The 42,979-nt window shown below is 69.5% G+C and carries 37 protein-coding genes (1 of these 37 cut by a window edge); 18 read left to right on the top strand and 19 right to left on the bottom strand.

Annotated features, from left to right (window positions below; translation table 11 throughout):
* Window positions 1-79 precede the first annotated feature (79 nt).
* On the top strand, window positions 80-880 hold the full coding sequence (gene istB / locus BCF74_RS08925) for an IS21-like element helper ATPase IstB (RefSeq protein ID WP_106297606.1): 801 nt from the start codon (window positions 80-82) through the stop codon (window positions 878-880).
* Between the two features lie 26 nt (window positions 881-906).
* Window positions 907-1,290 carry a hypothetical protein gene (locus BCF74_RS08920; RefSeq protein ID WP_106297605.1) on the top strand — a complete coding sequence of 128 codons (384 nt, stop codon included), beginning with the start codon at window positions 907-909 and terminating at the stop codon, window positions 1,288-1,290.
* A 185-nt stretch (window positions 1,291-1,475) separates the two neighbouring features.
* On the opposite strand, the gene BCF74_RS08915 is transcribed toward BCF74_RS08920, so the two are convergent.
* From BCF74_RS08915 to BCF74_RS08885, 7 genes are all read right to left on the bottom strand, one after another.
* Window positions 1,476-2,648 (bottom strand): XRE family transcriptional regulator, encoded by a 1,173-nt coding sequence (locus tag BCF74_RS08915; RefSeq protein ID WP_106297604.1) that lies wholly within the window; start codon window positions 2,646-2,648, stop codon window positions 1,476-1,478.
* Between the two features lie 50 nt (window positions 2,649-2,698).
* The gene (locus BCF74_RS08910) at window positions 2,699-3,295 is read right to left on the bottom strand and encodes a hypothetical protein (RefSeq protein WP_146132912.1); all 597 of its coding nucleotides are present in this window, start codon (window positions 3,293-3,295) and stop codon (window positions 2,699-2,701) included.
* 112 nt (window positions 3,296-3,407) lie between these two features.
* Entirely contained in the window at window positions 3,408-3,857 is a 450-nt protein-coding gene (locus BCF74_RS08905; RefSeq protein ID WP_106297602.1) for a hypothetical protein, read from the bottom strand.
* An 18-nt stretch (window positions 3,858-3,875) separates the two neighbouring features.
* On the bottom strand, window positions 3,876-5,549 hold the full coding sequence (locus BCF74_RS08900) for a TniQ family protein (protein WP_170070192.1): 1,674 nt from the start codon (window positions 5,547-5,549) through the stop codon (window positions 3,876-3,878).
* Window positions 5,550-5,568: 19 nt separating this feature from the next.
* Window positions 5,569-6,645, bottom strand: coding sequence for a TniB family NTP-binding protein (locus BCF74_RS08895; RefSeq protein ID WP_048543492.1), 1,077 nt, complete (start codon window positions 6,643-6,645; stop codon window positions 5,569-5,571).
* Window positions 6,646-6,656: 11 nt separating this feature from the next.
* Complete coding sequence (locus tag BCF74_RS08890; RefSeq protein WP_048543491.1) at window positions 6,657-8,657, bottom strand: helix-turn-helix domain-containing protein; 2,001 nt, start codon at window positions 8,655-8,657, stop codon at window positions 6,657-6,659.
* Entirely contained in the window at window positions 8,635-9,399 is a 765-nt protein-coding gene (locus BCF74_RS08885; protein ID WP_048548640.1) for a TnsA-like heteromeric transposase endonuclease subunit, read from the bottom strand. Before BCF74_RS08885 ends, BCF74_RS08890 begins: the two co-directional genes overlap by 23 nt.
* 283 nt (window positions 9,400-9,682) lie before the next feature.
* On the opposite strand from BCF74_RS08885, the gene dnaK reads away from it, so the two are divergent.
* The 8 genes from dnaK to BCF74_RS08845 all read left to right on the top strand — a co-directional run bounded on the left by dnaK (window position 9,683) and on the right by BCF74_RS08845 (window position 18,654).
* Window positions 9,683-11,587, top strand: a complete 1,905-nt coding sequence (dnaK, locus tag BCF74_RS08880) for a molecular chaperone DnaK (protein ID WP_106297600.1) — start codon at window positions 9,683-9,685, stop codon at window positions 11,585-11,587.
* Window positions 11,584-12,270: a nucleotide exchange factor GrpE gene (gene grpE / locus BCF74_RS08875; RefSeq protein WP_245889280.1), complete on the top strand. Its 687-nt coding sequence runs from the start codon at window positions 11,584-11,586 to the stop codon at window positions 12,268-12,270. Before dnaK ends, grpE begins: the two co-directional genes overlap by 4 nt.
* A 100-nt stretch (window positions 12,271-12,370) precedes the next feature.
* Entirely contained in the window at window positions 12,371-13,423 is a 1,053-nt protein-coding gene (locus BCF74_RS08870; RefSeq protein WP_106297599.1) for a DnaJ C-terminal domain-containing protein, read from the top strand.
* Between the two features lies 1 nt (window position 13,424).
* Window positions 13,425-13,904, top strand: coding sequence for a heat shock protein transcriptional repressor HspR (locus BCF74_RS08865; protein WP_106297598.1), 480 nt, complete (start codon window positions 13,425-13,427; stop codon window positions 13,902-13,904).
* Between the two features lie 249 nt (window positions 13,905-14,153).
* On the top strand, window positions 14,154-14,417 hold the full coding sequence (locus BCF74_RS08860; protein ID WP_106297597.1) for a hypothetical protein: 264 nt from the start codon (window positions 14,154-14,156) through the stop codon (window positions 14,415-14,417).
* A gap of 252 nt (window positions 14,418-14,669) precedes the next feature.
* Window positions 14,670-16,217, top strand: coding sequence for a multiple monosaccharide ABC transporter ATP-binding protein (gene mmsA, locus BCF74_RS08855; RefSeq protein WP_106297613.1), 1,548 nt, complete (start codon window positions 14,670-14,672; stop codon window positions 16,215-16,217).
* A complete protein-coding gene (gene mmsB / locus BCF74_RS08850; RefSeq protein ID WP_106297596.1) occupies window positions 16,214-17,464 on the top strand; it encodes a multiple monosaccharide ABC transporter permease in 1,251 nt (416 codons plus the stop codon). Before mmsA ends, mmsB begins: the two co-directional genes overlap by 4 nt.
* A gap of 89 nt (window positions 17,465-17,553) precedes the next feature.
* A complete protein-coding gene (locus BCF74_RS08845) occupies window positions 17,554-18,654 on the top strand; it encodes a substrate-binding domain-containing protein (protein ID WP_106297595.1) in 1,101 nt (366 codons plus the stop codon).
* A gap of 183 nt (window positions 18,655-18,837) precedes the next feature.
* Here the strand turns inward: BCF74_RS08845 and BCF74_RS08840 are convergent, their stop codons facing one another.
* Genes BCF74_RS08840 through BCF74_RS08830 form a run of 3 tightly spaced genes read right to left on the bottom strand, consistent with a single transcriptional unit; the run spans window position 18,838 to window position 22,066 of the window.
* Window positions 18,838-19,710: a carbohydrate ABC transporter permease gene (locus BCF74_RS08840; protein ID WP_106297594.1), complete on the bottom strand. Its 873-nt coding sequence runs from the start codon at window positions 19,708-19,710 to the stop codon at window positions 18,838-18,840.
* On the bottom strand, window positions 19,707-20,648 hold the full coding sequence (locus BCF74_RS08835) for a carbohydrate ABC transporter permease (RefSeq protein WP_106297593.1): 942 nt from the start codon (window positions 20,646-20,648) through the stop codon (window positions 19,707-19,709). Before BCF74_RS08835 ends, BCF74_RS08840 begins: the two co-directional genes overlap by 4 nt.
* Window positions 20,645-22,066 (bottom strand): ABC transporter substrate-binding protein, encoded by a 1,422-nt coding sequence (locus BCF74_RS08830; RefSeq protein ID WP_106297592.1) that lies wholly within the window; start codon window positions 22,064-22,066, stop codon window positions 20,645-20,647. The genes BCF74_RS08835 and BCF74_RS08830 overlap by 4 nt, the downstream gene beginning before the upstream one ends.
* A gap of 96 nt (window positions 22,067-22,162) precedes the next feature.
* Here BCF74_RS08830 and BCF74_RS08825 point away from each other — a divergent pair, with 96 nt between their 5' ends.
* A complete protein-coding gene (locus BCF74_RS08825; protein WP_106297591.1) occupies window positions 22,163-22,672 on the top strand; it encodes a gluconokinase in 510 nt (169 codons plus the stop codon).
* A gap of 132 nt (window positions 22,673-22,804) precedes the next feature.
* The gene (locus BCF74_RS08820; protein WP_106297590.1) at window positions 22,805-23,890 is read left to right on the top strand and encodes a glycerophosphodiester phosphodiesterase family protein; all 1,086 of its coding nucleotides are present in this window, start codon (window positions 22,805-22,807) and stop codon (window positions 23,888-23,890) included.
* A gap of 226 nt (window positions 23,891-24,116) precedes the next feature.
* On the opposite strand, the gene BCF74_RS08815 is transcribed toward BCF74_RS08820, so the two are convergent.
* Window positions 24,117-24,929, bottom strand: a complete 813-nt coding sequence (locus tag BCF74_RS08815) for an SGNH/GDSL hydrolase family protein (protein ID WP_106297612.1) — start codon at window positions 24,927-24,929, stop codon at window positions 24,117-24,119.
* 132 nt (window positions 24,930-25,061) lie between these two features.
* On the opposite strand from BCF74_RS08815, the gene BCF74_RS08810 reads away from it, so the two are divergent.
* From BCF74_RS08810 to BCF74_RS08790, 5 genes are all read left to right on the top strand, one after another.
* Entirely contained in the window at window positions 25,062-25,874 is an 813-nt protein-coding gene (locus tag BCF74_RS08810) for an SGNH/GDSL hydrolase family protein (RefSeq protein ID WP_170070191.1), read from the top strand.
* A 30-nt stretch (window positions 25,875-25,904) separates the two neighbouring features.
* Entirely contained in the window at window positions 25,905-27,380 is a 1,476-nt protein-coding gene (locus BCF74_RS08805) for an LCP family protein (RefSeq protein ID WP_170070190.1), read from the top strand.
* Between the two features lie 194 nt (window positions 27,381-27,574).
* Window positions 27,575-30,166 carry an ATP-dependent chaperone ClpB gene (gene clpB / locus BCF74_RS08800; RefSeq protein WP_106297587.1) on the top strand — a complete coding sequence of 864 codons (2,592 nt, stop codon included), beginning with the start codon at window positions 27,575-27,577 and terminating at the stop codon, window positions 30,164-30,166.
* 160 nt (window positions 30,167-30,326) lie between these two features.
* Window positions 30,327-31,022: an LppX_LprAFG lipoprotein gene (locus BCF74_RS08795; protein ID WP_106297586.1), complete on the top strand. Its 696-nt coding sequence runs from the start codon at window positions 30,327-30,329 to the stop codon at window positions 31,020-31,022.
* Window positions 31,003-32,640, top strand: coding sequence for an MFS transporter (locus BCF74_RS08790; protein ID WP_106297585.1), 1,638 nt, complete (start codon window positions 31,003-31,005; stop codon window positions 32,638-32,640). Before BCF74_RS08795 ends, BCF74_RS08790 begins: the two co-directional genes overlap by 20 nt.
* Window positions 32,641-32,822: 182 nt before the next feature.
* Here BCF74_RS08790 and BCF74_RS08785 read toward each other — a convergent pair whose 3' ends face one another.
* The 3 genes from BCF74_RS08785 to BCF74_RS08775 all read right to left on the bottom strand — a co-directional run bounded on the left by BCF74_RS08785 (window position 32,823) and on the right by BCF74_RS08775 (window position 35,877).
* Window positions 32,823-33,701: an alpha/beta fold hydrolase gene (locus tag BCF74_RS08785; RefSeq protein WP_106297584.1), complete on the bottom strand. Its 879-nt coding sequence runs from the start codon at window positions 33,699-33,701 to the stop codon at window positions 32,823-32,825.
* Entirely contained in the window at window positions 33,701-34,486 is a 786-nt protein-coding gene (locus BCF74_RS08780; RefSeq protein ID WP_106297583.1) for an exodeoxyribonuclease III, read from the bottom strand. Before BCF74_RS08780 ends, BCF74_RS08785 begins: the two co-directional genes overlap by 1 nt.
* A gap of 95 nt (window positions 34,487-34,581) precedes the next feature.
* On the bottom strand, window positions 34,582-35,877 hold the full coding sequence (locus BCF74_RS08775) for a serine hydrolase domain-containing protein (protein WP_106297582.1): 1,296 nt from the start codon (window positions 35,875-35,877) through the stop codon (window positions 34,582-34,584).
* Window positions 35,878-36,247: 370 nt separating this feature from the next.
* Here BCF74_RS08775 and BCF74_RS08770 point away from each other — a divergent pair, with 370 nt between their 5' ends.
* Entirely contained in the window at window positions 36,248-37,015 is a 768-nt protein-coding gene (locus BCF74_RS08770) for an SDR family NAD(P)-dependent oxidoreductase (protein WP_106297581.1), read from the top strand.
* A gap of 23 nt (window positions 37,016-37,038) precedes the next feature.
* Here the strand turns inward: BCF74_RS08770 and BCF74_RS08765 are convergent, their stop codons facing one another.
* The 5 genes in view from BCF74_RS08765 to BCF74_RS08745 are tightly spaced (at most 17 nt apart) and all read right to left on the bottom strand, a layout consistent with a single transcriptional unit that may run on beyond the window.
* Entirely contained in the window at window positions 37,039-37,977 is a 939-nt protein-coding gene (locus BCF74_RS08765; protein ID WP_106297580.1) for a sugar kinase, read from the bottom strand.
* Window positions 37,974-39,077, bottom strand: coding sequence for a glycoside hydrolase family 88 protein (locus BCF74_RS08760; RefSeq protein ID WP_106297579.1), 1,104 nt, complete (start codon window positions 39,075-39,077; stop codon window positions 37,974-37,976). Before BCF74_RS08760 ends, BCF74_RS08765 begins: the two co-directional genes overlap by 4 nt.
* Window positions 39,067-41,808: a hypothetical protein gene (locus BCF74_RS08755; protein ID WP_218279230.1), complete on the bottom strand. Its 2,742-nt coding sequence runs from the start codon at window positions 41,806-41,808 to the stop codon at window positions 39,067-39,069. Before BCF74_RS08755 ends, BCF74_RS08760 begins: the two co-directional genes overlap by 11 nt.
* A gap of 17 nt (window positions 41,809-41,825) precedes the next feature.
* Window positions 41,826-42,704, bottom strand: a complete 879-nt coding sequence (locus BCF74_RS08750) for a carbohydrate ABC transporter permease (protein WP_245889279.1) — start codon at window positions 42,702-42,704, stop codon at window positions 41,826-41,828.
* Window positions 42,701-42,979, bottom strand: partial view of a carbohydrate ABC transporter permease gene (locus BCF74_RS08745; RefSeq protein ID WP_245889278.1) — the 3' portion only. It continues 669 nt past the right edge of the window; the window shows 279 of its 948 coding nt (coding positions 670-948); its start codon lies beyond the right edge, outside the window; it ends in the stop codon at window positions 42,701-42,703. The genes BCF74_RS08750 and BCF74_RS08745 overlap by 4 nt, the downstream gene beginning before the upstream one ends.

Raw genomic sequence — 42,979 nt, 5'->3', positions numbered from 1 at the left:
CCATCTATGACCGGCAGCTCCTTGGCCGGGCGACCGGCACCGACCACCCGATCCCCGCACCCGATCCCGGAGGACAACCATGACCGCTTCCGTATCCACGACGACCACGCTGCGCCGACGCCGTGGCCTGACCGAGGAAGCCGCCACTGCCGCCGTCGACACCGCCTGCCGACGCCTTCGGCTACCGACAATCCGCGCGGTGGTCGAGGAGGCCGTCGCGGCCGCGACCAAGGACCAGCTCACCTACTCCGGATTCCTCGCCGAACTCCTGTTGGCCGAGGTCGACGACCGCGACCGCCGCTCCACCGCCCGCCGCGTCAAGATCGCCGGGTTCCCTCGCGAGAAGTACCTCGAGGACTTCGACCACGACGCCAACCCCAACATCAACCCCGCCCTCGTGCACACCCTCGCTGCCGGGGACTGGATCCGCCGCGGTGAGCCCCTCTGCCTGATCGGGGACTCCGGTACCGGCAAGAGCCACCTGCTCATCGCGCTCGGGACCGCCGCGGCGATGAAGGGATACCGGGTCAAGTACACCCTCGCCACGAGGCTGGTGAACGAGCTCGTCGAAGCCGCCGACGACAAGACCCTCACCAAGACGATCAACCGGTACGGCCGGGTCGACCTGCTCATCATCGACGAACTCGGCTACATGAGCCTGGACACCCGCGGCGCCGAGCTCCTCTTCCAGGTCCTGACTGAACGCGAAGAGAAGAACAGCATCGCGATCGCCTCCAACGAGTCGTTCGCCGGGTGGACCAAGACCTTCACCGACCCCCGCCTGTGCGCCGCGATCGTCGACCGCCTCACCTACGGCGGCACCATCATCGAAACCGGCACCAGCAGCTACCGCCTCAACCACACGCGCGCTGCTCGCTGACCTCAAGGATCGGTCATTATCTGGGCATGACCGAACGAGCTGGCCCGACCGAGGCGCAGGTCGCCGCGCTCGACGGCGCTGTCGCCGAACTGCTCGACCAGGGCATTATCGCGGGCTGGGTGGCCATTCAGACCGAACACTTCCGCAACCTGTTCCTCAGCAAGCAGCTGGGCTGCTGGCTCCTGTTCACATGGGCCGACGGATCGATCGAGATCGAAGAGGACTACCCGCCCTACGCGCTCGTGCCCGAGCTCTTGGCAGGCACCTTCACCGACGAGGACCGAAGCGCCAACTATCAAGTCGTGTGGGTCGCCGACGACCGCCGTGGCGACGCCTGGCAACGCTACGGAATCCACGAGTCACCAGGCCACTACATGGGTCTCGCTGCCAAGCAGCGCAAGCCGCGATAGCCGGCTCTCGACTTTCCGCGGGGTGGGGCCGAATCAAGCCGTCACCCTGGGGCCGGCCCGGGTTGACATAGACATTGAGTGGACCTCCGAGACGACGCGCGGTCACCGTCGTCGCGCTTGGTCACCCAGTCCTCTCCGTCTTTGTAGACGCTGTAGTCAGGCAGGCTTCTCACCTCCTTCGATGCTCATCGTCGGATCAGTTGGTGCGTGGAAGCGTGCTTGCTCGCCGGTCGTCGTATAGGCAGGACGCCTTCGGGGAGGTCTTCGTTGATGGAGGTGTCGAGGTCCCAGTTCAGCCAGGTCCGCACGTATCGAACGTCGAGGCCGAGAGCGTCCGCCGCGCTGTGAGCACCAAGGTCGGCGCGAGAAAGTGCCTGTTCTAACCAGACGGCCTGTTCGTGGCTTACAGCGACTGGCTCGCTCGTGTTCCACTTCCTTGCGCTGATCTGCTTGTACAAACTTCGTGCGTGCTGATCGTCGATGAGCCCTAACTGTCGCAGTCGTACGACGAGCATCTTGATCGCTACTCCCCAAATCTCCTTCAGCCTGGTGAGGGTGCTGAGGGTCACTCGACCGCCGAGCCTGTCCAAGTCGCTAAGTAACGGCTCTGCGGGCGCGAGAAAAGCGCCAGCGAACCGATGGGCTTGCTGTTCCACGAGGCGCGCCTGAGGCGCTGTTGACGGGGGTGGGGTCGTTGCATGCAACGCCAAGTGTCCGAGCTCATGGGCGACGGTGAACCGCTGGCGATCGCCGGATGGGCTAACGAGCCCACTCTGGTCAAGTCGCGGACGGCTTGCACGGATAACGGGTATCCCATCAACTCGCATGGACAAACCTAGGTGGCGACCCAACTCGTCATCCATGGGAAGCACGACGACACCTAGGCGTTCGGCCCGTCGGATGCAGTTGCCGACAACGTCATCGGACTGGAGGCCGGCTGCTGACCGTACGTCTCTCGCGAACTCCTCGATGGCGTGGTCGTCGTTGAGGTCGTCGTCAAACGTGGGTAGGAGCTCGGGGAGCCGTTTGAGCCGTAGTGATTCGATGGCCTCGACGGCCACTTCGGTGTCGGCGACGTATCGGTCGACGGCCTTCTTTGAAGCGTCGGCATACGCCCGTAGCCATGGCCGGGTTGTGATTGGTTGACGACTAGGACGGACGAGGTATTCAGGTGCGCACCCCAGCGAATCTGCCACTCGTTGGAGGCTGTCGCTGTCGAGTCCGTGGCGGCCGTGCTCGATCATGGACACCAGCCCGGTCGCAACCGCTGCCGTCTCCGAGAGTTGTGCCTGGCTCCACGAGTTGACGAGGCGCAGTCGCTGAATGCGCTGGCCGGTGTCCGCGGGATCGCTGAACACGGTGCCCTTCTCTGTGTCGGGTGATTTCGGACGTGAGAACTGTTTGGTCTTCAAGCCGTGCCAGACTCTTCTTCGCCGAGGGAGTCGTCGTCCCAAGGCAGGCCCTCGTTGGTGCCGCCGAAGGCACCGGGTTCGGTGGGAGGAGCCCCAGGCAGCATGTACGCGTGCCCCAGGATTAGTTCGCCTGGGCTGCCGTCGACATAGTCGCGAACCTCCGCCGCGAAGAGGTGCTCGATCTGATTGTCCAGGTTGAGCGTGTAGCCGAGGACCCACGGCTCCTCTGTGAACAGGGAGTCTGTGTCCGTCTTCATGATGCTGTCGCTGCTCGAGAGGATCCGGAACCCGCCCTCACTGACTTCCGCCGTGCGCACTCGGTAGCAGCGGTGGTATGTCCGGTCAAGACTCTCGAGGGAGTAACTGCCCCCTTCGCCGGGCACGACGTCGAGGCCCACATGGCTGGCCGCGATGGTCACGGCTTGGCGCATGAGTGCTCGGGCTAATCCAGACCGGGGGCGTTGCCCATCCTTGAAGCTGGGATCGTGCTCGAGGGCATCGCCGATGTGGTGGCCCCGCTCGTCGAACACCTCGCGAATCCAGAAAGCGACCAACTGAAGTCGACCGACTTCTTCGGGCGAGAGATGTGACATACGCATGAGGATATTCTCCTCTTCGTCACATTGGCAAGTGGGCGCGCCGCGTCGGGCTGAACGTGTGGCTGCTGGTCGCGATGTCGATCGAACCTGAGTAGGGCGCAAACCCTCAATTACGTACCCCTGCCCCGATGACGGTGGTCCTCCCGCTCCGCAGGTCGAGATCCTGGAGTGGCTCGGTCGGGCTGAGATCATCCCGGAGCCAAGTCGGGACGCGACGGTCCTGGTAGCCGATCGGGTCGGCGACGGCCCAGTCGAGTTCCCACTTCTCGAGATGGGGCCACTGATGGCCGTCTTCGTAGCGCAGGAGCGTGTGCTGGAGGCAACGGCCGAGACTGCCGCGCAGGTCCATGATCGAGGTGGGCCCGGGGATGACGTGGTCTAGGTATCCGACGATCTCGACGTCGGGTGCATAGCTGGCGAGCCAGCCGGCGCGATGGGTGTGTTCGCTGCCGATCTCGCCGGCGGCGAGCGTGGCGGCCAGGACGTTGAGATCGCGCGTCGGGTAGGTCGGCTCATCTCCGAGGGCCCACGCTGGGCGCGTTTCGATGCGCCTCACGCCCGGTCTCGCTGCCCTTCAAGGCGGATGCCAGACGAGCGGCTCGTCGGGTGGTTTCCCCAGTGCTGCCGCCGCAGCCGCGATCATCTCGTCGGGTGCGGGCCCGCCTGGCTGTCGCCCCTCGGACAGGGGTGCTGGGGCGAACTGGATCTCGCTGCCGGTATAGAGCGTCCAGAGCCTCGCGCCGAACCCGCGACGGTCTTCTCGTGTCGCGTCGGGCAAGAGCCGCCGGCCTTGGGCTTGTATTGCCGCGGGTTGGGCGGTGATGCGTCGGCGTTCGTAGTCGATTGGAGGCGAATCGGCGTGGAGCAGCTCGAAGAGGCGGCTGATCGCTTGGACGTAGGTGGGCCAGTGCCCGGCCTTGTCGATGGCGTGCCAGTGCCGGGCGCCGGTGCTGGCGCAGTGGGCGGGCATGCCGAGGTTGACGGCGATGAGTCGCCAACCGCGGTCGCTGGCGAAGCGGGCCAGCGCGATCGCGGCGAAGGCGCGTCCGAGCGGGGTGTCGACGCCGTGGCGGTCGTCGAGTTCCGCTGAGCCGAGCGTGATGGATCCGGGCCAGAGGGTGCTGGGGATTGACGACATCGGCAGATCCGGGAGGCACGCCGCTGGCGTGAGCGGCGTCGTCGTGGCTCGCCAGGCTTGGGGGTAGCAGGGGGCTGGCGTTCCGATGCGGAACTTCAGTTCGGCGCCCACGGTGAGCTGACCTTGATGCTGCTGGAGCGAGATTGCGGTCAGCAAGCCGTTGCGTGGCCGCTGTTGCACGTGGAACAGCGGGCCAATGGGAGCAACGCCTTCTTGGGCGTTGAAGCCGCGCACTTCCGCGGCGACGGAGGCGGCGTCGCGCAGCGAGGGCTGGGTGAGCAGGAGGTGCGCGACCTGTAGGCCATGCTCCTCCGCGAAACGGATGTCGGAGATCTTCGGGTCGAGGGTGTTCTCGGTGATGATCTCCGCTGCTGCCTCGTATGCCGTCGCGGCAGGGACATGGAAGCCGGCGACGACTACCTGCTCCTCGCGCGAGGCAGCGGCGATGAGCGTCCAAAGCCACTCCTGAGCGCCCAGTAGGTCGGGGTGCGCCTCCACGGTCGGGGTCTCGCTCAGCTGGGTGCCGCACCGTGCGCGGTATCGCTTGCCGGTGGAGGTGTCGATGAAGTCGTGGCAGGCGGTCGGGCTGCCGTCGTGGGCGAGCCAGGTGGGTTTGGCGAAGGGCGCGGCGTGGCAGTAGGGGCATCGCCACTCCAGCAGAACGCCGTGGTTGAGGCAGGCGAGGTGGTAGGGGTGCTGCCATGTCTCGGCCCATTGTCCGGTTTCGGCGAGGCAGCGGGGGCAGAAGCGGCTGGATCGGGTCCAGCGTTGGCTGCGGCGGCACCGAATGTCGGACCAGTAGTGCGCGTCGAGCCGGTCGAGCGAGGCCCCGATGACGGAGCAGCGGGCGGCTTGCTGAGGCGGGTCGAGCCCGGCCCGGGCGAAGCCAGTCGGGTCTGCCTCGACCATGGCCGGCAGGTCAGGCTGTGCCTGGCTGCGGTGGTCGATGCCGAGTTCGGCCAGGACGCCGGTGACCGTGATGCCGTAGCGATGAGCAAGCCGCCGCAGCCATCCGGCGAGCGACTCATCGTCTCCTCGGGGGACGTAGATGGGCCAGCGGTAGATGTCATACCCACCGACGATCGTCCGCAGTGCTCGCGGTCCAGCCACCGCCGATGGCCGGACGGGGTCAGCCCACGGCTGCAGCACTGGTCTCGGAGGCATTGTCGGCGACAGACATGGACAGGACGTCGGCCGTGATGTCCTCGATCCCGGTGGCGACAGCGACGTGGCACGCGTGCTCGAGCAGACCGGTCAGTGAGCCGATGCGACCCTGTGTGCGGCGGAACAGCTCCCGGGCGTGCCGGGTGAGGACATCGGGCGGGGCGTCGGCCAGCAGGAGCTGTGACTGCAGGGCAGCAAGCAGGTCGACCCAGGCCCGGAATCCGGCGTCGGTCGAGAGCGTGAACGGGGCCACAGCGCAGCGTGTGGTCCGACGACCCATCTGGGCCACCTCAACGGACTTGGGATTCCCTTGCGTGCCTTCGGTGAAGAAGCGCCGCCCCAGCAGGCCCACCCCCGTGTACATGAACGTCACCGGTAGAGCGTTGGCCAACCCCTTCAGGTGGTTGGCGACCGCCTTGCCGTCACGGTGGCTGTAGTCAACGAAGTGAAGGTCGTCGATGATGATCAGACGGGTCTCGCCAGTGGTGACGGCGTCGACGACCAGGGCGACCAGATCGGCCTTGGTGTCTCGGGAGCCGGCTGGGTGCCGGTAGAACTTGAGGATCTGCTTGTTCAGGTCCTTGAGCGTGGTTGCGCTCCGGAGCGGCACGTAGACGACCGGCAACCGTTGGGATCCGGTATCGGTCGTCGGCCCATACCGCCGGTAGATACGCCGGTGGAAGTCCCTGCCGTAGCGGGTGGCGATGGTGGTCTTGCCCAGTGCCGGTTCAGAGTCGATGACCACGGCTCCGCGGAGTCGGTCGCCGTCGCGATGGTTGCCAGCCATGACCTGGTCGATGACGGAGTAGGCCGCCGCGACCTGAGTGGTGCGGACGGCGGCGGGGTTGGCGTGCCACACCGCACGCGCTGCGTTGTAGTCCTCCAAAGCGTCGTCCGACAGCGCGCCCATTTCATCTCGCGACAGGGACGGCAGGGGGTCGCGCGGGCCAGAGTTGACGAAGGCGTCCCAGCCGACCTTGTCGGCCAGCACGTAGGACTGGCGATCGTTGGTGCGAAGCCAGGCGGCCCACGGATTGGTCACTGCTCCCCCGGTCAGTCGTCGAGTAGGTCGAAGCCGCCGGCGTCGGGCTGGGCGGCGTAGTAGCGCTCGAACACCTCATCCAGGTCGTCGGGATGTTCTTGAGGGCGGTGTTCCTGGCGTCGGCTCAGCAGGTCGATCACTCCAGGCAACGAGGCCCGTTCCTCGGGTTTGACGTCGGAATCGGGCTCGAACGAGCTGGGCATGCTGGCGATGCGGATCGCTAGGTTGCGTTCCCGACGGCCCATCACTTCCTCACGTGTCCATCGGGCGAGCAGATCCTCGACGGCTTGCTGCGGGTCGACGTGCCGGTTTTCTCGGATGGTCAGTCGCCGCGTGTAGTCGGCGGCGTCCTTGCTGAATGGGGCGTTGATTCCCACGGCGAGACGCCATTCCAAGGGATGCCAAGCGTCGTTGGCCGGGTCCCGGAAGTAGACGGTCCGGATGTCGTCGACGTCGACCAGGATCGGCCACTTCCCTGGGTGAGTTCCCCCGTAGTTCGAGCGGTGTCCTCGGTACGGGTTGAGGGCGGGCCCGTCGTAGCGACGGGTGTCGATGTCCACGCCGTAGTGGTTGATCTTGCGCCACTGGACCTCCATGAGCTCGTAGCGCAGGTCTTCGCGCGTTGGGAGTCGCAGCAGGCCGGAGACCTCGATGCCGCGGTTGAACATCTCCTGGGGCGAGAGGTCCACGCCGGGTAGGCGTGGGTCCCGCAATCCCTTGTGTGCCTTGACGTGGTAGACGTCGCCGACCCACTCCCTGATCAGCTGCTCAAGCTCGGTGACGAAGTAGAACGCGCCCTTCTCCACGTCCTTGCCGCGGGAAGCGATGTTCGGCCCCTTGTATCCGCTGAGCTTGTCCAGCAGTGATTGGCGTAGCGTCCGGAAGAACCGCTCGAGGACGGGCTTGTCTGTCGGTTTGTCGGGGATCGCGGGCTGGACTGAGATTCCGAGTCGACGGCAGGAACCGAGCGTGTGCTCGGACATATAGACGTTGCCGTGGTCGATGACGATGGTGTCGGGAAGGACCCCGATCGACCCGAGGACCACGTTCTCGGGAACACCGGCGTAGGGGCCAGTTGGCGCGCTGGGCTCCCGGCCCCACTGCTGCGGAGTCAGGCACTGGAGGAGGACACTGGCCACATCCGCGGACTTCGCTGCCACCGGCCGCAGGCGGATTCCCTTGATCGAGCGGTCAAAGAGGTCCATCGCCACCGTCAGCTCGGTGTTGACCCAGCGCATGGTCACCGGCTCCATCGCGAAGACGTCGAGCTTGTATCCATCCATCAGGACGTATTCGCCTGGCCGGGTCGGGCGAAGCTGACCGAGGACTCCCTGGGGCCGCTTCGCGACGGATCGACGCCGGGGTGCGTCGCTGAACGTGTACTTGCCCGCGTCGAGCTCGACGACTCGCCGATACGCCACTGCCCGGGTCGGTGGCTTTCCGTCGGGCACCTCGCGCAGGAACGCCTTCGTTGCCCGGCTGATGACCGTCTGCTTCGACGGTGTCGACCGGTTGACGTATTCGTGCAGGATCGCGACGCACGCCTCGTCCCAGCGCGGATCCACGCTACGCCGGGTCTCTTGGAGAACACGTTCGTCGATCAAACCCTCCGGACCGAGGTGCTGGAAACGGCGCAGCCTGCGCTGGACGGTACGGATGGAAACGCCGAGATCATCGGCCGCCCGCCGGATGGCAATTGCTTGCTCATCCAACGCGGACTCCAACAGGACGCTGAAGACGGTCACCTCCCGCTCGAGGCTGGACCTCTTCTTGCTCGACAGACTTGCCCAGGCGACGTTGCGCGGGAGGGGCAGCCCGTCGGGGTCCGGTTGGTGCCCGGACTCGGCGGGACTTGCAGTGTCGATCAGCTCTGCCACGGTCACCGTGCGATACCGTCCGTCGCCGGCGTTCAGCCTCACCGTGGTCGCGTCGACCTCGCACACCGACCACGCCTCCCCGTCGAACCAGAGCCGGCTGCCGACGCGGACCTCAAGAACAGCGTTGTTCGTCATGGACCTCTCGAATCGTCCGGATCTCGGTGCTCATATCGATCGGCTGATCGAGCGCGACCTGCCACGTCTGCTTCCAGAGCAGCGCGATGAGCGCCGCCCGCAGGGTGGCACTGGAGTGGGGTGACCGAGATGCCTCGGCCAGGGCTGCACCGAGAGTGCGTCCAGGACGACCTGCACGGGCCAGCGTGGCCATCGCGTCGGAATCGACGAACCGGGCGCGACGTCCCTGGGCGAGGAAGCGGACGTTCGTCAGTTCGATCGGATCCGCGCCCGACCAGATCGAGTACCTCCAGCCGCGTACGGCCAGCAATCGTCCAGTCCAGTCGAGAACCACCGCGACATCGGGCTTGTCCAACATGTCGGCAGGCTTGACGTCGACGACCTCCACAGTTCCGTTGCGATGAAGCAGCAGGTAGTCCGGCACGTGTCGACGTAGCGCATCGCCGTCGCGACCGGAGATGCCGAATGGCTGGCTCGCGATGGCCACCACGTCACGGTCGAAGTCGGCAAGCATCAGCCGGTCGCGCTCCAGCAGGCTCTCGTAGCCCACGTGGTCTCCCACTGTGGCGGACCACCACCAACCTGGGTAGTGCCCCATCCCCGCATAGGAGGGGAAGGACCGAACCGGTAGTCCCCGGGCCACCTCCGCCGACGGAGCCAAGTTCAGCGTCGTGATCACGTCCTGGCCCATGAAGGACGTGTACCGGAACTCGACCATCCGCTCGCGCGGCTGCGTGGCCACCAGACCAGCGTCCACCCGCGCGACAAGTTAGCGAGACAACGACACGCCTGCGACAAGAAAGTGAGACAACGACAAGTAGATCGAGAACCTACAACCCGGTTCGTTGGAAAAGTTGGGCCGACCCGGAACAACTCGGCCGTTCCCAGAGTTGAGTCAAGTGAACGCAAGTTTGGAGCGTGCGGCGCGCACGCGGCATACCTCTCTCGGTGAGGTTGCCGGGCTGGGCCGACGGTCCTAACTTGAGTGTCAGGAACTCAATCCAACCCCAATCAAGGAGACACACATGGCCCGTGCAGTCGGCATCGACCTCGGAACCACCAACTCTGCTGTCGCCGTCCTCGAGGGCGGCGAGCCCACGATCATCGCGAACGCCGAAGGCGGTCGCACCACCCCGTCCGTCGTCGCCTTCGCCAAGAACGGCGAGGTCCTCGTCGGCGAGATCGCCAAGCGTCAGGCGGTGACCAACGCCGACCGCACCATCCGCTCCGTCAAGCGCCACATGGGCACCGACTGGAAGAGCGAGGACGTCGACGGCAAGCAGTACACCGCGCAGGAGATCAGCGCCCGCACGCTGCAGAAGCTCAAGCGCGACGCCGAGTCCTACCTCGGTGAGCCCGTCACCGACGCGGTCATCACCGTCCCGGCCTACTTCGACGACGCCGAGCGCCAGGCCACCAAGGAGGCCGGTGAGATCGCGGGCCTCAACGTCCTGCGCATCGTCAACGAGCCCACCGCGGCGGCCCTCGCCTACGGCCTCGACAAGGGCAAGGAGGACGAGCTCATCCTCGTCTTCGACCTCGGTGGCGGCACCTTCGACGTCTCCCTCCTCGAGGTCGGCAAGGACCCCGAGGACGGCTTCTCCACCATCCAGGTCAAGGCCACGAGCGGTGACAACCAGCTCGGTGGTGACGACTGGGACGAGCGGATCGTCCAGCACCTGCTCACGACGGTGAAGAACAACACCGGCGTCGACCTGTCCAAGGACAAGATCGCCATGCAGCGTCTGCGCGACGCGGCGGAGCAGGCCAAGAAGGAGCTGTCGTCCGCGACGAGCACGAACATCTCGCTCCAGTACCTCTCGATGAGCGACAACGGGCCGATCCACCTCGACGAGACGCTGACCCGCGCCCAGTTCGAGCAGATGACCAAGGACCTGCTCGACCGCACGAAGAAGCCCTTCGAGAACGTCATCAAGGACGCGGGCATCAAGCTGTCCGACATCGACCACGTCGTCCTCGTCGGTGGCTCGACCCGGATGCCGGCCGTGACCGAGCTCGTCAAGGAGCTCACCGGTGGCAAGGAGCCGAACAAGGGCGTCAACCCGGACGAGGTCGTCGCTCTCGGCGCCGCGCTCCAGGCCGGTGTCCTCAAGGGTGAGCGCAAGGACGTCCTCCTCATCGACGTCACGCCGCTCTCGCTCGGCATCGAGACCAAGGGTGGGCTCTTCACCAAGCTCATCGAGCGCAACACCGCCATCCCGACGAAGCGCTCCGAGGTCTTCTCGACCGCCGAGGACAACCAGCCGTCCGTGCTGATCCAGGTCTTCCAGGGTGAGCGCGAGATCGCGCAGCAGAACAAGGCCCTCGGCACGTTCGAGCTGTCCGGCATCGCTCCCGCCCCGCGTGGCGTCCCGCAGATCGAGGTCACCTTCGACATCGACGCCAACGGCATCGTCCACGTGACGGCCAAGGACCGCGGCACCGGCAAGGAGCAGAAGATCACCATCTCGGGCGGCAGCGCGCTGTCCAAGGAGGAGATCGACCGCATGGTCAAGGACGCCGAGCAGCACGCGGACGAGGACAAGAAGCGTCGCGAGGAGCTCGAGACCAAGAACATGGCCGAGTCGCTCGTCTTCTCCACCGAGAAGTTCCTCAGCGAGTCCGGAGACAAGCTCAGCGACGACCAGCGCAAGCCGGTCGACGACGCCCTCTCCGCGCTCAAGGACGCGATCAAGCCGGAGTCCGACGCCTCGGTCGAGGACATCAAGGCCAAGGTCGACACCCTCAACGAGGAGTCCCAGAAGATGGGTGCGGCGATGTATGCCGCGCAGGCCGAGTCCGACGCGGCCGGCACCTCGGGTGACGGGTCGGCTTCCGGCACCGAGTCCGCGCAGGACGCCCCGGCGAGTGATGACGATGTCGTCGACGCCGAGGTCGTCGAGGACGACGACGACAAGGACAGCAAGTGACCGACCCCCGTATCCCTGGTGACGACGAGATCGTCGACGCCGAGGTGGTCGAGGACGGCGAGTCCGCCGACGACGCGGTGAACGCGATCAACACCGAGTCGGTCAACGACGGTGAGGAGGTGGCCCCGGGCAAGGGTTCCGGGGCCACCGCCCCCGCCGCCGGCGCGGCGGCCGGCGCCACCTCGGGTGGCTCCGGCGCAGCGACCAGTGGCGGCACCGCGGCCGGCGGCGAGCACCCGGACACGGCGCTCGCGGCCCAGCGGCTCGACGACCTCCAGCGGCTCAACGCGGAGTACGTCAACTACAAGCGCCGCGTCGACCGTGATCGGGCGGCCGTGCAGGAGCGGGCCGTGCGCGACGTCCTCGAGACGCTGCTGCCGGTGCTCGATGACATCCACGCCGCTCGCCAGCACGGAGACCTCGCGGGTGGACCGTTCGCGGCCATCGCCGACAAGCTCGAGACGAGCCTCAACCGCTTCGGCCTCACCCGATTCGGTGAGGTCGGGGAGCCGTTCGACCCGATGCAGCACGAGGCGCTCATGCACGCCGCGTGGGACGCGTCCAACCCGGCGCTGCCCAGTGACGCGACCACGACGACGGTCGTCCAGGTGCTCCAGCCCGGCTACCGCACGGGTGAGCAGGTGATGCGCCCCGCGCGCGTCGCCGTTGCGGACCCCGAGTGACCCGGGCCAGCATCACGAAACCCGTTGCACCGCAACGGAACCCGTATGACGCGCCAGCGCAGCGGCATACGCAGAACACATCCGACGAGAGGAGGCGCTGATGGCGAGCCAGGACTGGTTCGAGAAGGACTTCTACGCGACCCTCGGCGTCCCTCAGGACGCCGACGCGGACCAGATCAAGAAGGCCTACCGCAAGCTCGCGCGCAAGCACCACCCGGACAAGAACCCGGGGGATGCCGCCGCCGAGCAGAAGTTCAAGGACATCGGTGAGGCCAACGCCGTCCTGTCCGACCCCGCCCAGCGCGAGGAGTACGACGCCATGCGCCAGATGGCCCGTGGCGGTGCCCGCTTCACCGCGGGTGCCGGCGGTCCCGGCGGCGGCGCGGGCGGCTTCGAGGACATCTTCAGCGCGTTCGGCGGCGGTGGTGGCGGGTCGCGCGTCCGGTTCGACACCGGCGGCGGGTCGCCCTACGGCGGCTACGGCGAGGACGCCGACATCAACGACATCCTGTCGCAGATGTTCGGTGGCTCTGCGGGCGGCGGTGCGTATGCCGGTGGCGGACAACGTGGGTATGCCGGCTACGGCGCCCCGCGCGGACCGCGCAAGGGTGCCGACGTCGAGGCCGCGACGAGCCTGCCGTTCCGCGACGCGGTCGAGGGTTCGACGGTGTCGCTGCGCACGGCGGAGGGTCGCACGATCAACGCGCGGATCCCCGCCGGAGTCAAGGACGGCCAGAAGATCCGGCTGCGCGGCAAGGGCCAGCCGGGTGAGCCGGGAGCCGCTGCCGGCGATCTGCTCCTCACCGTGTCGGTGCTGCCGCACCCCGTCTTCGGGCGGGAGGGCAACGACCTCACGGTCGAGCTGCCGGTGACCTTCGCCGAGGCGACGCTCGGGGCGACCGTTCCCGTGCCGACCCTCGACGGTGGCTCGGTCAAGGTCCGCATCGCTCCCGGCACGCCCAGCGGGCGAGTCCTGCGGGTCAAGGGGCGTGGCGTCAAGGGCAAGAAGAGCACCGGCAACCTGCTGGCCAAGGTGCACGTCGTCGTCCCGGAGACGTTGTCCGACAAGGCTCGTGAGGCCGTCGAGACGCTGCGCACCGAGGCCGGCGACGCCGACCCCAGGGCGGAGCTGGCGGAGAAGGCCAAGGCCTGACATGGCCGTCCGCGACGGTCGACGCAGCACGAGCGAGAACGCGCCGCGGCCGGATGATGAGGCTCCCGTCTTCGTCATCTCGGTCGCGGCCGAGCTCGCCGGGATGCACGCGCAGACGTTGCGGCAGTACGACCGGCTCGGGCTCGTCACGCCGTCGCGGACCCGCGGTGGCGGGCGCCGCTACTCGGCCCGTGACGTCGAGCGGCTCCGCGAGGTGCAACGCCTCTCCCAGGAGGAGGGCGTCTCCCTCGCCGGGATCGCCCGCATCCTCGAGCTCGAGAACCAGGTGAGTGCTTTGCGCAGCCGCGTCGCCGAGCTCACCGCGGAGGTGGGTCGGCTCGACGGGGCGGTGGCCGGCGGCTCGCGGATCTTCTCCGCGGGGCCCGGTGGCGAGATCCGGGTCGGTCGCCTCGGTGAGCGGCCCCGTCGCCGTATGCCGGGTGGCTCCGCCTCGCAGGCCCTCGTCCTCTGGCGCCCCTGAGAGGTGAACGGAATCGGCAATCAGTGCCGACGTGTTGCTGGTTCGGTGCGGATGGGGGCGAACGGATTCGGCAGTCAGTGCCGACTTATTGCGCACAGTTCGCCGACGGATGCGAACTGTGCGCAATAAGTCGGGTAGGGGCGCCGGGGCTGGGCAACCAGTCGGAGGGGCGGGACGCGCGGGGCGGGTGCGGTGGGAGCGCGTGGTGGGGTGGGAGCGCGTGGTGAGCGGACGGCATACTGGCGAACCGTGACCGAGCACCTGCTTCTCTTCCCCGACCGTGAGGTCGCCGAGCGCATCGGCGACGAGCTCGCCGACGAGGGCTTCACCGAGGTCCGGGTCGTCCGCGTCGCCAACGCGGGTGAAGACGACGCCGAGGACGCCGAGTGGGGCGTGCACGTCATCGAGGACAACGTCGCCGACCCGACCGGCCCCGTCGCCTCCGGGCTGCGCGACCGCTTCCAGGCGCTCGCCGAGGAGCACGACGGCTGGTACGACCCGCGCAGCGACTGAGCACTCCCGCGAGGTTGCCGTCCGTGACCGGTTCGTGACACGGCCCACCCGCGTTGTCATGCGGTGACGCCGCAGAAATGTCCAGTCGACTCTGTCCACCGGACAAGGGGGACAGGACTCTGCGGGACCGTTCTCGCGCACCCCGCTTCTGGGTCTAGCATCGGGCGCACCGGGGCCGCCGTGGTCCCCGGGAGCAGAACGTGACAAGGAGACGATGTGGTCGACGCGACGCCCCGCGCACCCATCCTCGAGATGGTCGGGATCACCAAGACGTTCCCCGGCGTCAAGGCGCTGTCCGACGTGACCCTCACCGTCCGCCGCGGTGACGTGCACGCCATCGTCGGTGAGAACGGCGCCGGCAAGTCGACGCTGATGAAGGTCCTCTCCGGCGTCCACCCGCACGGGTCCTACGACGGCACGATTCGCTACAACGGCCAGGACGTCGCCTTCGGCAGCATCCGCGACTCCGAGCACGCGGGCATCGTCATCATCCACCAGGAGCTCGCACTCATCCCCGAGCTGTCCATCGCCGAGAACATCTTCCTCGGCAACGAGGAGACCCGGCGCGGAGCCATCGACTGGGTCAAGACCAACAACAAGGCCCGCGAGCTGCTCGCCCGGGTCGGCCTGCGCGAGGACCCCGAGACCCCGATCAAGAACATCGGCGTCGGCAAGCAGCAGCTCGTCGAGATCGCCAAGGCGTTGTCCAAGGACGTCCAGCTGCTCATCCTCGACGAGCCGACCGCCGCGCTCAACGAAGAGGACTCCCAGCACCTGCTCGACCTCATCCGCGGCCTGCGCGAGCGCGGCATCACGAGCATCATGATCAGCCACAAGCTGAACGAGATCGAGGCAATCGCCGACGCGATCACGATCATCCGCGACGGCCGGACCGTCGAGACCCTCGACATCCGTGAGGGCGCCGTCGACGAGGACCGCATCATCCGCGGCATGGTCGGCCGCTCGCTCGAGTCGCGCTTCCCCGACCACACCCCGGACATTGGCGAGACGATGTTCGAGATCTCGGGCTGGACCGTCGCCCACCCGCAGGTCCCCGAGCGGCTCGTCGCGAAGCAGTCCGAGTTCTTCGTCCGCCGCGGCGAGATCGTCGGGTTCGCCGGCCTCATGGGTTCGGGCCGCACCGAGCTGATGCGCTCGATCTTCGGGCACTCCTACGGCACCTGGCTCGGCGGCACGATGACGCTCAACGGCAAGCGCGTCGACCTGCGCTCCGTGCCCGCGGCCATCGACGCCGGCATCGGCTACGTCACCGAGGACCGCAAGGTGCTCGGCCTCAACCTCCTCGACGACGTCAAGACGACGACGGTCTCGGCCAAGCTCAAGAAGATCGCCCGCAACCTCGTCATCGACCGGCGCGCCGAGCACACGGCGGCCGAGGACTACCGGCAGGCCCTGCGCACCAAGACACCGAGCGTCGACTACGGCGTCGCGAAGCTCTCGGGCGGCAACCAGCAGAAGGTCGTCCTGGCCAAGTGGCTCTTCACCGACCCCGACCTGCTCATCCTCGACGAGCCCACGCGCGGCATCGACGTCGGCGCGAAGTACGAGATCTACGGGATCATCCAGCGCCTCGCGAACCAGGGGAAGGGCGTCATCGTCGTCAGCTCCGAGCTGCCCGAGCTGCTCGGGCTCAGCGACCGCATCTACACGATCAGCGAGGGCCGCATCACCGGCGTCCTCGACAAGAACGAAGCCGACCAGGAGTCGCTCATGCGGCTCATGACCCAGACGAGCTCCAGCGGCTCGATCCCTGCCCCGACCCCGGAGGACGTCGCATGAACAAGCTCAAGGAGATCTTCGGGGGAGACATCCGCCAGTTCGGGATGATCTTCGCCCTCGTCTTCCTGCTGGTCTTCTTCGAGGTGGCGACGGGCGGCCTGGTGCTCGACCCCGGCAACGTCATCAACATCTTCCAAGGCAACAGCTACATCCTCGTCATGGCGATCGGGATGGTGCTCGTCATCATCGCCGGCCACATCGACCTCTCGGTCGGTTCGGTCGCGGCCTTCGCCGGCATCGTCGTCGCCATCGCCATGCGGGACTGGGGCATCCCGTGGTGGGCGGGCATCCTGCTCGGCCTCGTCATCGGCGCCCTCGTCGGCGCCTGGCAGGGCTTCTGGGTCGCCGTCGTCGGCATCCCCGCCTTCATCGTCACCCTCGCGGGAATGCTCATCTTCCGCGGCGCGAACCAGTACGTCGGCAAGTCGCTCACCATCCCCGTGCCCGAGCAGTTCCAGATGATCGGCGCCGGATACCTGCCCGAGGTCGGGCCACGCACGGGCTACAACAACCTCACGCTGCTCATCGGCATCGCCCTCTGTGCCGCCATCGTCTTCGGCGCCCTCCGCAACCGCCGCAACCAGCGCAAGATCGGCGCGGACGTCGAGAGCGGCACCGTCCTCGGCATCCGGCTCGCGCTCATCTGCGCCGCGATCCTCGCGGTGATCCTCACGATGGCCTCGGGCCGCCGTGGCACGTCGCTGCCGATCTCGGCGCTCATCCTCGGTGCGCTCGTCCTGCTCTACGGGTTCCTCTCGACGCGCACGATCATCGGCCGGCACATCTACGCCGTCGGTGGCAACCGGCACGCCGCCGAGCTCTCCGGTGTCCGCTCCAAGCGGGTCAACTTCCTCGTCATGATGAACATGTCGGTGCTCGCGGCCCTCGCCGGGATGATGTTCGTCGCCCGGTCCAACGCCTCCGGGCCGTTCGACGGGGTCGGCTGGGAGCTCGACGCCATCGCGGCCGTCTTCATCGGTGGCGCCGCCGTCACCGGTGGCGTCGGCACCGTCGTCGGGGCCGTCATCGGTGGCCTCGTCATGGCCGTCCTCAACAACGGACTGCAGCTCCTCGGTGTCGGCGCCGACTGGACGCAGATCATCAAGGGTCTCGTCCTGCTCGCCGCCGTCGCCTTCGACGTCTACAACAAGAGCCAGGGGCGCCGGTCCATCACCGGCCTCCTCATGCAGAACTTCGGCCGCCGCTCCACGGAGGAGACGACCGAGAAGGTGGGCCAGGAGTCCTGACGGCCCGCCCGTCATCGACCACGCCAGCCCGCCACCACAGGTGACCCGCCCGCCCGGGTGAGTCACGGCATACGAAGGAAAAGAGTCACATGCGCACCCTCACCAAGATGATGGCCGTCTCCGCCGTCACGGCTCTCGCGCTGACCGGCTGCGGCCGGGCCGACGAGGGCAGCACCGACACCGGCTCCGGCGGCGAGTCCGCGGCCGCCGGCTTCCCCGCGGACTCCACGATCGGGGTCTCCCTCCCGCAGAAGACCTCCGAGAACTGGGTTCTCGCCGAGCAGCTCTTCAAGGACGGGCTCAGCGAGGCCGGCTTCAAGGCCGACGTCCAGTTCGCCAACGGCGGTGTCGGTGAACAGCAGAACCAGCTCCAGTCCATGGTGACCAAGGGCGCCAAGGTCGTCGTCGTCGGCGCCATCGACGGCAGCCAGCTCGGCACCCAGCTCAAGGCCGCCAAGGACTCCGGCGCGACGGTCATCGCCTACGACCGCCTGCTCCTCAACACCGACGCGGTCGACTACTACGTCGCCTACGACAACTTCAAGGTCGGCGAGCTCCAGGGTCAGGCCCTCCTCGACGGCATGAAGGCCAAGAAGCCCAACGGCCCCTACAACATCGAGCTCTTCGCCGGCTCGCCCGACGACGCCAACGCGAAGGTCTTCTTCGACGGCGCCATGAAGGTGCTCCAGCCGAAGATCGACGACGGCACCCTCAAGGTCGTCTCCGGCCAGACGCAGTTCACCCAGGCCGTGACCCAGGGCTGGAAGGCCGAGAACGCGCAGAAGCGCATGGACACCCTCATGTCGGGCTCGTACTCCTCGACCCCGATCGACGGCGTCCTCTCGCCGAACGACACCCTCGCCCGCGCGATCATGACGTCGGTCAAGGCCGCCGGCAAGCCGCTCCCCGTCGTCACCGGCCAGGACTCCGAGGTCGAGTCGGTCAAGTCGATCATGGCCGGTGAGCAGTACTCGACGATCAACAAGGACACCCGCAACCTCGTCAAGGCCACCATCGACATGGTCAAGGCGCTGCAAAAGGGTGAGAAGCCGACCGTCAACGACACCGAGCAGTACGACAACGGCGTCAAGGTCGTCCCGGCCAACCTCCTCGAGCCGGTCATCGTGACCAAGGAGAACGCCAAGGAGGCCTACGCCAACGACCCGACCCTGTCCAAGCTCACCCAGTGAGCTGACGACCCCGTCGGACCGGTCTCGGCCCCGTCACCGTTCGCGGTGACGGGGCCGAACTGCGTTGTGCCGTATGCCGTTTCGCAGCGTTCCGTATGCCGTTCCGCGCGCGTTCCGTATGCCGGCCGCGCGCGGTGAGCGGGCGGCATACCGACTCAATCGCCAGCCCCGGGTCAGCCCGGGTCAGCCCTTGTCGGCCCCGGCGGTGAGGCCCTCGGTGAGGGCGCGCTCGGCGATCGAGTAGAGCACGATGATCGGCACGGTGAGGATGACCGAGCCGGCCATGAGGACCGTCTTGGGGACCTCGATGCCGTTGGAGAGCTGGGCGAGGCCGAGCGAGACGGTCCAGCGCTCCGGCTGCGCGGCGAGGAAGAGCAGCGCGAAGAGGAACTCGTTCCACGCGATCATGAAGACGTAGAGCCCGGTGGAGAGGATCGACGGCATCGCGAGCGGCAGGGTGATGTGCCGCATCGTGGCGAACCGGCCTGCGCCGTCGATCTCCGCGGCCTCCTCGACGGTCTCCGGGATCGTCTCGAAGTAGGTGCGCAGCATGTAGATCGAGACGGGGATCGTCTGCACGACGTAGACGAGCATGAGCCCGACGAGCGAGGACTGCAGCCCGACCTTCGCGAACGCGATGAACAGCGGCACCGCGAGGACGATCGTCGGGAAGAGGTAGACCGACAGGAAGAGCGCACTCACGGTGCGCCGGCCCATGAACGGCAGCCGCGCGACGGCATACGCACCCGGGATCGAGATGAGCAGGGTGATGACCATGCACGCGGTGGCGACGATCGCGGAGTTGCGCAGGAAGAGGCCGAAGCCCTGCCCCTCGTTCTCGGTCGACGCGAGGACGGTGCGGTAGGTCTCGGTCGTGAGCTGCTGCCCCGCGACCCAGATACGGCCCGGGTCGAGCAGGAGCGACTCGATGGGCACGAAGCTCAGCATGAGCATGTAGTAGAAGGGGAAGACGGCCGCGACCGTGAGGACGGCGAGGACGACCCAGCGCACCAGTGACCAGGCACGACGGTCGGACGAGGCATGTGTCGTGGTCATGACCGCTGCTCCTGTCGACGGAGGATCCGGTGGTAGAGCCCGAGCGCGACGGCGAGGAAGAGCGCGAGCATGATTGCCTGCGCGGCGGCGCCGCCGACATCGAACCGGCCGGTGAGGGTGTCGTAGACGCGGACCGCGACGACCTCGGTACCGGCGCCTCCGCCGGTGAGGAGGTAGACGTCGTCGAACTTGTTGAACGTCATGATGAGTCGCAGCACGCAGAGCAGCGCGATGACGGGCAGCAGCTGCGGCAGGACGATGTAGCGGTAGCGCTGCCACGTCGACGCGCCGTCCATGACCGCGGCCTCCTCGGTGTCGTGCGACACGGTGAGCAGCCGCGCGGTGAGGAAGAGGAACGCGAACGGGAAGTAGCGCCAGATCTCGAACGCGATGACGGTCGCCATCGCCCACGGCGCCTGCCCAAGGAAGTCGATCGGCCGGTCCATGCCGAGCCGCTGACCCCAGACGTTGACGATGCCGAACTGCGGGTTGAGCATCATCTCCCACGTGAACGCAACCGCGACGACGGGCGCGACATAGGGGAGCAGCATGAGCGCCCGCAGCACCCCGCGACCCGGGAACGGCCGCCGCAGCGCGAGTGCCGCCCCGAGCCCGACGAGGATCGAGCCGGCCGTCGAGAGCACGGAGTAGACGACGGTGTTCCACAGCGCCTGCCAGAAGCCGGGACCGGTGAAGACGCGGCGGAAGTTCTCGAGGGTGAGGTTGTCGAACGGCCCGGCGTCGCGCAGGTCGATGAGCCGCAGGTCCTGGAAGGCGAGGACGAGGTTCCACAGCACCGGGATGACGATGACCGCGACGACGATGACGACGGTCGGCAGCACCATCGCGATCCCGTCACGGTTGTCGCGCTTGGTGCGGGTGCGCGGGTTCGGGGTGGCGCCGGTGTCGGTCGCCGTGACGGGGGTGGTGGCGGTCATCGCAGCGACCTCTGGATCTCGACGACGGCGTCCTGGGTGGAGGCCGCGGTGGCGCGGGGGGTCTCGCCGGTGGCGAGCGCGGCGAGCCCCTTGGGGACGACCAGCTCGGCGACGACGGGACCGAGGAGCTGGCCCTGCCCCTGGGGGATGGCCCAGCGCTGGATGCGGGTGGTGGCGTCCGCGATCTGTTGCAGCGTCTGCGCGGGATAGACCTCGTTGAGCGGCTTCTTCTCGTCGACGCCGGCGGGCAGGGTCGGCCACAGGTCGGTGAACTTCTGCGGGTCGGACTCGTCACCGGTGCGCACGGGGTACTTGCCCTCGGGTGCGATGGCGAGGGCGTCGGCATACCCGTCCGACATCATGAACTGCACGTAGTCGCCGGTGGCGCGGTCGGACCCGGTGAGGACGGCCCACGACGCGATCTCGCCGTAGCCGGTCGGCTCGCTCGAGTCCGGCCCGGTGAACGCCGACACGATGCCGGAGTTCTTGGCGAGCCAGGTCTTGTCGCCCTGGCACTGCTGGCACGTCGGCAGCGCGTCATTGCGCAGCCCGGCCATCTCGTCGAGGACGAACGTCGACCAGATGAGCATCGCCGACTGCCCGGCGAAGTACGTCGCGCGCGTCGAGTCGACGCTCTGGGTGCCGTCGGGGGAGCGCTGCGTCGCCAGCTCGCCATAGAGGTCGTATGCCGCTGCGCACGGTTGCGAGTCCAGCGTCACCTGCCCGTCGTCCCCGACGAGCTGGCACCCGTTGCCGAGGGCGAGGGCCTCGAAGGTCTGCTGGGTGAAGGGGTCGCCCGGGTCGGTGGCGAGGGTGATGCCGAAGACGTTCTTCGTCGTGAGCTCCTGCGCTGCGCGGCGAATCGTGTCGTAGGTCGTGGGCGCCTCGAGCCCGGCGGCGTCGACGAGGTCCTTGCGGTAGACGAGGACCTGCACCCATGCGTCCGACGGGACAGCGAGCTGGGTGTCGCCGTCCCGGGTGAGCTCGAGGGCGTTGTCCGCGAACGTCTCCGTCCCAAGCGCGTCGACGACACGACCGGGCGCGGCCGTGTCGAGGAGCTCGAGTCCCTGGAGCTGGCGGACGAGCGCGAGCGGCGCCCCGGCGATGACGTCCGGGAGCGTGCCCGAGACGGCGGCCGACGCGAGGAGCGACGGGACCTGGTTCTCCTGGACGGCGACCTGCTCGACCTTCGTGCCGGTCTGCTCGGTCCAGCGGGCCGCGATCTTCTCGGCCGCGGCGATCCGGTCGGGCTGGCTGTCGAGGTTCCAGACGGTGACCGTGTCGGGGTCGTTGGCCGGTCCCTGCGAGCATGCCCCGAGCAGGGCTCCCGCGACGACGGCGGCCCCGATCGTGGCGGCGATCCTGGACCTCGACCGGGTACTGCTGCGGTGTGATGTGTGGCGCTGACCTGCGGACATGCCGATCCTCCTCCCTGTGCTGGGACACCATCCGCCGAGAACCGCTTCTCCGCAACCCCCCAGTGCGTGAAGTCGCTCGCTGGGTAGGCTCGCCCGATGAGCACCAGGCACATCGTCGTCATGGGCGTCTCCGGTAGCGGCAAGACGACCATCGCCCGCGGCATCGCCGACGCGTCGAGCCTGCGGCTGACCTTCGCCGAGGCCGACGAGTTCCATCCCAAGGCCAACATCGAGAAGATGGAGTCCGGAGTGCCGCTCACCGACGAGGACCGCTGGCCGTGGCTACGGGCGCTGCGCGACTGGATGGTCGAGCGGGCCGCTGCGGGGGAGTCGACGATCATCACCTGCTCGGCGCTGAAGCGGACCTATCGCGACCTGCTGCGCGAGGGGCCGCCGTCCCTCGACTTCGTCCACCTCGACGGTCCGGCCGAGGTCATCCGCGAACGCATGAGTGGTCGCAAGGGGCACTTCATGCCGCCCGAACTGCTCCAGTCGCAGATCGACACCCTCGAGCCGCTCGGTCCGGACGAGTCGGGGGTCGTCCTCGACGTGCGCAAGTCCCCCGAGGAGCTGGTGAGCGAAGCGGTCCGGCGCCTCGCGCTGTGAGGCGCGCGACCGGCATACGGTCGCGGTTCTTCATCGGTATGCCGGCCGCTCGCCACCGGGGTCACGCAGAGTTCGCCGGGTGGTCACCTCGCTGACCGAGCGGGGGCGGGTCGCGCGTGGCAGCGTCGAGGCATGACCACACGTCGAGTCCTCGCCACCTGTCTCACTGCTGCCGTCGTCGCTCCGGCGCTCGCGGTCGCGGGCCCTGCCGCCGCGGCCCCGCCCGAGCCGACCGGCCCGAAGGTGCTGCCGCAGAAGACCCAGTTCGACCTGCAGGCCCACCGTGGCGGCATCGGGCTCACGACGGAGAGCACGCTCGAGGCCTTCGCGACGGCGCTCGACCTCGGGGTGAGCACCCTCGAGCTCGACACGCAGGTGACCGAGGACGAGAAGGTGATCGTGACGCACGACCGTCAGGTGAGCGCCCAGAAGTGCGTCGACACGGCGCCGGCGTTCGCGGGCGACCCCGAGTTCCCGTATGTCGGGGACTACATCACCAACCTCACGCTGGCCCAGGTGAAGACGCTCAACTGCGGCTACCAGCAGCTTGCGGGGTTCCCGGAGCAGGAGGTCGTCGAGGGGGCGCGGATGCCCGAGCTGCGTGACGTGCTGGCGCTCGTCGCGGAGCGCAAGGCGCGGCAGGTCATGCTCAACATCGAGACCAAGGTCGAGGCGGGTGCGCCCGAACAGACCGCTCCCAGAACGCTTTTCGTGCGGCGCGTCTTCGAGGAGATCCGGGCCAGCGGGCTCGAGAAGCAGGTGACGATCCAGTCCTTCGACTGGGGTGCGCTCATGCAGATGCACCGGCTTGCACCGTCGTGGCCGCTCGTCGCGCTGACGAACTACGACTTCCTCCAGGTCGGCAAGCCGGGCGCGTCGCCGTGGCTCGGCGGCATCGATGCCGACGACTTCGGTGGCGACTTCGTGGCGGCTGCCGACTCGATCGAGGGCGTCACGACGCTGTCGCCGAACTACGGGTTCCCGCAGAACGGCACGGTCGGTCAGCCCGGGTTCCGGTTCTATGCCACGGCCGAGATGGTCGACGCCGCCCACGCGCGAGGGCTCAAGGTCGTGCCGTGGACCGTCGACGACCCGGCGACGGTGGAGGCGCTGCTCGACGCGGGGGTCGACGGGCTCATCACGAACTACCCGGACCGGCTGCGGGCGATCATGGCCGAGCGTGGCATGCGCCTCCCCAAGCCCTACCCCGCCCGCTGACACTGGCGCCCGCTGACACTGGCGACTTATTGCGCAGGGTTCGCGTGGGTGATGCGATCTGTGCGCAATCAGTGCGACTTATTGCGCAGGGTTCGCGTGGGTGGTGCGATCTGTGCGCAATCAGTGGTGTCTTCTTGCGCAGGGTTCGCGTCGGGGGTGCGAACTGTGCGCAATCAGTGGTGACTTCTTGCGCAGGGTTCGCGTGGGTGGTGCGAACTGTGCGCAATCAGTGGGGTTGGCGGGCGCGGGCCTGACGGCGGGCGAGGCGCTTCATGCCGTCGGCCGGGCGGATCGGCTCGGGCCACTTCGGCTGGGCGAGGTCGCCCTCCGAGCGACCGGTGAGCCGGCGCCGCACGAGCGGTGCGACCTCGGTGCGCAGGAAGAACGTCTCCTCCTGGACCGCGCGCCGCCACCCACGCGGCTGCCACTCGTCGAGCTCGCGCACCTTGAGGGTGTGCGGGATGCCGAGCTCGCGCAGCACGAACGCGGCCATCCGCTTGTGCCCATGCCGGTTCATGTGGATCTTGTCGGGCGCCCAGAGCCGGCGGTCGTCGTACTCGCGCATGAGGGTGTGGTCGAGCAGGGTCGCGCCGTGCGTCGCGGCGAGGTCGCGAACGGCGTCGTTGAAGGTGAGCACCCGACGGCGCAGCGGCTCGAGGAGGGCCGTCGTCCGGGTGTCGAAGGCCGTGAACACGAGCACGTGGGCGCCACTGTCGACGAGTCGCTTCAGCGCGAGCTCGTAGCGACTCATGAGGGCTCCGATGTCCGAGCGCAACGAGAGGATGTCGTTGCCGCCGGCGTAGAACGAGATGTGGGTGGGCGTGAGCGCCAGCGCGTCGTCGAGCTGCTCGTCGACCACCTGGTCGAGCACCTTGGAGCGGATCGCGAAGTTCGCGTACTCCCACGCGGGATCGGCCCGGCCGAGCTGTCGGGCCATGCGGTCCGCCCACCCGCGGAACCCGTTGGGGTAGTGCAGGTTCGGGTCGCCGACCCCTTCGGTGAAGGAGTCGCCGACGGCGACGAAGCGTCCGGGCTGCATGAGCACATGGTGGTCACGACTCCTGTGCGGCTCAACGCCGGGTGCGCCCCGTCGCCGGGAGTTCGCCCAGTCGTCCCGAACACGTCAACGCACCGTTACTGCGGACGGGAGCGGACGGCATACGGTCCGGTCGTGGCCCGGTTCGTCGCCCTCGGCGACTCGCTCACCGAAGGAGTCGGTGACCCCCACCCGGCGTGGCCCAACGGGCTGCGCGGCTGGGCCGACCTCGTCGCGGCCCGCCTCGCGGCACTCGACGCGACGTCGGACTACGCCAACCTCGCACTGCGCGGCAAGACGGCCCGCGACGTCGCGGCTGAGCAGCTGCCGACGGCCCTGGAGCTGCGGCCGGACGTCGTCACCGTGTGGGCCGGCGGGAACGACATCCTGCGACCGGTGATGCGCCTCGACGACGTGCTCGCCCCGCTCGACGAGGTGCTGGCGCATCTCGCGGCGGTCGCGACGGTCGTGGTCTTCACCGGGTTCGAGGTGAGTGGGTCGCCCGTCCTGCGGCCGGTGCGGGCCCGGGTGCGAGCGCTCAACGCCGGGCTGCGCGAGATGGCGGCGCACCACGGTGCGGTCGTCGCGGACGTGTCCGGCCGCCAGACCTGGCAGGACACCCGGCTGTGGGCGGCCGACCGCGTGCACCCCTCGGCCCTCGGTCACCTGCGCCTCGCGTCGGAGGTCTCCCAGCTCCTCGGCCTCGCTGCATCGTCCGAGCCCCCGCCCCTGGACCCGGTGCCGCGTCGTCGGCCGGCGCGGTTGCTCGCGGACGAGGTCGAGTGGTGGCGGGTGCACGCCGCCCCGCACATCGCTCGCTGGGCGACTCGCGCGTCCCGCCGTGAGCACGTCGCGCCGAAGTGGGCGGTGCCGGTCCGCCCCGCCGAGTCGCTGCCGTGGACCGGGTCAGATCACGTGTCACCGGCGTGTTCAGCGAACCCACGCTGAACTCTCATGGTCAGGCGGCATGATGAGCCGGTGCCCACACCTGAGAGTCGGCGTCCCGAGCCCGTGCGACGCCGGTCGGCCGACCCGCGCAATGGCCGGTTCTATGGCCTGACGGCTCTGAGCACGCTGCTGCCCGGCGCCGGCCTGATCCCGACCCGGCGGCGGCCCTTCGGTGTGCTCCTGCTCCTGTCGTCGGCGCTCGTCGTGCTGCTGGCGCTGTTCTATGCGTGGCGCAAGGGCCTCCTCGGTGCAGCCCTCGACCTCGCCGTGCGCCCGACCCTGCTCATCGCCCTCCTCGTCATCGTCGTCGTCGGAGCGATCCTGTGGTGCCTCGGCATCCTGCTCACCGCGCGCGAGACCGACCACGAGGGACCGGGTGGTCGCTGGCGCAGCCTGTTCGCCATCGCCTGCTGCCTGGTCGTGCTGGCCCCGGCGGCCAAGGCCGTGCAATACCTCACGATCCAGCGCGACGTGGTGAGCGTGCTCACCGGTGACGCCGACGAGTCCGACGCCAACGAGTGGGCCGGGCAACCGCGGGTGAACGTCCTGCTGCTCGGGTCCGATGCCGGCTCCGACCGCATCGGGGTCCGCACCGACTCGATGATGGTCGCGAGCATCGACACCACGACCGGGGACACCGTGCTCTTCGGGCTTCCGCGCAACCTCGAGCGCGTGCCCATCCCGGCGAGCAACCCGCTCTCGCAGCTGTGGCCCAACGGCTACGACTGCGGTGACGAGTGCCTCCTCAACGGGATCTGGACGCTGGCCACGGACAACCCGGACCTCTTCCCCGGTGAGGACAACCCCGGCCTGCGCTCGACGCGCGACGTCATCGGCGAGATCCTCGGGCTCGACATCGACCGGACCCTCGTCGTCGACCTCAAGGGGTTCGAGGCGCTCGTCAACGCCATGGGGGGGGTCGAGGTCAACGTCCAGGAGCGCGTGTGCATGGACTGTCAGCTCAGGAACGGGCGGATCATCTTTTCCAACGACGAGGAGAAGTGGATCGAGCCGGGTCGCCAGCGCCTCGACGGCAAGAAGGCGCTCTGGTATGCCCGCTCGCGCGCCGGCAGCGACGACTTCAGCCGGATGCGCCGGCAACGGTGCGTCACGGGCGCCATTCTCTCGCAGGCGAACCCGGCCGAGCTGTTGAAGAACTACCCAGCCCTGGCGGAGGTGGTCAAGAACAACGTCACCGTCGACATCCCGACCTCGGAGCTGCCTGCCTGGGCTGATCTCGTCGGCACGATCCAGGAAAAGGGCACGATCCGCAGCCTGCCGATCACGAACAAGGTCGTCGACGTCACCGATCCCGACTTCGACGAGATCCGCGAGCTCGTCCAGTCGGCCATCGACCCGCAGCCGACCACGCCGGCGTCGCCCAGCCCCTCGGAGAGCACGGAATACCCGTCGGAGGAGCCCACCGAGGAGCCGACGGACGAGCCGTCGAGCCCGACGCCGACCGCGCCCACGGACGAGGTCCAGGACCTCGCCGCCACCTGCTGAGGCGCGCGGTCCCACGCGCCGCGCGGGCCGGCATACGGCTCAAGAAGCGCGGGTCCCGCGCTCTGCGTGGCCGGCATACGGCCAACAAAAGCCAACAAAAGTAGTCCACGACTCGAAGTTGAGCGGAATGCGCTCAACTTTGGCGTTGTTGTCTCCAGTAGACCAATCGTCCACGACAGGAGAACATCAACCGTATGGAGCTGAAGCCGACCGCCAAGGTCGCCGAGGCGCTCGCGCTCGCGCAGCGCGAGGCGCAGCAGAACGGCAACCCCGAGATCACCCCCGACCACATCACGAGCTCGCTCATCCGGCTCGACACCCCGCAGGCCGATGCCTTGCTGCAGGCCGCCGGCACCGGTGCCCAGCATGTGCTGTCCCAGGCCGATGCGCGCATCCGAACCCTGCCCGCGACCTCCGGTGCCGCCCAGGCGCCGACCTTCGGCCGTGCGGCTCTCGCCGTGCTGCAGCAGGCGGACACCCTGATGCGCGCTCGCGGCGACTCCTTCCTCGCCGTCGACCTGCTGCTGCTCGCGCTCGCCGAGACCGGCAACCTCGCCGCCGTCGAGAAGCGCGGCGCCGCCGACATGGAGGCCGCGATCAACGCGGCTCGCGGTGGTCGCAAGGTCGAGAGCGAGACCCCCGCCGAGGGCGGTGAGGGCCTCGAGAAGTACGGCACCGACCTCACCGACGCCGCCCGCGAGGGCAAGCTCGACCCCGTCATCGGCCGCGACTCGGAGATTCGCCGCGTCGTCCAGGTCCTGTCGCGTCGCACGAAGAACAACCCCGTCCTCATCGGCGAGCCCGGCGTCGGCAAGACCGCCGTCGTCGAGGGCCTCGCCCAGCGCATCGTCGACGGCGACGTGCCCGAGTCCCTGCGCGACAAGCGGCTCATCAGCCTCGACCTCGGCGCCATGGTCGCCGGTGCGAAGTACCGCGGCGAGTTCGAGGAGCGCCTCAAGGAGGTCCTCGAGGAGATCAAGGCCAGCGACGGCCAGATCGTCACGTTCATCGACGAGCTGCACACCGTCGTCGGCGCCGGTGCGTCCGGCGAGGGCGCCATGGACGCCGGCAACATGCTCAAGCCGATGCTCGCCCGCGGCGAGCTGCGGCTCGTCGGCGCGACCACCCTCGACGAGTTCCGGGAGCACATCGAGAAGGACCCCGCGCTCGAGCGGCGCTTCCAGCAGGTGCTCGTCCCCGAGCCGTCGGTCGAGGACACCATCGCGATCCTGCGCGGCCTCAAGGAGCGCTACGAGGCGCACCACAAGGTCGAGGTCGAGGACTCCGCGCTCGTCGCCGCGGCAAGCCTGTCCGACCGCTACATCAGCGGCCGCCAGCTGCCGGACAAGGCCATCGACCTCATCGACGAGGCGGCCTCGCGACTGCGCATGGAGATCGACTCCAGCCCCGTCGAGATCGACCAGCTCCGCCGCGCCGTCGACCGGCTCAAGATGGAGGAGCTGCACCTCGAGCGCGAGTCCGACGACGCCTCGGTCGAGCGGCTCGCGAAGCTGCGCGCCGACCTCGCCGACAAGAACGAGGAGCTCGCCTCGCTCACCGCCCGCTGGGAGGCGGAGAAGTCCGGGCTCAACCGGGTCGGCGACATCAAGGCCCAGATCGACGAGGCCCGCACCCGTCTCGAGAAGGCCCGCCGCGAGTACGACTTCGAGTCCGCGAGCCGGATCGAGTTCGGTGAGATCCCCGAGCTCGAGAAGACTCTCGCCGCCGCCAGCGAAGCCGAGAAGTCCAGCGGCTCCGGCAGTGGGGACGGCGACGACTCCGAGGGGCCGATGGTCAAGGACCGTGTCGGACCCGACGACATCGCCGAGGTCATCTCCGCGTGGACCGGCATCCCCGCCGGTCGCCTGCTCCAGGGCGAGACGGCCAAGCTCATGGCGATGGAGTCGATCATCGGTGCCCGCCTCATCGGCCAGGAGAAGGCGATCAATGCCGTCGCCGACGCCGTGCGCCGCAACCGGGCCGGCATCGCCGACCCGAACCGGCCGACCGGCAGCTTCCTCTTCCTCGGCCCGACCGGTGTCGGCAAGACCGAGCTGGCCAAGTCGCTCGCGGAGTTCCTCTTCGACGACGAACGCTCGATGGTCCGCATCGACATGTCGGAGTACTCCGAGCGGCACGCCGTCGCCCGGCTCATCGGTGCCCCTCCCGGCTACGTCGGACACGACGAGGGCGGCCAGCTCACCGAGGCGGTCCGCCGCCGGCCCTACTCGGTCGTCCTCTTCGACGAGATCGAGAAGGCCCACCCGGACACGTTCGACATCCTGCTGCAGGTGCTCGACGACGGCCGCCTCACCGACGGACAGGGCCGCACGGTCGACTTCCGCAACACGATCCTCGTCATGACGAGCAACCTCGGCAGCCAGTTCCTCATCGACCCGACGATGGAGCCGGACGCCAAGGAGGACGCGGTCATGGCGGCGGTGCGTTCGGCCTTCAAGCCGGAGTTCCTCAACCGGCTCGACGAGGTCATCATCTTCCAGCCGCTGTCGCAGGAGGAGCTCGCGCACATCGTCGACCTCCAGGTCCGCGCGCTCGAGTCGCGCCTGGCCGACCGCCGCATCACGCTTGACGTCACCGACGCCGCGCGCAAGTGGCTGGCCGACAAGGGCTACGACCCGGCATACGGCGCCCGTCCGCTGCGCCGCCTCGTCCAGAAGGAGATCGGCGACCGGCTGGCCCGCGCCATCCTCTCCGGTGAGGTGCGCGACGGGCAGGCCGTCACTGTCGACGTCGACGAGTCGGGGGACGGCCTCACCGTCCGCTGATCCGCACCTCGCGTCTCCCACCTCGCCCCTCGCGGTGCGCGACGCGCACGCAGAGCCGGTATGCCGTGGCGCGCCACGGCATACCGGCTCCGCTGCGTCGTGAGCCGGGTCTCGGACGAGGTGCGCCGGGACCGCGCTGACCGGCCAGTAGGGTGGCCGCATGCGACGACGCGCTCTGCTGGCCGGTGTGACGGTCGCCGCCCTCCTCGTCTCCGGCTGTTCCGGGGGAGGGGGAGCGGACGACGCCCAGGCCGACCCCAAGGCCGCCCTCGCGGCGGCGAAGACGGCCTTCGACGGGGCGAAGTTCGTCAACCTCACCCTCACGAGCAGCGGTGTGCCGCAGGCGGAGAACGGCGTCACCGGAGCCCAGGGCGTCGGCGAGATCAACCCGACCGAGCCGAAGTTCAAGGGCACCGTCACCGCGACGATCAAGGGCGTCGGCGGGTCGGCCGAGGTCATCACCATCGGCGACGACGCGTGGATGAAGTTCTTCACGCCGGACTACAACCCCATCGACCTCTCGACCCTCGGGGCACCCAACCCGTCGAAGTTCTTCGACCCGGGGACCGGCGTCTCGCAGCTGCTCGTGGAGACCGCGAACCCCACGGCGGGAGACAAGATCCGCGACGGAGCGGTCGTCGTGCAGCAGTACTCCGGCACCCTCCCGGGCGCTCGCATCAAGGAGCTGTTCAGCCTCGGCGACGGCACCGGCGAGTTCCGGGTGACGTGGGGGATCGGGCAGGACGACACGGTCCAGAGGGCCGAGCTGACCGGGCCGTTCTTCACCGGCGCGACGTCCACCTACACGCTGCGCCTCAAGGACTACGGGACGCCGGTTGAGATCACCCGCCCCTAGGGCACTGCTGGCGACCGCCTCGGTCGCCGTCGCGCTCGCGGCCGCCGACACCTACGTCGTCGTCCTCGCCCTCACCGACATGATGGCCGGCGTCGGTCTCGGGATCGACTCGCTCCAGCGGGCCACACCGATCGTCTCGGGCTTCCTCCTCGGCTACATCGCGGTGCTGCCGCTCATCGGCCGGCTCGCGGATCTCGTGGCGCGCCAAAGGGTTCTGCTCGGGTGCCTCGCCGTCTTCGTCATCGGGTCGGCGATCACCGCGCTGGCCGTCGAGCTACCGGTCCTCGTCGCCGGGCGAGTGATCCAGGGCGTCGGCGGTGGTGGGCTCGTGCCGGCGACGCTCGCGATCGTCGCGCAGCTGTGGTCACGGGACCGGCGGGGGACTCCGCTGGGTGTCGTCGGTGCAGTGCAGGAGCTCGGCTCGGTGCTCGGTCCCGTGCTGGGTGCCGCGGTCCTCGCCGTGGCGGACTGGCGGGCGATCTTCTGGCTCAATGCGGTTCTCGGGGTGGCGCTCGCTGCCGCCGTGGTGGTCGTCGGTGGCGGTATGCCGTCCCGGCCGCGTGCGCTGCCCGCGCTCCTTGCGCTCCTGGCCGTCGGCGCGGGGTGGCTCGCGCTCGCGGCCCCCGCGGTGCTGGCGACGTCGGTGACCTGGGGTGTGCCGTTCGTGCCGTTCGGTGGGTCGACGTCGCGACTGGCGACGCCGATCGGGGTGGTGGCGGTGGTGCTGGCGGTCGCGGCCGTCGGAGCGTGGCTGTGGTCGGGTCGTGAGGTGCTGCGGCGCGCGGACCTGCTCGGCGCGCTCCTCCTCGGTGGTGCGCTGGGGTGCATCGTCCTGACGTTCGCCGCGTCGGACCCCGAGAAGGAGGTCGTCGGGCCACTCGGGTTCGCCTTGCTGCCGGTCGCGGTCGTGCTCGCCGTGCTCTACCTGCTGCACCACCGGCGGGCCCGCGATCCGCTCGTGCCGCGCGGTGTCGTCGTCGGGCGCACCCGGTGGGCGCTGCTCGTCTCGCTCTGCGTCGGCGTCGCGCTCGTCGCCGTCATCGTCGACGTGCCGCTCTTGGCCCGGCTCGTGCACACCGAGAGCGAGACGGTTGCGGCGTTCGTGCTCGTGCGGTTCCTCGTCGCGGTGCCGGTGGGGGCCCTGCTCGGCGGGTGGTCGCTGCGGTGGCTGGGCGACGGCCTCGTCAGTGGGGTCGGGCTGGCGCTGGCGGCCGTCGGGCTCGTCGCCATGTCGACGTGGGGGCGTGGGTCGCTCGACCACTGGTCGTCGACGGTCGTGCTCGCCCTCGTGGGGTTCGGCATCGGTCTCGCGCTGGCACCGGTCAACAACGCCGCCCTCGCCGACTCACCCGCCGACGCCCACGGCACGGCGAGCGCGCTCGTCGTCGTCGCCCGGATGATCGGCATGGTCGTCGGGCTCGCGTTGCTCACCGCGATCGGGCTGCACCAGTACTACGCCGCCATCGCCGCGCTGCCCGACCAGACCGACGGGCAGGCGCTGCTCGACGCGGCCGTCGTCCAGGTCGAGTGGGTCTTCCGGGGCGCCGCCGTCGCTGCCCTGGCCGGTGCGCTCGCCAGCCTCGCCCTCGGCCTCCGCCGCACCTCCCACTCACGCTGACCCATTGCGCACAGTTCGCGTCGGTGGTGCGACGTCTGCGCAATCAGTGGTGAGCTGCGACGACAGGTGGGTGGACCGACGGACGTGCAAAGAGGGCGACGCGGGCCGTGGTCGTGCGTGGCACAACGCCGCGTGCCCGGCTCAGCACACGTACTGCATGTCGGTCGGTCCGGTCCACATGGTCACGTGCGGTCGATGGCCTCGACGAGGGCGTCGACGACGACGTCGGTCGCCTCATAGGTGAGCATGTGTCCCTTGCCCGGCAGCACCGTCAGCTCCGAGCCGGGGATGCGCTCGTTGAGCGTGCGCGACCAGCGCACCGGCGTGAGCGAGTCCTTCGTGCCGACGATGACGCGGGTCGGCCGAGCCCCGACGGCCTCGAGCGATGCCAGCTCGTCGTGCGCCGCGAGCGAGTGGAAGTAGCGGCCCGTCGTCGCCATCTTCGTGCGGGTGATCTGGCGCGTCGCCTCGCGCACGCCGTCGCGAGGAGGGTTCTCCCCGAAGATCATTCGTCGGTGCATGGCCTTCGGCAGGGGCAGGCCCGGGAACGCCACCGGCGCCTTGGACGCGATGCCCATGAAGAACTTCTCGCCCGGCACCGGCTTGCGCCCGTCCATCGCCGCCGACGTCGCGACGAGCACCGTGCCACGCACCCGGTCCGCGTACGCGCTCGGGTGCTGACCGGCATACGCCATGATCGTCATCCCGCCCATGGAGTGGCCGCCGAGCACGAGCGGCCCCTCCGGCGCCACGGCCGCGATGACGGTGGCGAGGTCGTTGCCGAGCTCGCGGATCGGCTGGGCCTTGACCGATCCCCACGTCGAACGGCCGTGCCCGCGCTGGTCGTACGCGACGACGCGCACGTTGCGCTCGGCCTGGAGCGCACGGATGACCGGCTCCCAACTCTTGCGGCTCAACGTCCATCCGTGCGCGAGGACGACGGTCGGCGTGTCGTCCGCAGGGGTGCCCGGCGCGGCATACTCCGTCGCCGAGATCGTCGCGCCGCCCGCTGCCGGGATCGACAGGACGCGGCTCCATCCGGTGCTGCTCGTCGTGCTCATCAGTCCTCCACTTCGATGACGACGGGAGCGTGGTCGCTCGCGCCCTTGCCCTTGCGTTCCTCGCGGTCGATGGCCGCGCCGACGACGCGGGCGGCGAGCGGCGGCGACGCGAGGATGAAGTCGATCCGCATGCCGCGGCGCTTCTGGAACGCCAGCCGCTGGTAGTCCCAGTAGGTGTACGTGCCCGGCTCCGACGTGTGCGGGCGGACGACGTCCTCGACGCCCGCATCGAGCACGGCCTGGAAGGCGGCGCGCTCGGGCGGGCTCACGTGCGACTTGTCGAGGTAGTACTCCATCGACCACACGTCCTCGTCGCGCGGCGCGATGTTCCAGTCGCCCATGAGCGCGAACGGCCCGCCCTCGGCGGCCCACGCGGCGGTCTGGGCGCGCAGCTGCTCGAGCCACGCGAGCTTGTACTGCATGTGCGGGTCGTCGAGGTGCCGCCCGTTGGGGACGTAGACCGACCAGAGCCGTATGCCGCCCGCGGTCGCGCCGATGACCCTCGCCTCCGCGGCCGGCGGCTCACCCCACTGCGGCAGGTCGGGGAAGCCGCGGCTGACGTCCTCGAGCCCGACGCGGGAGGCGATCGCGACGCCGTTCCACTGGTTCAGGCCGTGGTGCGCCACGGCATACCCCATCGCCTCGAAGCGGTCGTGCGGGAACTGGTCCTCGCGCGACTTCGTCTCCTGGATGGCGAGGACGTCGACGTCGCTGCGCTGCAGCCACGCCTCGACCCGGTCGATCCGTGACCGGATGGAGTTGACGTTCCACGTGGCGATCCGCACCGGCCCAGCCTAGGTGACGACCCCGGGTAACTTCACGGGTCCGTCGGCCAGATCACGCTGGGCCGGTGCTCGCCCGGCGATGGGTCGCGTCAGCCTCAGCCTCGCCCGCAGGTCGCCGACAGCGCGGCGTCGATCGCCTCCATCGGGTTGTAGGAGACGCTGCCGTCGGTGTTGTACTCACGCCCCGTCCACCCGGCGCTCACCTGCCGGGTGCCGTCGAGCGAGGTCACCGCGTAGCTCAACGTCCCGAACGTCGCGCCGTCGTGGCCCCAGAGGAACTGCCCCGGCTCGCAGGGGTCGGGCATCCGGTAGACGCCGAGCCCGTAGTCGACGCGCACCGGCGAGCCCTGTGGGTCGACGGTGACCTGCACCGGCCGGGTCCGGCGCATCCGCTCGAACGTCGCCGGCTTCACGAGCCGGCCGGTGGCGAGCGCCTCGGTGAAGGCATTGAGGTCCTTCGTCGTCGACACCACCGCGCCCGCGGCGGCGAAGAGTTCGGGGTCGAACCCGTCGAGGTCGTAGGTCTGCCCGTCGGCCGTGATCGTGTCGACGAGCGCGGGCTTGGGCAGCCCCGTCTCGGTGAGGTATGCCGTGCCGGTCATCCCCGCGGGCCAGAAGACGTTGTCGCGCAACAGGTGTGCGAGCGGGGCACCGGTGGCGCGCTCGAGGAGCATGCCGAGCACGATGTAGCCGGTGTTGGAGTAGACGGCCTGCGTGCCCGGCTCGAACGTCCACGGCTGGGCGAGCGCGGCCTCGAGGACCTGCTCCGGCTCGTAGTCGGCTTCGAGAGCCTCGACCGCATCCGCCATCGTCGGCCCGTCCGTGTTGGCGGTCACCACGGGGAAGACGCCGTCGGGGATGCCCGACGAGTGCTGGAGCAGGTTTTCGATGGTCACCTCGTCGCCCCGGCCGGGGATGAGCCCGGGCCAGACGTCCTCGACGGTCGTGTCGAGGGACCAGGTGCCGTCCTCGACGAGCTGCATCGCGAGGGTCGCCACCATCATCTTGGTGTTGCTCGCGACGCGGAACGGGCTGTTCCTGCCGGCCGGCGGCCTCTCGCCCCACTGCCGGAGCCCGTCGGCCGCGCCGAGGGCGAACCGGTCGCGTTCGGCACGCACCGTCATTGCGACCGCACCGTCGGCGACGACACCGCGGACCGCCGCCGCGAGGTCACTGCGCTGGCCGCCCCGCAGTGCCTCGGGGCGCCCCGCTGAGGCGAGCGGTGCCGGCTGGGTGGCCTGCCGCAGGAAGGCTTTCGCGTCCGGACGCGGGTCGGCCGCGGCCGCAGACGTCGGTATGACGCTCGCGACCGTCATCGTCGTCAGTCCCGACGCGAGGACGGCGACGGTGGCGAGGGCTCGGCGGGCAGGTCGCTGGCGGCGTGCAGTCATGGATGCTCCCCTGGGTGAGTCGGCGAAGGTCGTGCGCTGGTGTCTCCACTCTGGCGACGTCGCGCCGGCAGCACCTCCCTCGCGCGACGGAACCGTGCGCCCGCCTCCCGACGGAGCCGCCGCCACTCCAGACCGGCTGACTGATTGCGCACAGTTTGCACGGGTGATGCGAACTGTGCGCAATCAGTCGTGCACCGGGGGGCACGTGGGTGGGCGCGGGTCCCACGGTCCGCGTGGGCCGGCATACGGGAAGGACGTCATACGGGAAGGCCGGCATACGGGACGGGACGGCATACGGGACGGGACGGTATACGGGACGAGCCGGCATACGGGAAGGACGGTATGCGGGAAGGTCGTGTTGGATGGCGATATGAGCACTGCACTGGTGACCGGGGCGACGGCCGGGATCGGCCGGGAGTTCGCCGTCCAGCTCGCGGCGCGCGGGCACGACCTCGTCCTCGTCGCGCGCGACACCGCCCGCCTCGACGAGCTCGCCGACCTGCTCGGGTCCGAGCACGGGATCGACGTCGAGGTGCTGACCGCCGACCTCACCGACCGCGCGGCGCTGACTCGGGTCGCGGAGCGCGTGGCTTCGGCCGACGACCCCGTCGACGTCCTCGTCAACAACGCGGGCTACTCCCTCAAGCAGCGCTTCCTCGACAACGACGTCGCCGCCGAGGAAGCCGTCTTCGACGTGCTTACCCGGGCTGTGCTGGTCCTCTCGCATACGGCCGGGCGGGCGATGCGGGAGCGCGGACGGGGGCAGATCATCAACGTGTCCTCGGTGGCGTCGTTCATCGCCTCGGGCACCTACAGCGCGTCGAAGTCGTGGGTGACGGTCTTCAGCGAGGGGCTGGCGTCCGAGCTCACCGGGACCGGGGTCGGCGTGACCGCGCTGTGCCCCGGCTTCACCCACACCGAGTTCCACGAGCGGGCCGACCTCGACATGACGCGCATGCCGGAGTTCATGTGGCTCGATGCCCCGCGGCTCGTCCGTGATGCGCTCGCGGACGCCGACAAGGGCAAGGTCGTCTCGGTGCCGGGTATGCAGTACAAGGCGATCGTGGGTGCGCTGCGGGTCCTGCCGCGGCCGCTCGTGCGTCGGCAGTCGCGCTCGGCGCACCGCCCGAGCGACTGACTGGGGCCCGCCGTCGACGGCGCTCAGGTGGTGCGGCCGGGCAGGGTCTCGCGGATCTGGGTGTAGGCCTCGGCATCGGGCGAGCCCTGGTCGCCGGTCTCCGCGATGACGTGCGCCGCGAGCACGTGCCCGGACTGCATGGCCGCCCCGGGACCGTGACCGGACAGTCTCGATGCGAGGTAGGCCGCCGCGAACGCGTCGCCCGCCCCCACGAGCTCGACGACGACGACGGGCACCGGTTCGCTCGTGGTCCAGGCACCGTCGGCCCAGACCGACGCCGGGTCGGGACCGTCCTTGACGACGATCTCGGGCACCTCCGGCAGGTGCTCGCGGACCTCCTCGCGGGTCTGGGCCCCCCACACCTCGGCCGCCTCGTCGAGCCCGACGAGGACGATGTCGCACCGTCGGGCGAGGGCTCGGAGCACCCGCCCCGCGTCGTCCGCGGGCCAGAGCGCGGGACGATGGTTGAGGTCGAAGGACACGGTCCACGAGCGCTCGGGAGCGGTCAACTGCTCGAGCCGGGCGAGGAACGACGGCGACACCGCCGCGGACACGCCGCTCACGTGGACGTGGCCGACGCCGTGGAGGTCGTCGTCGGTGAGCGGCCAGCTGCTCGTGGCGGCGGAGCCCGCCCGGTAGTAGTGGACGGCGCTGCCGTTGCCGGCGCCACCGACCCGCTGCTTGAAGTAGACGCCGGTGGGGTGGCCCGGCACCTCGTGCAGGCCGCTGTCGTCGACCCCCTCGCGCACGAGGGCGGCCCGGACGCGGTCCCCGAACGGGTCGTCCCCCACCGCACCCGCGAAGCGCACGTCCATCCCGAGCCGGGCCAGGTGCAGCGCCACGTTGAGCTCGGCCCCGGCCACGCCGACGTGCAGCTCGGCCGCCGTCTCGAGGTCGTCACCCGGGTGGGTCGAGAGCACGACGAGGGGTTCGCCGCAGCACAGGACGCGAGGCGCGGTCATCGCGCCGGCTCTCCACGACGGATCGCGTCACCGGCAGCGGCCAGGGCCTGGAGCAGCAGGCCCTGGCCCCACGGTTGTGCCCGATCGTCGCGAATCACGCTGTAGCCGAAGGGGATCAGCTGCAGGACCGTGCCCGCGCTGACCCGGGTGAGAACCCCGTCGTCGACCTGACCGAGCACGCCACGCAGGGCGCGCCACCCCGGCTCCGTGAAGCGGTCCGTCCCCAGTGGCGGCCCCGCGCGGAGCATCGCCGCCGCGACCCCGGCCGCCGCGGACGACTCGGCGATGCCGGCCGTCTCGGGGTGGCCGTCGACGAGCACGTCCCAGATCCCGTGCGCGGGCTGGGTCCTCGTGAGGGCGACGAGCTGCGCCTCGAGCCGCTGCGTCACCTCCTCGCGAGCGCCGGCGTCGACGAGGCCGGCGTCCACCTCGAGCGCCTCGACGAGCGCGAGGGCGGCCCAGGCGTTGGCCCGACCCCAGTGGCACGGGATCGCCTCACCGCGGTGCGTGCCGTGCACGAAGAGACCCGTCGCGTCCTGGAGGAGGGCGGCGTGGGCGAGGACCTGGTCGACGCCCTCGGCGACCAGCTCCCGGTCACGGCGGAGCTCCCCGAGACGCATGAGGAAGACCCCCACCATGACCATCGTGTCGGCCCAGACCCCGCCCGGCCAGTGCTCGATGGCGCCGTTCGGGTCGCGGGTCACCTCGGGTCGCAGCGTCCAGCTCCGGAGCCGGTCGAGGGCGGGGAGGTAGGCCGCGCGGTCGGCGTCCGCGACGAGCAGGCTCGCCGCCGCCCCCGGCGCGACCTCGTTGACGTGGTCGAGGAGGGCGGTCGGGTCGGCTGCCGGGTCGGCGAGGCGGGCGTCGTACCAGTCGACGACGGCCGCGGGCACCGGCTCGCCCCACGCGCGCGCCGAGCGCACGAGTCCGAGGAGGCACACGCCCTCGCCCCAGAACCACCGCCGCAGGCCGAGGCGCCACGTCGCGAGCGCGGTCTCGTCCGCCACGCGGTGCAGCGCCTCGGGAGTCGTCGCCGCGACCGTCCACGGCGCTCGCGGCGGCACGGAGAGCCGCGCGTTGTCGGTGTCCTCAGCCGCCATCGGTGCCGTCCACCCCTTCGTCGCGTATGCCGCTCGCGGGCGTTCGTCGTCGGCCCGCCACGGGGTCGATCTCGAGCAGGTGTCCGCCCCACGTCACCGAGACGAGGTCGTCGGCCGCCGCCACCCGGGTCGCGCGGTTGTCGAGGTGCGGTGGCGTCACGGGGACGCCGTCCGCGACATCCACGGGCCGGTCGTTCACGAGGAACGGTCCGTCCCAGGCGAGCTCGACCGGGGCGTCAGCGCTCGACGCGCTCGGCCCGACCCGGACCGCGGTGTCGCCGGGCCGCCACTCCAGCTCGGGGAGCCCGGCGACGAACGCGTCGAGCCCGTCCACCATCGCGTCGTCGGCGTGCACCGCGACGAGCAGGGGCGCCTGCCGCGGAAGCCAGCTCTGCCAGGCCTCGTCACCCGCGCGCACGGGCTCGAACCCGCCGGGGGTCGCGACCGCCACGAAGCCCTCGCCCTTGCGACCGACGAGCCAGTCGCCGTCGACGCGCCACTCGTCGAGACGAGCGGCGGGGAACCACAGGTGCACGTGTTCGGCGAGGGTGTCGCCGCGGTGCAGGGCGATGACGGTGCGGTCGTGCTGACGGACTCGCGGCAGGACACGGTGGCCGACCCATCCGCTGGGGCGAGTGTGCGAACCGTGGTTCACCGCAGCGGGATTCGTCGCCCACACCTGCACCGCGCCCGGCAGGGTGACGCCCCAGACGTGTTCCTGGAGGCCCGGCAGGCCGACGCGATAGTCCTGCACCGACGAGACCATGCCGCCGCGCCCGCGCCGGACGACGACGCGCGACGAGTAGCCGCGCGTGAGCAGGTCACGTTCCATTGCGTACTCACCGCGGTAGGACTGCGTGCCGGTCCAGTCGGCGTCCGGCTCGGAGGCGATCGCGCGGATCACCTCGGGGAGCGCGTATGCCGTGCTGGTCGCCAGCGCGGTGGCCGGCAGCGTGGCCTCGTTGAGGGCGCCCATGCCCCAGAGGGCCCACATGATGCCGGCCGTCTCCTCGAGACAGGACGCCCTGAGGGTCGGGGTGTAGCTGCGTCCGTGGGCCGACCCGTGCGTGCCGCGCCACGAGTTCGACGCGAGCGTGAGCAGGATCTTGTCGAGCAGCGCCTCGGCCCGTCGTCGCAGGTCGCCGTCCGCGGCGTGGTCGACGAGGGCGACGAGGGCGAGCGCGTCGATCGCCAGGTAGGCGTTGGAATCGAACTCGCTGAAGCCGGACGTCAGCTTGCGGTCGACCCAGGCCTTGGCGAGGTCACGTCCGTGGTCGGCGTGCTCGGCCCCGGTCCATCCGGTGTTGGTGAACTTGTCGCGCGAGAACGTCTCTCCCACAAGGGTTTCCGCGGTGTGCCACACCATCTGGTGGTTCTCGGTGAAGTAGCACATGGCGTCGGTGCCGGGCTGGTCGATCCAGTACTTGAAGTCGAGCAGGGCCTCGCGCACGGAGTCGCGCGTCCCCGGTGCCCAGCGCTCCGCGGGGACCCGGTGCCACAGCAGCATGAGCCCGACCGCCTCGAAGTCGGCACAGTCGGAGCGGCTCGTGATGAACCCCAGGGCCGGGGCGAGGGCGTCGGCGGTGACCACGACCCCGCTGGCCGATGGGTCGAGGGCGTGCTCGGCGAGTGCCCGCGCCGACCCGCCGCGGCCGGCTGCGTGCGTGAGCAGCTCGGTCCGCCACGTGTCCGGACCGGCCTCGGGCGAGTGGCGCTGCCGCCAGGGGAGGTGACCGACGAGCAGGTCGCGGCGTGAGCGGCACGCCGGGTCGTCGACGCGGACGGTGAGGCTGATCTCGCCGGTGCCGAGCATCGAGGCCTGCTCGCTGTCGGCGTCGCCGGCGACGAGCGGGACCGTGGCGACACCGGCGTCGTCGAAGGTGTGTGCCCCGACCTCGTGGCGGCCGGCGTGGACCCGGACGCGCAGCCCCGGCGGACCGTGCAGCGTCGCCGACCCGTCGGTCGCCTCCCACTGGCGCACCGTCACCGCGTCGAGGAGTCCTTCGGCGACGGCGTCCCGTGACTCGTCGGCGCCCGCCGACGGGATGACGACGCGCACCGGCAGGCCCTCGACGTGGACCGACACGGTCTGGCGCACCTCGCGCAGGGCGACGTTCCACGAGGCCACGACGAGATCGCTCGTCCCCGAGGGCAGCAGGGTCTCGACGACCTGCGTCCACGGTTGCATGTAGCCGAACTCCGGGTGTTCCAGCACCAGCTCCCCGCGCAGCCACACCCGCAGCGGACCGGTGCTGCGGACCACGAGGCGGCGCACCTCCGGCTGGTCCACCTCGAGCCGCGTCGCCGCGACGAACGCGCGGTACGTCGGCGTGTAGCAGAACGTCGACCGCTCCACGACACCGTCGTATGCCGTCCGGTGCCGTTCCCAGGTTCCCTGCAGCTCGCGCTCGGGCCCGCCCGCGGGTGACGATGACGCGGGGAACGGTGTGGGCCAACGGAAGTCGCCATCCTCCGAGAACTCGGGCGGCGACCACGGTGCGACCGGCAGCGAAGGCCCGACAACGGCATACAGGGCGTCCTTGACCGGTGCGACATCGGGACCGTTAGTGAGCCGCCACCGGCCCAGCCGGCCACCATCGTCCCAGGGTGAGCCGTCCGCGGGCACGACGGATCCGAGGTCGAGGCAGGGCGCCTCCCACACCGGCCCGACGAGCCAGTCGAGGACCGCGCCGTCGCGGCCGAGTCGGTGGACGGTGCGGTTGCCGCTCACGGTGGTGCGGTCTCCTGTCACTTCAGCCCCGTCTGGGCGATGCCGGTGAGGATGTGGCGCTGCAGCACGAGGAAGATGATGACGACGGGCAGGATCGTCAGCACGGACATCGCGAGCACGAGGTTGAACGGCACGACCTGCTGCCCGTTGAAGCGGGCCAGGGCCACGGGCAGCGTGTAGACGCTCTCGTCCTGGGCGACGATGAGCGGCCAGAGGAAGTCGTTCCAGCGCCAGATGATCGAGAAGATCGCGACCACGGCGAGGGCGGGGCGACACAGCGGCATGATGATCCGCCAGAAGATCCGCCACTCCGAGGCGCCGTCGATCCGGGCGGCCTCGATGAGGTCGTCGGGGATGGTCAGCATGTACTGGCGCAGGAGGAACACGCCCGTCGGGGTCGCGGCCGGCGGGATGATGAGGCCCCACAGCGAGTTGACGAGCCCGAGGTTCGCGACGACCTGGTAGACGGGGATGAGGATGACCTGCAGCGGGATCATGATCGTCGCGAGCGTCAGCAGGAAGAGCGCGTTGCGGCCCCGGAAGTTGTACTTCGCCAGGGCGAACGCCGCCATCGAGTTGATGAGCAGCGTCAGGGCCGTGGCGGCGACCGTGACGACGACGCTGTTCTTGAAGTACGTGAGGAAGCTGAAGCTCGTGAGCGCCTCGGTGTAGTTCGAGAACGTCGGGTCCTGCGGCAGGATCGTCGGCGGCCGCTGGGCCAGCTCGGAGGTGTCCTTGAAGGACGAGAGCACGGCCCACACGACGGGGATGAGCATGACGATCGCGCCGGCCACGAGGAGTGTGGCGCGGATGATGCTGCCGGTGCTCGGCGGCGTGCGGACCCCCGAGTTATCCGGGGACGCGGTCGAGGGTGCGGTCGGGGTCGCGGTGGTCACACGGCCTCCTGGCGTCGTCCGAGCAGGTAGTTGAGCAGCGTGATGCCGAAGATCGTCACGAAGAGGATGACCCCGGCCGCGCTCGCGAGGCCGTAGCGGATCGGCGACTCGAAGGCCTGCTCGTAGATGTACTGGACGATGAGCGTCGTCGAGCCGGTGGGCCCACCACCGGTGAGGGTGTAGATGAAGTCGAAGGCCTGGAACCCGGTGATCGTCGAGAGGATGAGCACGACGAGCATCGTGGGTCGCAGCAGGGGCAGGGTGATGAGCCGGAT

It is taken from the genome of Knoellia remsis (assembly GCF_003002895.1).
Classification (GTDB): domain Bacteria; phylum Actinomycetota; class Actinomycetes; order Actinomycetales; family Dermatophilaceae; genus Knoellia; species Knoellia remsis.
The sequence above is the reverse complement of the archived record's forward strand: the minus strand, read 5'-3'. Positions and strand labels throughout refer to the sequence as shown.

Coding starts and splice junctions, on each gene's coding strand:
- BCF74_RS08830 (WP_106297592.1), bottom strand. CDS start 22,066: ATGTCCGCAGGTCAGCGCCACACATCACACCGCAGCAGTACCCGGTCG.
- BCF74_RS08920 (WP_106297605.1), top strand. CDS start 907: ATGACCGAACGAGCTGGCCCGACCGAGGCGCAGGTCGCCGCGCTCGAC.
- mmsA (WP_106297613.1), top strand. CDS start 14,670: ATGGTCGGGATCACCAAGACGTTCCCCGGCGTCAAGGCGCTGTCCGAC.
- BCF74_RS08835 (WP_106297593.1), bottom strand. CDS start 20,648: ATGACCGCCACCACCCCCGTCACGGCGACCGACACCGGCGCCACCCCG.
- BCF74_RS08770 (WP_106297581.1), top strand. CDS start 36,248: ATGAGCACTGCACTGGTGACCGGGGCGACGGCCGGGATCGGCCGGGAG.
- BCF74_RS08760 (WP_106297579.1), bottom strand. CDS start 39,077: ATGGCGGCTGAGGACACCGACAACGCGCGGCTCTCCGTGCCGCCGCGA.
- BCF74_RS08815 (WP_106297612.1), bottom strand. CDS start 24,929: ATGCAGCCCGGACGCTTCGTCGCCGTCGGCGACTCCTTCACCGAAGGG.
- BCF74_RS08795 (WP_106297586.1), top strand. CDS start 30,327: ATGCGACGACGCGCTCTGCTGGCCGGTGTGACGGTCGCCGCCCTCCTC.
- clpB (WP_106297587.1), top strand. CDS start 27,575: ATGGAGCTGAAGCCGACCGCCAAGGTCGCCGAGGCGCTCGCGCTCGCG.
- BCF74_RS08910 (WP_146132912.1), bottom strand. CDS start 3,295: ATGTCACATCTCTCGCCCGAAGAAGTCGGTCGACTTCAGTTGGTCGCT.
- BCF74_RS08845 (WP_106297595.1), top strand. CDS start 17,554: ATGCGCACCCTCACCAAGATGATGGCCGTCTCCGCCGTCACGGCTCTC.
- BCF74_RS08870 (WP_106297599.1), top strand. CDS start 12,371: ATGGCGAGCCAGGACTGGTTCGAGAAGGACTTCTACGCGACCCTCGGC.
- BCF74_RS08765 (WP_106297580.1), bottom strand. CDS start 37,977: ATGACCGCGCCTCGCGTCCTGTGCTGCGGCGAACCCCTCGTCGTGCTC.
- BCF74_RS08840 (WP_106297594.1), bottom strand. CDS start 19,710: ATGACCACGACACATGCCTCGTCCGACCGTCGTGCCTGGTCACTGGTG.
- BCF74_RS08825 (WP_106297591.1), top strand. CDS start 22,163: ATGAGCACCAGGCACATCGTCGTCATGGGCGTCTCCGGTAGCGGCAAG.
- BCF74_RS08820 (WP_106297590.1), top strand. CDS start 22,805: ATGACCACACGTCGAGTCCTCGCCACCTGTCTCACTGCTGCCGTCGTC.
- mmsB (WP_106297596.1), top strand. CDS start 16,214: ATGAACAAGCTCAAGGAGATCTTCGGGGGAGACATCCGCCAGTTCGGG.
- istB (WP_106297606.1), top strand. CDS start 80: ATGACCGCTTCCGTATCCACGACGACCACGCTGCGCCGACGCCGTGGC.
- BCF74_RS08775 (WP_106297582.1), bottom strand. CDS start 35,877: ATGACTGCACGCCGCCAGCGACCTGCCCGCCGAGCCCTCGCCACCGTC.
- BCF74_RS08890 (WP_048543491.1), bottom strand. CDS start 8,657: ATGACGAACAACGCTGTTCTTGAGGTCCGCGTCGGCAGCCGGCTCTGG.
- BCF74_RS08785 (WP_106297584.1), bottom strand. CDS start 33,701: ATGAGCACGACGAGCAGCACCGGATGGAGCCGCGTCCTGTCGATCCCG.
- BCF74_RS08865 (WP_106297598.1), top strand. CDS start 13,425: ATGGCCGTCCGCGACGGTCGACGCAGCACGAGCGAGAACGCGCCGCGG.
- dnaK (WP_106297600.1), top strand. CDS start 9,683: ATGGCCCGTGCAGTCGGCATCGACCTCGGAACCACCAACTCTGCTGTC.